Source organism: Thermomonas sp. (assembly GCF_041919455.1).
Classification (GTDB): domain Bacteria; phylum Pseudomonadota; class Gammaproteobacteria; order Xanthomonadales; family Xanthomonadaceae; genus Thermomonas.
The window spans coordinates 1-57,072 of record NZ_JAYRTQ010000012.1; the positions used below are offsets into that span (position 1 = coordinate 1).

General features: G+C 67.9%; 49 protein-coding genes, 1 tRNA gene and 1 pseudogene. 23 read left to right on the top strand and 28 right to left on the bottom strand.

The window, feature by feature from the left end; translation table 11 throughout:
• A partial coding sequence (locus ACE3T8_RS09935; protein ID WP_374608975.1) for a transposase occupies positions 1–628 on the top strand: 628 nt, incomplete at its 5' end.
• 61 nt (positions 629–689) lie between these two features.
• On the opposite strand, the gene ACE3T8_RS09940 is transcribed toward ACE3T8_RS09935, so the two are convergent.
• From ACE3T8_RS09940 to ACE3T8_RS09975, 8 genes are all read right to left on the bottom strand, one after another.
• Positions 690–1,880: an ABC transporter permease gene (locus ACE3T8_RS09940; protein ID WP_374608977.1), complete on the bottom strand. Its 1,191-nt coding sequence runs from the start codon at positions 1,878–1,880 to the stop codon at positions 690–692.
• Entirely contained in the window at positions 1,877–2,632 is a 756-nt protein-coding gene (locus tag ACE3T8_RS09945) for an ATP-binding cassette domain-containing protein (RefSeq protein ID WP_374608979.1), read from the bottom strand. The genes ACE3T8_RS09940 and ACE3T8_RS09945 overlap by 4 nt, the downstream gene beginning before the upstream one ends.
• Before the next feature lie 31 nt (positions 2,633–2,663).
• Positions 2,664–4,169: an alpha/beta fold hydrolase gene (locus ACE3T8_RS09950; RefSeq protein WP_374608981.1), complete on the bottom strand. Its 1,506-nt coding sequence runs from the start codon at positions 4,167–4,169 to the stop codon at positions 2,664–2,666.
• Between the two features lie 26 nt (positions 4,170–4,195).
• The gene (locus ACE3T8_RS09955; RefSeq protein WP_374608983.1) at positions 4,196–4,390 is read right to left on the bottom strand and encodes a helix-turn-helix transcriptional regulator; all 195 of its coding nucleotides are present in this window, start codon (positions 4,388–4,390) and stop codon (positions 4,196–4,198) included.
• Entirely contained in the window at positions 4,387–4,812 is a 426-nt protein-coding gene (locus tag ACE3T8_RS09960; protein WP_374608985.1) for a hypothetical protein, read from the bottom strand. The genes ACE3T8_RS09955 and ACE3T8_RS09960 overlap by 4 nt, the downstream gene beginning before the upstream one ends.
• The gene (locus tag ACE3T8_RS09965; RefSeq protein WP_374608987.1) at positions 4,809–5,387 is read right to left on the bottom strand and encodes a hypothetical protein; all 579 of its coding nucleotides are present in this window, start codon (positions 5,385–5,387) and stop codon (positions 4,809–4,811) included. Before ACE3T8_RS09965 ends, ACE3T8_RS09960 begins: the two co-directional genes overlap by 4 nt.
• A gap of 6 nt (positions 5,388–5,393) precedes the next feature.
• A complete protein-coding gene (locus ACE3T8_RS09970; protein ID WP_374608989.1) occupies positions 5,394–5,558 on the bottom strand; it encodes a hypothetical protein in 165 nt (54 codons plus the stop codon).
• Between the two features lie 229 nt (positions 5,559–5,787).
• Positions 5,788–6,585, bottom strand: a complete 798-nt coding sequence (locus ACE3T8_RS09975; protein WP_374608991.1) for an FAD-binding oxidoreductase — start codon at positions 6,583–6,585, stop codon at positions 5,788–5,790.
• 87 nt (positions 6,586–6,672) lie between these two features.
• On the opposite strand from ACE3T8_RS09975, the gene ACE3T8_RS09980 reads away from it, so the two are divergent.
• Both ACE3T8_RS09980 and ACE3T8_RS09985 read left to right on the top strand, forming a co-directional pair.
• Positions 6,673–7,626, top strand: coding sequence for an ABC transporter ATP-binding protein (locus tag ACE3T8_RS09980; protein ID WP_374608993.1), 954 nt, complete (start codon positions 6,673–6,675; stop codon positions 7,624–7,626).
• Positions 7,623–8,420 (top strand): ABC transporter permease, encoded by a 798-nt coding sequence (locus ACE3T8_RS09985; RefSeq protein ID WP_374608995.1) that lies wholly within the window; start codon positions 7,623–7,625, stop codon positions 8,418–8,420. Before ACE3T8_RS09980 ends, ACE3T8_RS09985 begins: the two co-directional genes overlap by 4 nt.
• A 17-nt stretch (positions 8,421–8,437) precedes the next feature.
• Here the strand turns inward: ACE3T8_RS09985 and ACE3T8_RS09990 are convergent, their stop codons facing one another.
• Complete coding sequence (locus tag ACE3T8_RS09990; protein WP_374609094.1) at positions 8,438–9,280, bottom strand: helix-turn-helix domain-containing protein; 843 nt, start codon at positions 9,278–9,280, stop codon at positions 8,438–8,440.
• 89 nt (positions 9,281–9,369) lie between these two features.
• Between ACE3T8_RS09990 and ACE3T8_RS09995 the strand changes: the two genes are divergently transcribed.
• Positions 9,370–9,828 (top strand): DUF6265 family protein, encoded by a 459-nt coding sequence (locus ACE3T8_RS09995; RefSeq protein ID WP_374608997.1) that lies wholly within the window; start codon positions 9,370–9,372, stop codon positions 9,826–9,828.
• A gap of 13 nt (positions 9,829–9,841) precedes the next feature.
• Here ACE3T8_RS09995 and ACE3T8_RS10000 read toward each other — a convergent pair whose 3' ends face one another.
• Positions 9,842–11,398 carry a LytTR family DNA-binding domain-containing protein gene (locus ACE3T8_RS10000; protein ID WP_374608999.1) on the bottom strand — a complete coding sequence of 519 codons (1,557 nt, stop codon included), beginning with the start codon at positions 11,396–11,398 and terminating at the stop codon, positions 9,842–9,844.
• A 146-nt stretch (positions 11,399–11,544) separates the two neighbouring features.
• Here ACE3T8_RS10000 and ACE3T8_RS10005 point away from each other — a divergent pair, with 146 nt between their 5' ends.
• Complete coding sequence (locus tag ACE3T8_RS10005) at positions 11,545–13,035, top strand: alpha/beta fold hydrolase (protein WP_374609001.1); 1,491 nt, start codon at positions 11,545–11,547, stop codon at positions 13,033–13,035.
• 64 nt (positions 13,036–13,099) lie between these two features.
• Here ACE3T8_RS10005 and ACE3T8_RS10010 read toward each other — a convergent pair whose 3' ends face one another.
• Together ACE3T8_RS10010 and ACE3T8_RS10015 are read right to left on the bottom strand one after the other, a co-directional pair.
• Positions 13,100–16,189, bottom strand: a complete 3,090-nt coding sequence (locus tag ACE3T8_RS10010) for an efflux RND transporter permease subunit (protein ID WP_374609003.1) — start codon at positions 16,187–16,189, stop codon at positions 13,100–13,102.
• Positions 16,186–17,289, bottom strand: coding sequence for an efflux RND transporter periplasmic adaptor subunit (locus tag ACE3T8_RS10015; RefSeq protein WP_374609005.1), 1,104 nt, complete (start codon positions 17,287–17,289; stop codon positions 16,186–16,188). The genes ACE3T8_RS10010 and ACE3T8_RS10015 overlap by 4 nt, the downstream gene beginning before the upstream one ends.
• A 235-nt stretch (positions 17,290–17,524) precedes the next feature.
• Here ACE3T8_RS10015 and ACE3T8_RS10020 point away from each other — a divergent pair, with 235 nt between their 5' ends.
• Positions 17,525–18,205 (top strand): hypothetical protein, encoded by a 681-nt coding sequence (locus ACE3T8_RS10020; RefSeq protein WP_374609007.1) that lies wholly within the window; start codon positions 17,525–17,527, stop codon positions 18,203–18,205.
• Positions 18,206–18,263: 58 nt separating this feature from the next.
• On the opposite strand, the gene ACE3T8_RS10025 is transcribed toward ACE3T8_RS10020, so the two are convergent.
• A complete protein-coding gene (locus ACE3T8_RS10025; RefSeq protein WP_374609009.1) occupies positions 18,264–19,058 on the bottom strand; it encodes a TatD family hydrolase in 795 nt (264 codons plus the stop codon).
• A gap of 174 nt (positions 19,059–19,232) precedes the next feature.
• A pseudogene (locus ACE3T8_RS10030) lies at positions 19,233–20,994 on the bottom strand (endonuclease).
• A 99-nt stretch (positions 20,995–21,093) separates the two neighbouring features.
• On the opposite strand from ACE3T8_RS10030, the gene hrpB reads away from it, so the two are divergent.
• Together hrpB and ACE3T8_RS10040 are read left to right on the top strand one after the other, a co-directional pair.
• Positions 21,094–23,691 carry an ATP-dependent helicase HrpB gene (hrpB, locus tag ACE3T8_RS10035; RefSeq protein WP_374609011.1) on the top strand — a complete coding sequence of 866 codons (2,598 nt, stop codon included), beginning with the start codon at positions 21,094–21,096 and terminating at the stop codon, positions 23,689–23,691.
• A 126-nt stretch (positions 23,692–23,817) separates the two neighbouring features.
• Entirely contained in the window at positions 23,818–24,174 is a 357-nt protein-coding gene (locus ACE3T8_RS10040) for a hypothetical protein (protein WP_374609013.1), read from the top strand.
• 5 nt (positions 24,175–24,179) lie between these two features.
• Here the strand turns inward: ACE3T8_RS10040 and ACE3T8_RS10045 are convergent, their stop codons facing one another.
• The 4 genes from ACE3T8_RS10045 to ACE3T8_RS10060 all read right to left on the bottom strand — a co-directional run bounded on the left by ACE3T8_RS10045 (position 24,180) and on the right by ACE3T8_RS10060 (position 29,227).
• A complete protein-coding gene (locus ACE3T8_RS10045) occupies positions 24,180–25,307 on the bottom strand; it encodes a response regulator (protein ID WP_374609015.1) in 1,128 nt (375 codons plus the stop codon).
• Between the two features lie 96 nt (positions 25,308–25,403).
• Positions 25,404–25,955: a pseudouridine synthase gene (locus ACE3T8_RS10050; protein ID WP_374609017.1), complete on the bottom strand. Its 552-nt coding sequence runs from the start codon at positions 25,953–25,955 to the stop codon at positions 25,404–25,406.
• Between the two features lie 86 nt (positions 25,956–26,041).
• Positions 26,042–26,887: a class I SAM-dependent methyltransferase gene (locus ACE3T8_RS10055; protein WP_374609019.1), complete on the bottom strand. Its 846-nt coding sequence runs from the start codon at positions 26,885–26,887 to the stop codon at positions 26,042–26,044.
• Between the two features lie 114 nt (positions 26,888–27,001).
• A complete protein-coding gene (locus ACE3T8_RS10060) occupies positions 27,002–29,227 on the bottom strand; it encodes an NADP-dependent isocitrate dehydrogenase (protein WP_374609021.1) in 2,226 nt (741 codons plus the stop codon).
• 165 nt (positions 29,228–29,392) lie between these two features.
• Here ACE3T8_RS10060 and ACE3T8_RS10065 point away from each other — a divergent pair, with 165 nt between their 5' ends.
• Positions 29,393–29,944: a hypothetical protein gene (locus ACE3T8_RS10065; protein ID WP_374609023.1), complete on the top strand. Its 552-nt coding sequence runs from the start codon at positions 29,393–29,395 to the stop codon at positions 29,942–29,944.
• A 152-nt stretch (positions 29,945–30,096) separates the two neighbouring features.
• Here the strand turns inward: ACE3T8_RS10065 and ACE3T8_RS10070 are convergent, their stop codons facing one another.
• The 7 genes from ACE3T8_RS10070 to ACE3T8_RS10100 all read right to left on the bottom strand — a co-directional run bounded on the left by ACE3T8_RS10070 (position 30,097) and on the right by ACE3T8_RS10100 (position 34,807).
• Positions 30,097–30,591 carry a hypothetical protein gene (locus ACE3T8_RS10070; RefSeq protein ID WP_374609025.1) on the bottom strand — a complete coding sequence of 165 codons (495 nt, stop codon included), beginning with the start codon at positions 30,589–30,591 and terminating at the stop codon, positions 30,097–30,099.
• 56 nt (positions 30,592–30,647) lie between these two features.
• Positions 30,648–30,959, bottom strand: a complete 312-nt coding sequence (locus ACE3T8_RS10075) for a LysM peptidoglycan-binding domain-containing protein (protein WP_374609027.1) — start codon at positions 30,957–30,959, stop codon at positions 30,648–30,650.
• A 93-nt stretch (positions 30,960–31,052) separates the two neighbouring features.
• Positions 31,053–31,865: an NADPH-dependent 7-cyano-7-deazaguanine reductase QueF gene (queF, locus tag ACE3T8_RS10080; protein WP_374609029.1), complete on the bottom strand. Its 813-nt coding sequence runs from the start codon at positions 31,863–31,865 to the stop codon at positions 31,053–31,055.
• Between the two features lie 16 nt (positions 31,866–31,881).
• Entirely contained in the window at positions 31,882–32,334 is a 453-nt protein-coding gene (locus ACE3T8_RS10085) for a hypothetical protein (protein WP_374609031.1), read from the bottom strand.
• Positions 32,335–32,400: 66 nt separating this feature from the next.
• Entirely contained in the window at positions 32,401–33,498 is a 1,098-nt protein-coding gene (gene zapE / locus ACE3T8_RS10090) for a cell division protein ZapE (RefSeq protein ID WP_374609033.1), read from the bottom strand.
• Positions 33,495–34,175, bottom strand: a complete 681-nt coding sequence (locus ACE3T8_RS10095) for an alpha/beta hydrolase (protein ID WP_374609035.1) — start codon at positions 34,173–34,175, stop codon at positions 33,495–33,497. The genes zapE and ACE3T8_RS10095 overlap by 4 nt, the downstream gene beginning before the upstream one ends.
• 110 nt (positions 34,176–34,285) lie before the next feature.
• Entirely contained in the window at positions 34,286–34,807 is a 522-nt protein-coding gene (locus ACE3T8_RS10100) for a cytochrome c5 family protein (RefSeq protein WP_374609037.1), read from the bottom strand.
• A gap of 412 nt (positions 34,808–35,219) precedes the next feature.
• Here ACE3T8_RS10100 and ACE3T8_RS10105 point away from each other — a divergent pair, with 412 nt between their 5' ends.
• From ACE3T8_RS10105 to ubiA, 7 genes are all read left to right on the top strand, one after another.
• Complete coding sequence (locus ACE3T8_RS10105; RefSeq protein ID WP_374609039.1) at positions 35,220–41,384, top strand: hypothetical protein; 6,165 nt, start codon at positions 35,220–35,222, stop codon at positions 41,382–41,384.
• 57 nt (positions 41,385–41,441) lie between these two features.
• Positions 41,442–42,647, top strand: a complete 1,206-nt coding sequence (locus tag ACE3T8_RS10110) for a TIGR03032 family protein (RefSeq protein WP_374609041.1) — start codon at positions 41,442–41,444, stop codon at positions 42,645–42,647.
• Positions 42,644–43,099 (top strand): hypothetical protein, encoded by a 456-nt coding sequence (locus ACE3T8_RS10115; RefSeq protein WP_374609043.1) that lies wholly within the window; start codon positions 42,644–42,646, stop codon positions 43,097–43,099. Before ACE3T8_RS10110 ends, ACE3T8_RS10115 begins: the two co-directional genes overlap by 4 nt.
• Positions 43,096–43,683, top strand: a complete 588-nt coding sequence (locus ACE3T8_RS10120) for a hypothetical protein (RefSeq protein WP_374609045.1) — start codon at positions 43,096–43,098, stop codon at positions 43,681–43,683. The genes ACE3T8_RS10115 and ACE3T8_RS10120 overlap by 4 nt, the downstream gene beginning before the upstream one ends.
• 19 nt (positions 43,684–43,702) lie before the next feature.
• The gene (locus ACE3T8_RS10125; protein WP_374609047.1) at positions 43,703–45,340 is read left to right on the top strand and encodes a M4 family metallopeptidase; all 1,638 of its coding nucleotides are present in this window, start codon (positions 43,703–43,705) and stop codon (positions 45,338–45,340) included.
• Between the two features lie 118 nt (positions 45,341–45,458).
• A tRNA-Arg gene (locus tag ACE3T8_RS10130) sits at positions 45,459–45,535 on the top strand.
• Between the two features lie 248 nt (positions 45,536–45,783).
• A complete protein-coding gene (gene ubiA / locus ACE3T8_RS10135; RefSeq protein WP_374609049.1) occupies positions 45,784–46,707 on the top strand; it encodes a 4-hydroxybenzoate octaprenyltransferase in 924 nt (307 codons plus the stop codon).
• Positions 46,708–46,714: 7 nt separating this feature from the next.
• Here ubiA and ACE3T8_RS10140 read toward each other — a convergent pair whose 3' ends face one another.
• Positions 46,715–47,380, bottom strand: a complete 666-nt coding sequence (locus ACE3T8_RS10140) for a ComF family protein (RefSeq protein ID WP_374609095.1) — start codon at positions 47,378–47,380, stop codon at positions 46,715–46,717.
• Positions 47,381–47,489: 109 nt separating this feature from the next.
• On the opposite strand from ACE3T8_RS10140, the gene bioB reads away from it, so the two are divergent.
• The 5 genes from bioB to ACE3T8_RS10165 are packed head-to-tail and all read left to right on the top strand — an operon-like array spanning position 47,490 to position 52,385.
• Entirely contained in the window at positions 47,490–48,524 is a 1,035-nt protein-coding gene (gene bioB / locus ACE3T8_RS10145) for a biotin synthase BioB (RefSeq protein WP_374609051.1), read from the top strand.
• Positions 48,525–48,527: 3 nt separating this feature from the next.
• The gene (gene bioF / locus ACE3T8_RS10150; RefSeq protein WP_374609053.1) at positions 48,528–49,706 is read left to right on the top strand and encodes an 8-amino-7-oxononanoate synthase; all 1,179 of its coding nucleotides are present in this window, start codon (positions 48,528–48,530) and stop codon (positions 49,704–49,706) included.
• 2 nt (positions 49,707–49,708) lie between these two features.
• Entirely contained in the window at positions 49,709–50,476 is a 768-nt protein-coding gene (gene bioH / locus ACE3T8_RS10155) for a pimeloyl-ACP methyl ester esterase BioH (RefSeq protein WP_374609096.1), read from the top strand.
• Positions 50,473–51,396, top strand: coding sequence for a malonyl-ACP O-methyltransferase BioC (bioC, locus tag ACE3T8_RS10160; RefSeq protein WP_374609055.1), 924 nt, complete (start codon positions 50,473–50,475; stop codon positions 51,394–51,396). The genes bioH and bioC overlap by 4 nt, the downstream gene beginning before the upstream one ends.
• Positions 51,393–52,385 carry a multidrug resistance efflux transporter family protein gene (locus ACE3T8_RS10165; protein WP_374609057.1) on the top strand — a complete coding sequence of 331 codons (993 nt, stop codon included), beginning with the start codon at positions 51,393–51,395 and terminating at the stop codon, positions 52,383–52,385. Before bioC ends, ACE3T8_RS10165 begins: the two co-directional genes overlap by 4 nt.
• 135 nt (positions 52,386–52,520) lie before the next feature.
• On the opposite strand, the gene ACE3T8_RS10170 is transcribed toward ACE3T8_RS10165, so the two are convergent.
• Positions 52,521–52,961: a ketosteroid isomerase-related protein gene (locus ACE3T8_RS10170; protein ID WP_374609059.1), complete on the bottom strand. Its 441-nt coding sequence runs from the start codon at positions 52,959–52,961 to the stop codon at positions 52,521–52,523.
• The gene (locus ACE3T8_RS10175; RefSeq protein WP_374609061.1) at positions 52,958–53,938 is read right to left on the bottom strand and encodes a pyridoxal-phosphate dependent enzyme; all 981 of its coding nucleotides are present in this window, start codon (positions 53,936–53,938) and stop codon (positions 52,958–52,960) included. Before ACE3T8_RS10175 ends, ACE3T8_RS10170 begins: the two co-directional genes overlap by 4 nt.
• 124 nt (positions 53,939–54,062) lie before the next feature.
• Between ACE3T8_RS10175 and ACE3T8_RS10180 the strand changes: the two genes are divergently transcribed.
• Positions 54,063–54,665, top strand: a complete 603-nt coding sequence (locus ACE3T8_RS10180; protein ID WP_374609063.1) for a hypothetical protein — start codon at positions 54,063–54,065, stop codon at positions 54,663–54,665.
• Between the two features lie 404 nt (positions 54,666–55,069).
• Positions 55,070–56,959 carry a tRNA uridine-5-carboxymethylaminomethyl(34) synthesis enzyme MnmG gene (mnmG, locus tag ACE3T8_RS10185; RefSeq protein ID WP_374609065.1) on the top strand — a complete coding sequence of 630 codons (1,890 nt, stop codon included), beginning with the start codon at positions 55,070–55,072 and terminating at the stop codon, positions 56,957–56,959.
• The last annotated feature ends 113 nt before the right edge of the window (positions 56,960–57,072 follow it).

Below are 57,072 nucleotides of genomic sequence, written 5' to 3' on the forward strand. Positions count from 1 at the left end.
CGAGACGTTAGGACCCGAAGGCTGCGCCCGTATCCAAGCGGTGGCGATGGACATGAACACCGCCTTCGACCTGGAGGTGCGCCGGCACTGCAAGCAGGCCCGCATCATCCATGACCTGTTCCACGTCATCGCCAAGTACGGCAGGGAAGTGATCGGCCGCGTGCGCGTGGATGCTGCCAACCGATTGCGTCATGACAAGCCGGCCCGCAAGGTCGTCAAGCGCGCGCACTGGATCCTGCTGCGCAACCCGGAGCAGCTCAAGGAAGCCGAGCAGGTGCGACTGGACGAGGTACTGGCCGCCAACCAGTCGCTGATGGCGGTCTACGTAATGAAGGAGCAGCTCAAGGCACTATGGACGGTACCGACCGCCTGGGCCTGGAGGCGCGCCTGGACGCAGTGGCTGCGTCACGCCCGGGAAAGTGGCATCCCGGCCCTGATGCACTTTGCCAAGTGCCTGCGCCCCTACTGGCGCGGCATCGTCAGCCGGGTGCGCTGGCCGATGCACACCGGCCTGGTCGAGGGCATCAACAACCGGATCAAGGTCATCAAGCGCATCGCCTACGGCTACCGCGACGACGCCTACTTCTTCCTCAAGATCCGAGCCGCATTCCCCGGAGTTGGGAGATGAACCTTTTTCATGGCTGGGTGGACGGGATCGAGGCGCATCGCCATCGATCCCGCTTGCCCGGTCAGGCCGAGATCGCCAGCTTCTCCTGGCGGTAGCGCCACACCGCCGCCAGCCACAGCACCGCGGCCAGGGCCAGCGCGCAGCCCAGGTACACCGCCCATTGCTGCGCATCCGGCGATTCGCCGCGGGTGACCTTCTGCACCAGCTGGTTCTGCGACAGGAACGGCACCGCGTACTGCCAGAGATCCGTGTCCTTCAGCGGCGAGGCCATCAGCGCATAGGTCGGGATCATCGGCAGCATCATCATCCACATCACGTGGCTCTGCGCTTCCTTCATGCTCTTGGCGCCGGCCGCCACGAAGGTGATCAGGCCGGTGCCGATCACCACCAGTGGCAGCAGGATGAACAGCAGCTTGGCGATCGCCGGCAGGCTCACGTCCAGCATCCGGCCCATGCCCGTGGCCAGCGATGCACTGCCCTTCAACGCCAGCAGGATCAGCAGCAGCGAGGCGACGCCGATCACCACCGCCGCCAGCATCTTGCCGCTGACGATGGCGCCGCGCGCCGCGGGCGTGGCCAGCAGCGGTTCCAGCGACTGGCGTTCGCGCTCGCCTGCGGTGGTGTCCATGCCCAGGTGGATGCCGCCGAGGAAGGCGGAAATCAGCAGCAGGATCGGCAGCATCGCCGACAGCATGATGCCGCGCTTGGCTTCCGGCGTGGCCAGGTCGCGGGTGCCCACGCCGACCGGCATCCCGACCACCGGATTGATCCCGCGCGCGAGCATGCGCAATGCGCCCAGGGTCTGCGAGTACTGCTTGAGGGTGGATTCAACACGGGCGATCGGTACATCGGCATTGCGGCGGGTGGTGTCGGTGACCAGCTCGACCTTGGCCGGCGTGCCGGCATGCCAGTCCTTGCCGAACCCGGGGTCGATGATCAGGCCGACGTCGTCGGCCTGGCTGCGCACCGCCTGCTCCACTTCGGCCACGCTGGCCTTGCGCGCGGCGATGCCGTGGCTGGCCAGGTGCGCAAGCAGGTTCGGGGCATGTTCGCTGCCTGCGACCGGGATGGTCATCTCCTTTTCGAGCTGGGTGCTGGCGCGGTTCTCCATCAGCTTGAACATGCCCAGCATGATCGCCGGGAACAGGATGGGCGACAGCAGCAGAGTCATCAGGAAGGTGCGGCGGTCGCGGTAGAAATCGCGCAATTCCTTGCGCATCACCACCAGCATGCTGCGGAAATCGATGTTCATGCGTGCAGGCCCTCTTCGCTGCCGATGAGGCGCACGAAGGCGTCCTCGAGATTGTCGATGCCCGCCTTGGCGCGCAGTTCCTCCGGCGTGCCTTCGGCCATCACCCGGCCATTGGCGATGATCACGATGCGGTCACACAACGCCGCGACCTCCTGCATGATGTGGCTGGAGAAGATCACGCAACGGCCCTCCGCGCGCAGCTGCTTGAGGAACTCGCGCAGACCGCGGGTGGTCATCACGTCCAGCCCGTTGGTGGGTTCGTCCAGGATCACGTTCTTCGGGTCGTGCACCAGGGCACGCGCGATCGCGGTCTTGGTACGCTGGCCCTGCGAGAAGCCCTCGCACTGGCGGTCGAGGACGTCCTCCATCTGCAGTGCTTCCGCGAGCTTGCGCGTGCGTTCGGCCACCTGGGCGGCACTCAACCCGTGCAACTCGCCGAAGTAGGCGATGTTCTCGCGTGCGGTCAGGCGCTTGTACACGCCGCGGGCGTCGGGCAGCACGCCCAGGCTGCGGCGCACGGCGTTGGCATCGCGGCCCACGTCGATGCCGTCCACCAGCACGCGGCCGGTCTCCGGCTGCATCAGCGTGTAGAGCATGCGCATGGTGGTGGTCTTGCCGGCACCGTTCGGCCCCAGCAGGCCGGTGATCTGGCCGTCGTGGGCGGTGAAGCTCACGTCATCCACGGCGATGACGGGCGCGGCCTTCTTGCCCTTGCCGGGGAAGGTCTTGCGCAGGTGTTCTGCGACGATCATGGTCCAGTCCTTGTCAGAAAGAGGGGGCGCATCACGGCTCCCAGCCGTTGTTCGAGGTGAACGGCGGCACGTAGGCCAGCTTGTCCAGGCACTTGGCGTCCAGCGCCTTGGCATCGGCCTTTTCGATGAACTGGGCGAACAGCTTCGGCATGCAGCCGGCCCCGATCACGTTGTGGCCCTGTCCCTTCAGGTCGAGCCAGCGGGCATTCGGCAGCGCCTTGCTGGCGATCTCCTCGCCGTACTTCGGCGGCGTCACCGGATCGAATTCGCCGGTCAGCACCAGCACCGGCAGGTCGCCCTTGAGCGGGGTGTTGAAGTCGGCCGGCTTGTCTCCCTTGGGCCATACCTCGCACATCGCCGCCATCGCCTCGACCATGCGGTTGCCGAGCACGGTCTCCGCGTCTTCGGCGCGCGCGACCATGCTGCCGCCATCCTCGGTGCAGATCACCGACATCTGCATGCCCATCGACATCGATTCGGCCATGTCGCCCTGCATCATTTTCGCCAGCGCCATCAGGTTCGCGTAGCGGCCCTGGCTGGCTTCGTGGATCAGTTGCGGAAGCAATGCGCCGACCGCCGGCATGTACGAATACATGCGCACCAGCCCGGCGACATGGTCGGCGGTGATGGTTTCGGTGATTTCCTCGCCGGTGCTGCCGTCGCGATAGGTCACCGGCACCGGATTGGCGCGCAGCCGCGCCAGCACCGCCTGCAGCTCCGCGCGCGGGTCGCCCATCCGCCCCTTGCAGGCCGCGCTTTCCTTGCACAGCGCGAATTGCGCCTGCAGCGCGGCGTCGAGATTGCCGGCGAAGATGTTGCCCAAGCCCAGGGTGTTGGGCACCGGCGAATCCAGGGTGATCGTGCGCACGTGCTGCGGATGCCGCAATGCGTACTGCTGGGCCATGCGGGTGCCGTAGCTGACCCCGACCAGGTTCACCTTGTCCGCGCCGATCGCCTTGCGCACCGCTTCGAGGTCGGCCACGGCGTCGGTGGTGGTGTAGCGGCGCAGGTCGGCCTTCGCCGACAACGCGTCCATGCAACCCTGGATCCACGCGCGCGCCGCCGCCGGATCGCCACCGGAGGCCTCGCTGCCTTCCGACTTGCAGTTGAGCGGATTGGACTTGCCGGTCCCGCGCTGGTCCACCAGCACGATGCCGCGGTCCTTCATCACGTCCTTGAACACCGGCGCCAGCCCGGGGAAGGTGGCGACGGCCGCCTGGCCTGGCCCACCGGCCAGGAAGAACACCGGATCGGCCGCCGGATCGCTGCTGTTGCTGGGCGGGATCCAGGCGACGTTGAGCGCGATGCTGCGGCCGCCCGGCTTGCTGCGGTCTTCCGGCACGTCAAGGGTGGTGCATTGCGCTTCCATCGGCTTGCCGTAAGGCGAAGGCGAGGCGAGGGAGCACGGCTTGAACGTCAGGCTGCCGAGCGTGCGCAGCGTGGCGGCCTCGGGTGGCGTGGCCGGGGCCTGCTGCGTGCAACCGGCGGCCAGCGCCGACACGATGGCCAGCGACAGCATGAGGGGACGAACGGTCATGGTGAAACTCCTGCGGGATGCATGGATCAGTCCTCGGGGATGAAAAGGGATTCGATCGGTTGCCCGAACAACCGCGCGATGCGGAAGGCGAGCGGCAGCGACGGGTCGTACTTGCCGGTCTCCAGGGCGTTGACGGTCTGCCTCGAGACCTCCAGGCGCTCGGCCAGTTCGCCCTGCGACCAGCCCTGCGCCTCGCGCAGCTCGCGCATGCGGTTGTTCATGCGTACCTGCGGTGCAGCCAGCCGCGCACCAGCACGTAGGCGATGGCCAGGACCAGGCAGAGCCAGGCGGCAACATGCCGGCCGGACCAGCCGGCCACGCCGGCGTCGAGCAGGAGCATCGCGGCCATCGCCGCCTGCAGGGTGATCCCGGCGGCCCAGGCCAGCGCGCCCAGTTCGATGCGCCGTTCCAGCTCGTCGCAGTCGCGCAGGAAACGCAGGTAGGCGGCGAACATCCATGCCATCGCCAGCACCGGTCCCAGCGCGAAGAGGGTGCGCAACAGCGTGGACTGGCCGGTCCGCGACGCCCATTCGTGCAGCACCGTCATCGCCAGGAACGCCAGGCCCGGCCACACCGATGCGCGGTAGTAGCGCCGCAGCGCCGGGCTCAGGCTCTGCCAGTAGCGGGTGGCGATGCCGCTCACCGGTACCTCCGGGCCACCACGATCTTGGCCAGCCCATAACTCGCGCAGATCAACGGGAACACCCAGATCATCGCCACGCCGGAGGGAATGTCGATGACCTTCGCCAATTGCAGGAATGCCCCGGTAACGTACGCCATCGACACGAAGGCGGCGGCGAAACTGACCGCTTCCAGTTCGATCCGCTGCTGCAGTTCGTCGACGTCGCGGATGTAACGGATGATCGCCCGCAGGGCCATGCCGATCGCGGGAACCGGCATCAACGCCACCAGGGCGCGCAGGCCGGGCGCTTCGACGCGCTTCAACAACCAGACCGAGAACAACAGGATCAGGACGTACGCGACCATCGGCGGCAGGAATTCGCGGAGGTAGCGGCTGTTGAGCGCGGGCGTGCCCGCATCGCAGGCGTCCGGCATGAACCAGCGCAGGAGGCCGGCGAACAGGAATCCGGCACCGATGCCCGTGCAGATGCCGACCAGGCCGTCGGGCCACGCCAGCAGGAAGTGTCCCGCCGCGGCCAGCGCCAGCGACACCAGCGCGATCGCCACGAACAGCCACATGAAGCGACGCGTGGTCATCGGCGATCAGCCGGCCTTGCGCGACTTGCCGATGAACACGATGCCGAGGGCGATCATCGCCATCGCCACGCCCAGGAACGCCGGTTGCCCGCTCGCGGCCACGCCCAGGAACGCCACGCCGGAGCCCAGGAACGCCAGGCCGCCGCCTTTCAGGTTCTTCGGTTTGTCCATCGCCGTGCTCCGTTGCTGTCAAGGATGCTTGACACAACGATACGGACATCGCGAAACGCTTGTCAAGCGTCCTTTACAGACAGCAGTGGAGTGCGGGAGGCATACGCCTAGCGGGTCATTTGTTGCTGACGTACTTCTCTCGGCGGGTGAGGGCGGGCGATTGCGCGGCATGCCGCGCGCCCGGACGAACGCCGCGCACGAAGTGCGTGGCCGGGGATCCGCCGCCGGCCTACTTGTTGCTGACGTACTTCTCGCGGCGGATCTGCGGGATCGGCAGGCCATGCGCCTTCAGCGCCTCGAAGCAGGCATCGACCATGTTCGGGTTGCCGCACAGGTAGGCGATGTCGCCCTGGGCATCCGGTGCGAACTCGGCCAGCGCAGCCTGCACATAGCCATGGCGGACGTCGGCGTGCGCATGCGGGGATCCCGCATCGGGCAACTCGCGCGAGAAGCACGGCACGAAGCGGAATTGCGGCTGCGCGTTGGCGAAGGCACGGAACTCATCGCCGTAGAGGAGTTCTTCGGGCGTGCGCGCGCCCTGCAACAGCACCACTTCGATGCCACGCGAGGCGATCAGCGACTCGATCAGCGGCAGCATCGCCCGGTACGGCGTCACCCCGGTGCCGGTCCCGATCAGCAGGTAACGGCGGTTGCCGTCGTTGGGCAGCAGGCAGAAGCGCCCGAACGGTCCACTGGCGTCGACCGTACCGCCGATCGGCAGGCCCTCGAACAGCGCGGTGGCCGCACCGCCGGGGACGTAGCTGACTGCGATCTCCACCGCCTCGCCCGGGGCCAGCGCGTGGTCGTGCTGGGTCGCCAGCGAATAGCTGCGGCGCGCGGCGGAACCGTCGGCGTAGGCGAAGTGCACCTGGATGAACTGGCCGGGGATGTAATCCAGCGGCTGGCCGTCATCGCGCAGGAACGACAGGTGGGCGACGGAGGGCGCGATCATCCGGCGCGCCGTCAGCTTCAAAGGGAAATGCACGATGGCCAAGCGCTGCGATGCTCTGTTTGGTGGATGCAACACCGCGCCGGGCGTTGCCCCGCAGGTGGCCGCCTATACTAACCGCAACATTTTCCTGCCTCGCCGCGGCCCCGCGGCCGCGGAGCCCCGATGCACCCGACCACCGACGGCGCGCCTGCGCCCGCGCTGCGCGTCAGCGACCTGCGCAAGACCTACGACAACGGCGTGGAAGCGCTGAAGGGCGTCAGCCTGGATGTCGCGCCCGGCGATTTCCATGCCCTGCTGGGGCCCAATGGCGCCGGCAAGTCGACCCTGATCGGCATCGTCAGTTCGCTGGTCAACAAGAGCGCCGGCAAGGTCGAGGTGTTCGGCATCGACCTCGACGCCGACCGCGACGGCGCGATGCGCCAGATCGGCCTGGTGCCGCAGGAAATGAACTTCAACATGTTCGAGAAGCCGCTGGACATCTGCGTGAACTACGCGGGTTTCTACGGCATCCCGCGCGCACAGGCGCTGGTCCGCGCGGAGGAGGTGCTGAAGGACGCGCTGCTGTGGGACAAGGCCGACAAGATGAGCCGCACGCTGTCCGGCGGCATGAAGCGGCGGCTGATGATCGCCCGCGCGATGATGACCCGGCCGCGCCTGCTTATCCTTGACGAGCCCACCGCGGGCGTGGACATCGAGATCCGCCGCGGCATGTGGAAGACGCTGAAGGACATCAACGCCGCCGGCACCACGATCATCCTGACCACCCACTACCTGGAGGAAGCGGAGAGCCTGTGCCGCAACCTCGCGATCATCGACCGCGGCACCATCGTCGAACACGGGCCGATGAAGTCGCTGCTGGCCAAGCTCGACGTGGAAGGCTTCCTGTTCGACATCGACGGCAGCCTGCCCGCGCAATTGCCTCAGATCGAAGGCACCACCCTGGTCGCGACCGACGACCACACCCTGGACATGGACATGCCGCGGGCGATGGACCTCAACCGCGTGTTCGCCGCGTTCGAGGCCGCCGGCATCCGCGTGCGTTCGATGCGCACCAAGAGCAACCGGCTGGAAGAACTGTTCGTGCGCCTGACCAGCAAGGAAGGAGCCACGGCATGAACCAGCCTTCCACGATCGAATCCGCGGCCAGCAAGAACCTGGTCGCGCTCGGCACCATCATTCGCCGCGAAGTCATGCGCATCCTGCGCATCTGGGGCCAGACCCTGATGCCGCCGGCGATCACCATGACCCTGTACTTCCTGATCTTCGGCGGCCTGATCGGCTCGCGCGTGGGCGAGATGGACGGCATCAAGTACATGGATTTCATCGTCCCCGGCCTGGTGATGATGAGCGTGATCCAGAACAGCTACGGCAACATCAGTTCGAGTTTCTTCGGCGCCAAGTTCGGCCGCCACATCGAGGAGTTGCTGGTCAGCCCGATGCCGAACTGGGTGATCCTGGGCGGTTACGTGGCCGGCGCGGTGCTGCGCGGGGTCATGGTCGGCGCGATCGTGCTGTGCATCGCGATGCTGTTCACCAAGGTGCGCGTGCCGCATCCGCTGGTGATGGTCAGCTCGGTGCTGCTGGGCGCGGTGATCTTCTCGCTGGCCGGCTTCATCAATGCGGTGTACGCGAAGAAGTTCGACGACGTCGCCATCGTGCCGACCTTCATCCTCACCCCGCTCACCTACCTCGGCGGCGTGTTCTATTCGGTGAAATTACTGCCGGCTTGGGCCGAGGCCGCGACCCACGCCAACCCGATCTTCTACATGGTCAACGCGTTCCGCTACGGCCTGCTAGGCGTCAGCGACGTGTCGATGTGGACCGCGTATGGCCTGATGCTGGGCTTCGTGGGTGTGCTCGGCGCGCTGGCCTTGTGGCTGCTGAAGCGCGGGGTCGGCCTGCGCAGTTGAGGTCGTGAGCACGCCCGCTATGGCGTGAGATGACGACCGCGCACGAACGCGGCCGCCAGGCGCAACGCATCGCCGCCATCGGGATCGGCACGCAGCGCACGCACCAGTCGCGCCGGCGTGGTGCCGGTCCAGCGCAGCAGGTCGTGGGTGGCGTGGGCCTGGTCGTTGAAGCCATGGCGTGCCGCGGCATCGGCGATCGCGCTGCGTTCGCTGTCCAGCGTGCGCAGCAGGGCCTGCAACCGGCGCACGCGTGCATATTCCTTCGGCGTCATCCCGACCGCGGCCAAGAAGCGCGCCTGCAGGGTGCGCAGGCTGCAACCGAGTTCCTTCGCCAGTACGACGATGCGCAGGTCGCCGTCGGCGGCATCGAGGGATTCGACCGCGCGTTCGACCAGCGCATCGGCTGCGAACGCGGCGCAACGCTGGCGCAACAATGCCCACAGCGGCTCCGGGGACTCCGCATCGACGCAGGCAGTCGCCGCGGCGTGGAAGGCTTCGGCGAATCCGGCATCCAGCGTGCGCAGGTCTGGCGCACGATCGCGCAAGGCCGGCAACTGCTCGCCTGCAATGAGACGGCCGCTGGCGGCGGTCAGGCGCACGCCGATGCAATGCACGGGGCCTGTCGCCTGCAGCCGGATCGGCCCGAGTTGCTGGCCGGCGAAGGCCAGCGCCTGGTCCGCGCGGATCTCGCCATCCGGTCCGTGGAAGCGCAGCGGCACGCCGAGCTCGGCCAGCAGCTCGCAACGGCCATCGGGATAGATCACCTGTATCGCATCGTCGGGGGCGTCGTCGCGCAGGATCCACAGGCACTGCAGGTGTCGGCGCAGGTTCGCGGGCGGCGCGTGTTCCACGTACTCCATCCATCGCATCAGACAGGCCGCTGCGCGTTTTTACAAGAAGCGCCGCGGCGAGCGCCTTACGTTGCGCGTCACTCACACGGGAGACGCACATGCGACACGCAACGATGCTGCTGGGCGCATGCCTGGCGCTGCTTTCTGGCCAGGCGACCAGTGCCGAGCCGACGCTGGACTGGCTGGCGGGTCACTGGTGCGGAACCGGTCCGGAGCAGCAAATCGACGAGGTCTGGTTGCCCGAGGCGGGCGGTGCCTTGCTCGGCATGTCGCGCACCGTGCGCGGCGCGCGCGTGGAATCGTTCGAGTACATGCGCATCGTCTTCGATGCAGGCAAGGCGCAGTTCCACGTGCAGCCGAACGGGGTGCCGGCGACGGTATTCACGCAAGCCGCGCGCGGCGAGGGCTGGATCCGCTTCGAGAACAGCGCCCACGACTTCCCCAACCGGATCGAATACCGGCGCGACGGCGACACGCTGCATGCCTACATCGCCGGGCCGGGCCGCGATGGCAAGGAGATGAAGATTCCCTTCGACTACCGCCGTTGCGGCGGCTGAGGTTCGGCAGTGGTCACGCCATCGGTTGCAGCGATGGCGATGCGGCGCCGATCGTCCTGCGCACCGTCGGCATGATCCGCCGGCTCACCGGCACGCTTGCGCCGCTGCTCATGCGCAGCTGGCCGACACCGGACGGCTCGCGCTTGAGCGATTCGACGAGGGAGGTGTTGACGATGTGCGAGCGGTGCACGCGCAGGAATGCCGGCGGCAGTTCCGCTTCCAGTTCGTTGAGGCTGCCGCCGTGCAGGCGCGCGCTGCCGTCGGTGAAGTGCAGTTCCACGTAGTCGCCGGCGCCGCTGCAATGGCTGATCTTGTCGGTGCTGACCAGCTCGATCCTGCCGGTGTCGACGATCCGGATCGTGTGCGCGTGTGCCTGCGGCTGCGCTCGGGCCTGGGCCTGGTCCAGCGCCGCCTCCAGCTGGCGCGCGCGGCTGGCCAGGGCGATGCGCGACTGCTGTTCGCGGGCCAGCGCGGCGGCCTGCTGGGCGAACAGGAACAGCAGCAGGCCGGCGACCAGGAAGAAGAACACCGCATCCAGGAACATCCCGCCGAAGACGACACTCAGCGCGCCGAACAGCAGCAGCGCGATGCAGTACACCGCCGCACCCGGCGCCTGCTTCCACCACCAGTACGCGGTGGCCAAGGCGCACAGGAACACCGGACACAGCATCGCGAACAGGGCTTTCAGGTCATAGGCGGTGGTCAATGCGACCGCGGTCGCGGTCACCAGCACGACGGCGAACAACGCCCGCCACGGGCGCGGCATCCGGAACCGGCGGATGACATGCGCCGCCAGGCAGATGCCGAACCCGAGCGAGCAGGCGACGATCAGCAGCAACCGCAGGTCGTGGAACGAGTAGGGATAGGGAAACAGCCCGCGCGAGGCCTCGGCCAGCAGTTGCCCGGCGGCGAACAGCGAGACCAGGCAGAGCAGCAGCGAGCCCTTGCGATCGGCGCCGCGCAGGCTGCCCACGCCGAAATACAGCACGCCGAGCAGGAAGATCCCGAAGGTGACCAGCGACGGCCAGTAGGCGCGCAGGATCGGGTCCGCGGGATCGGCATAGGTGCCGATCCCCATGGCGTGCATCGGCGTGGCCAGGCGCAGCATGGCCGCATGCCCCGAGACCAGCAGGACGATGTCGTTCGTGCCCGGCCGGAGTGCGGTGCGCGGAATCGCGATGACGGCATCCATCCGCCCGGGCGTTTCGCCGGCGGCATCGATGCCGGGAATGCCGTTGCCGCCGATCCGCCGGCCGTTCCACCACGCGGTGCTGGCGAACTTGCCGGACACGAACAGGCCCAGCGGGGCCGATTGATCCAGCAAGGCCGGAGGTACGGCGATACGCGCCTTGAGCCACAGGCTGTGGTGCTGCGGATCGACCTTCCACAAGCCGGTGGTCCGGCATCCGGGCGCGGAAAAATCGGGCGGCGTGGTTTCGCCCCGGTGCGCCGGGCAGGTGGTGACCGTGGCCATGTCGATCCACTGCATCGACTGCGCGGCCGCCGAACCCACGGGCAGGCAGGACAGGCACAGCACGAGGACAAGCAACAGGCGGGAGAGAGGCGGCATACCGGGCGCGGACTATAACGCGCCGTTCGCGGACGCCCGCCCGCCGCTGACCGATCCGCCACAACCGTTCGCAGATTGGCCGCATGCCAGCGTGTCCGGCGCGGTTAGCGTGGTTGCGACGCCGATTCACGGCCAGGAGCCCCGCCATGACGTACACCCACCTCCCTCGCCCCCGCCTGAAGCGCGCACTGCTCGCCATCGCCTGCCTGGCGGTGTTCACCACGGCCAACGCGACGGCAAGCGACCCCGATGGCGCCTTCGTCTTCAAGAGCGCCAGTGGCCAGACCACGGAGGCGGTCCGCGGCTCGCTGCAGGTCCCGGAAAATCGCGCGGACCCGAACAGCCGCATGCTCACCCTGCGCTACGTGCGCTTTCCCGCCACCACCAAAACGCCCGGCGCGCCGATCATCTACCTGTCCGGCGGCCCCGGCGGTTCCGGCATCGAAACGGCGAAGCGCGAACGCTTCCCCTTGTTCATGGCGATGCGCCAGTACGGCGACGTGATTGCCCTGGACCAGCGCGGCACCGGCGCTTCGGACGATACGCCGCTGTGCGAACCGAAGAATGCCCCTTCTGATTCGAAGCGCATGACCGATGCCGAATACGCGGCGGCCTACCGGGTGGCGGCGCTGGAATGCGCGGCGTTCTGGAAGGGCAGGGGCATCGACCTGCGCGGCTACACCACCAACGAAACCGCGGATGACCTCGATGCGATCCGCCGCCAGCTCGGCGCGGACAGGATCAGCCTGTGGGGCATCTCCTACGGCACCCACCTGGCGCTGGCCGCGCTCAAGCGCATGGACGACCGCATCGATCGCGTGGTGCTGGCCAGCGCCGAAGGCCTGGACCAGACCGTCAAGCTCCCCGCGCAGACCGATGCCTACTTCGACCGCCTGCAAGCGGCGATCGACGCCGACCCTCGGGCGAAGGCCGCGTACCCGGACATCAAGGCACTGATCCGCCGCGTCCACCAGCGGCTGGACGAGAAACCGGTGCTGCTGGCGCTCAAGGGCCCGGATGTCGCGGACGCACCCGTCCTGCTCCAGCGGCGCAGCCTGCAGATGATCGAAGCAGGAGCCATCGCCGATCCGCAGGGCGCGGTGATGATGCTCTCGCTGTATGCCGCCGCCGATGCCGGCGACTACCAGCCACTGGCCGCGGTCATGCAGCGCTTCACCTCGCCCGGCGCGCCGTTGCAACTGCGGGCGATGCCGCTGGCGATGGATGCGGCGTCCGGGATCGGCAACGATCTGCTGGCGCGGGTCGAAACCCAGGCGAAGACCGCGCTGCTTGGGGACACCCTCAATTTCCCGATGCCGCAGCTGCACGGTGCCTTCCCCGAGCTCGACCTCGGCGATGACTTCCGCAAGCCACCGGTCAGCGACGTGCCGACCCTGCTGCTCAGCGGCACGCTGGACGGTCGTACCTATCCGGAAAGCCAGCGCGAAGCGGTTGCCGGCCTGGAAAACCTGCAGGCGATCACCGTGGTCAATGCCGGGCACAACCTGTTCATGGTCTCGCCCGAGGTCACCGCCGCGATCGAACGCTTCATGCGCGGCGAACCGATGGCGTCCGCCGAGATCGTGATCCCGGCGCCGGACTTCACCCCGGCGCTGCCGCCGGCAGCGACGCCGTGATGCACGCGTACTGACGGATGCGGAGGCGGCACTCGCTTCGGTGCACCGCACCGGAGCGGGGTGCTCAATGCGCGCCGGCCACGTCCCCTGCAGCACGCTTGCGCGAGAACCTGCGCGCGAACCAGTCGCCGATGTCGTGCAGCACGGTGTATGCCGCGGGGATCACGATCAGGCTCAACGCGGTGGAAGTGATCAGGCCGCCGATCACCGCCCAGGCCATCGGCGCGCGGAAGCTGGCGTCGCCGGAGAACCCGAGCGCGAGCGGCAGCATGCCCGCGCCCATTGCGATGGTGGTCATCACCACCGGCCGTGCGCGCTTGTGGCAGGCATCGACCAGCGCATCGTGCTGGCTCATGCCGTGCTGGTCCTCGGCCATCACCGCGTAGTCGACCAGCAGGATCGAGTTCTTGGTGGCGATGCCGATCAGCATCAGCAGGCCGATCAGCGCCGGCAGCGACAGCGCGTTCTGGGTCACCAGCAACGCACCGAACGCGCCGCCCGCGCACAACGGGATCGCGGTGAGGATGGTCAGCGGCTGCATCGGGTGCTTGAACAGCAACAGCAGCACCATGTAGATGCAGAGGATGCCGGCGATCATCGCCAGCACGAAGCCGACGAACAGTTCGACGAAGATCTCCGCATCGCCGGTGTTGATGAAGGACACGCCGGCCGGCACGTTCTTCACCGACGGCAGCGCTTCCAGTTCCTTCATCACGTCGCCCAGCGGGCGTCCGTTGAGTTCGGCGGTCAGGGTGATGTTGCGCTGGCGCTTGTAGCGGCTGATCACCGACGGACCGCTGCCTTCGACGATGTCGGCCACCGCATCCAGCGGCACCGGCGCACTGCGACCCGGCACCTGCAACTGGCCGAGCGTGGCCGGGTCGCGCAGGGCCTCGCGGTCGAAGCCGACGCGGATCGGGATCTGCCGGTCGGGCAGGTTGAGCTTGGCCAGGCGCTGCGTGTAGTCGCCGGCGGTGGCGACGCGCGCGGCCTCGGCGATCGCGGCGGTGGACACGCCCAGGTCGGCGGCGCGCGCCGGGTCCGGCAGGATCTGCAGTTCAGGGCGCAGCAACGAGGCCGACGACGACACGCTGCCGAGCCCCTTGATCTTGCGCAGGTCGCGTTCCAGCGCGCTGGCGGCGGCATCCAGCTTGTCGGGATCGTCGCCGGCCAGCACCAGCATGAGCTGTTCGCCGGGCTCGCTGCTCATGAAGCTTGTGCGCACGCCTGGCAGGTCGCCCAGCGCATCGCGCACCACCTGCTCGAGTTGTTTCTGGCTGCGGTCGCGGTCGTGCTCCGGACCCCAATCGAGCGTGAGCACCGCCTTTCGCGCATCGGCGCCGCCGCTCTTGCCGGGATCGCCCAGGTCGGGAACGCTGCCGATCTGGGTGAACACCTGCTTGAGTTCGGGGATCGTGCCTAGCAGTGCGCGCGCCTGTTCGGAGATGCGTGCGGTCTCCTCGATCGGCGTGCCCGGCGGCAGTTCGATGGACAGCATGCTGCGGCCCTGGTCGGACACCGGGATGAAGGTGGTCGGGATGAACGGGATCAGCGCCAGCGAACCGAAGAACATCAGCGTGGCAATGCCGAGCGTCTTCCAGCGATTGCGCAGGGCGGTATCGACCCAGCCCAGGTAGCGGGTCATCAGCTTGCTGTCCTTGACCTCGCCGGCATGCGGACGCAGCAGCTTCGCCGCCATCATCGGGGTGAGCAGGCGCGCGACCAGCAGCGAGAACATCACCGCGGTCGCCGCGGTCCAGCCGAACTCGCGGAAGAACTTGCCGGGGATGCCGGGCATGAAGGCGACGGGGACGAACACTGCCGCCAGCGTCACCGAGGTCGCGATCACCGCGGTGCCGATCTCGTCGGCGGCATCGCGTGCCGCATCCAGCGGCTTCTTGCCCATGCCCAGGTGGCGGACGATGTTCTCGATCTCCACGATCGCGTCGTCGACCAGGATGCCGACCACCACGCTGAGCGCGAGCAAGGTGATGATGTTGAGGCTGAAGCCGAAGTACTGCATCACCGCGAAGGTCGGGATGATCGACAGCGGCAACGCGATCGCGCTGACCCAGGTCGCGCGCCAGTCGCGCAGGAACCAGAACACCACCGCGAGCGCGAGCAGCGCGCCTTCCCACAGCATCGTCATCGACGACGAATACGAGCGGTCGGTTTCCTCCGACATGTCGGTGACCAACCGGTAGCTGGTGCCGGGATGCTGCTTCGCCAGCTCGTCGAGCGCGGCCTTGACGCCGTCGCGCACCTTCAGTTCGTCCGCGCCGCGACTGCGCGCCAGCGAGAAGCCCACCACCGCCTTGCCATCGAGCAACGCGAGTTGGGTCGGATCGGCGGCGCCGTCGGTGATCGTGGCGAGCGCGGACAGGCGCAAGTCGCGGCCGTTGCCCACGGCGATGCTGTAGTCGCGCAACGCCTGCGCGTCGGCGACGGTGCCGATGGTGCGCACGGTCTGCTGGCCGCCGTCGAGTTCGGCCTTGCCGCCCGGGCGCTCGACCTGCGTGGATGCAAGTTGCTGGCTGACCTCGCCGGCGGTGACGCCGAAGGCCTGCAGCGCGCGCGGATCCAGGTCGACGCGCACCTGCCGCTCGACGCCGCCGATGCGGTTGACCGCTGCCACGCCGTCCACCCCGTACAGCGCGCGCATCACGTGGCGATCGACGAACCACGAGAGTTCATCCGGCGCCATCCCCGGCGCGCTCACCGCGTAGGTCAGCAGCGAACCGCCGATCTCGACCTTGGAGACGATCGGTTCCTGGATGTCCTGCGGCAGGTTCATCCGGATCCGCGTCACCGCGTCCTTGGTGTCGTTGAGCGCGGTCATGATGTCCGCCTCGAGGTTGAACTCGATGGCGGTGGTCGAGGTGCCTTCGACCACGGTGGAAGTGACGCGCTTGACGTTGTCGAGCGTGGCCACCGAGTCCTCGACCTTGCGGGTGACTTCGGTTTCCAGCTGCGACGGCGATGCACCCGGCTGGGTGATCGTCACGATGGTCATCGGGAAGGCGATGTCCGGGAAGCGCGCGACCGGCAACTGGCGGAAACCCCACAGCCCGGCCACGCACAGCACGAAGAACAGCATCATCGCGGGCACCGGGTTGCGGATGCCCCAGGTCGACAGACTCCCGCCGCCGCTCATGGGGCGGATGCCGCTGCGGCCGCGGCCTCGACGATGCGCACGCTGTCGCCGTCGGCCAGGAAGCCCGCGCCCTGTTCGACCACCGCATCGCCAGCCTTCACCCCGTCGAGCACTTCGACCTGGCCGCCGGCATTCGCGCCGGTGCGGATGCGCACGCGATGGGCGATGCCCCCGGCATTGACGGTGAACACGTTCGGATGGCCGTCGCGCTGCACCACCGCCGCGGCGGGCACGGTCAGGCCTTGGCCGATGCCGGTGTCGATCCGGCCCTGCAGGAACGTGCCGGGCTGCAGGCCTTGCGGATCGGGCAGGTCGGCGTAGATGGTGCCGGTGCGGGTGGTGGCGTCGAGGCCCGGACTCACCGCACGCACCCGGCCGATGACCGCCTTGCCATCGCGGGTGGTGAGTTCGATGCGGTCGCCCGGCTTGACCCGCGCCAGTTCGGCTTCGGCCAGTTCGGCACGCCATTCCAGCCGGCCCTGGCGGATCAGCCGCAGCAGTTCGCTGCCAGCGGCAACGACGTGCCCCGGCTGCACCAGTCGCTTCGAGATCACCCCCGCGTCCGGCGCGCGCAACTCCGCGTAGCTGCGGCGCAACGCCGCGGTATCGCGCATCGCCCGTGCGGTGCCGACGCGTGCATCGCCCTGCACGCGCCCGGCGCGCAGTTCGTCCAGCTGGGTCGCGCTGATGAACTTGTCCTTCGCCAGCAATTCGCCGCGCGCCAGTTGCGAACGCGCCAGCGCCGCGCCCGCTTCGGCTTCGCGCAGCGAGGCGTCGGCCTGGGCGAGGTCGGCATCCAGGCTGCGATGGTCGAGTTGCAGCAGCAGCTCGCCCTTGCGCACCGACTGGCCGACATCGACCAGCAGGTTCCTCACCCGCAGGCCATTGAGTTCGACGCCAAGCTGCATCTCTTCCCACGCAGAGACCGGCCCGGACACCAGCACGCTGCGCGGGATGTCGCGGGCCTGCACGCGCGCCACGCTGACCGCGAACGCGGCGACCGGCTTGGCGGCCTCTTCTTCCTTCTTGCTGCAGGCGGTGGCGAGCAGGGCGACGCCAATGGCGAGACCGAGGAACAGCGGGCGGGCGATGCGGCGCATGCGCGATCCGGCGACGAAGGGGACGGCGCGCAGTCTAGCGTGCAGTTGAACCGATCAGTTCATTAACTGGCGGACGCAGCGGGACGAACGGATCGCCGAAATGAGGCAGCCAGCGCGCAACGGACGCGACAACCGTTGCGACGCCGCATCGGGTGCCGCTTCGCGTCCTGGACGCAGCATGGAACATCCGTTCGCTAAACTCCGCGCTCCCCCGAACATGGAGTACGAGACAGTGATGGTGACCAAGACTGGATTGGCGTCATGCATGGCGATGGTGCTGCTGGTTGGATGCAAGCCAAAGGAAGCGCCTTCCACCGAGACGCCGCCCACAACGGACGCGGTGCAGGCATCCGCTGAAGCGCCCGCGCCCGCCGCGCAGGCACCAGAGGCCGCACCCGCGGCACCCGTCGTCACCGTCTTCGACATCACCCGCATTCCGGCCAGCGACAAGCCCCTGCCGGCTTGGCCCTACGTGGTGCTCCCGGCCGGTTACCACTACCGGGACGACGATCTGGCCAGTCGCAGCAAGGATCTGGCCCGCGTGCCGCTGTGGACGGGCGGGCAACTGCTGTGGCTGGAGGGCAGGACCTTCAGCGATTCGATCCGCAGCGACGAGGGCAAGACGTTCTCGAAATTCGAGGTGCGCAAGAACCTGCAGCAGGCGATCGAAGCATTGGGTGGCGCCCGCATCGGCGAGCGCAGTTACGACGAAGCCGTGTACGAGGCGAACGAAAAGGTGCTGGACGATTTTCGCCAGGAGTTCGATCGCATCCGCGACGCGTACTGGTACAACGCGGACGCCGATACCTACGTGATCCGCCGTGCCGACAAGGCGATCTGGGTCGTGGTCCACGTGCGCAACGACGACGGCGGCATCATGGTCGCCGAAGGTCCGCTGCCGCCGCCGGCGAGGTAACGGCTGCGTCCGGCGCATGGAGAACGCCTGGCATTGGCCAGGCGTTTGCGTTTGCGGTTCAGGCGATGGGCAATCGGAAAAAAGCGTTTGCGGCTGCCGTCGTTGCGGCCGCGGTTGCGACGACCTCCTCGCCGCGGTCACGGGCCAGTTCCTCGACGATGTGGGCCAGGTACATCGGTTCGTTGCGCCGATGCGACGGTTGCGGCTTCACCGTACGCGGCAGCAGGTAGGGCGCGTCGGTCTCGATCATCAGGCGGTTGGGGGGGATGTGTTTCACCAGCTCGCGCAGGTGCAGGCCGCGGCGTTCGTCGCAGAGCCAGCCGGTGATGCCGATGTGCCAGTCCTGGTCGAGGACGTCGAACAATTCCTCGCGGGTGCCGGTGAAGCAGTGCACCACCGCCGCGCCGAGCCTGCCGTCGAAGTTCTTCATCATCGCCATGAAGTCCGCGTGTGCGTCGCGCTGGTGCAGGAACAGCGGTTTGCCGGTGTCCACCGCGATCTGCAATTGCCGCTCGAACGCACGGCGTTGCGCCGGACGCGGCGAGAAGTCGCGGAAGTAGTCCAGGCCGCATTCGCCGACCGCGACGACCTCGGGATGCGCATGCAGCGCGCGCATCTCGGCGTCGCATTCCTCGGTGTATTCGACCGCGTGGTGCGGATGCACGCCGGCGGTGGCGAACAGCTCGCCGGGATGCGCCTGAGCGAGGGCCAGCGCTTTCGGCGAATGTTCGCGCGAGGCGCCGGTGATGATCATCTTCGCAACCCCGGCATCGCGCGCGCGCTGCAGCACGGCGTCGCGGTCGTGGTCGAAGCTGTCGTGGGTGAGGTTGGCGCCGATATCGATGAGGTGCATGCGGCGATTTTAGCGGACGGCTCGCCTCGCCCGACCGCGCCGCGTCTGCCGGGGAGGCGAGTGTTCGTCGCCTATCGCCCGACCGCGCCTACCGACGTGCATTCGCCGCGCCGCTCGAATGCGGCTACGCGAATGCACGACGGTCCCGCGGTCGGTGATGTTTCTTCGTGGGCCTCAATTCAACTGGCAGGTCGCCGGCTTGGTCGAGGTGAACAGCGCATTCGTCGCCCATTCCGGATGGTCGATGAAGGGGTTGCGGTTGCCCTGGAAGCTGAAGATCACTTCGTTGCGCTCGCGTTCGGCATTGTCCGGCGGATCCGCCGCGTGCCAGGCCAGCAGGGTCGACAACAAGCCCATGTAGGCCGGCGACGCCGAAGTGATGACGATCTTGCTGCGATCGTTGGTGAGCTCGAGGTCGGGCTCCGACTGCCCGGTGTTCGGATCCACGCCGCCCTCGTAACGGATCGCCATGTACAGGATCGCGCGCGCCATGTCGCCCTTGCGCTTGCCCCAGACCTGGAACGAGCCGGCGTTGCCGTCCGGCGACTTCACCCAGTTCGAGTTGCCCGGGTACACGCCGCTGCCGCCACCGCTGCCGTTGTTGGCCTCGGTGATGCGCTCGCCGCAGCCGCTGGTGCAATCGGCATAGGGCTTGTTGCCGCGGTCGGAGTTCCAGGTGGCGTCGGTCAGGTAGAGCATATGGGTGTCGGTGTACGGCGCGTACGGCAGGCCCAGGTTGCCGCTCGCGGAGCCGAAACCCAGCGAGTTCGGCCAGGTGTGTTCGCGGTTGTAGCGCAGGCCGCTGCCGCTGCCGGCGCGGTCGGTGACCTTGGCGTAGCTGCGGTTGCGGTAAGCATCGAGGATGCGGCCGCTGTTGTTGGGATCCTCGTCGGCGATCTCGAGGATGGTCCAGGTGTTGGTGGTGCCGCCGCTGTACGGATACGCGGTGTGGCCCTTGATGGTCGCGTGCAGCGAGCAGCGCAGCTGCGACGCGCTGCTGGTGTTGACCTGGCCGTAGTAGCCGGTGCCCGTGTTGGCGACATCGAAGGCGACCACGGTGTTTGCCGCGGGCTTCGCCCCGCCGGCATCGGTCACCTTGCTCGCGACCACGGTGAACGTGCAGCTCTCGCCACCGTGCAGCGCGGTATTGGTGGCGATGTTGAAACTGCTGCCGCTGCTGGTGTGGGTCAGCGCGACATTGCCCGACGTGGTGCAGGCCAGTGTGAACGCGCCACTCGTCAGGCCCACGCTTTCGCTGAAGGAGACCGCGAGGTCGCCGGCCGCCGGGAAATTGCTGGTGCCCGCGGTCGGCGTGGTCGAGGTGACCACCGGCGGCGGATTCGGTGCGGCGAAGGTCTGGCCCGCGTTGCAGCCGCCGAAGCTCGCTGTGGCCGCGGCCTGCCAGCTGAAGTTGGCGGCGGTGGTGCCGCTGCCCGCCAGGCGCAGCGAACGGCCGGCCGCATCGGAACCGGACTCGGAGACCGGCAGGTTCACGCTGGTGCGGCCCGCAGCCGGGCCGTTGCTGGCGGTGATCACGCCTTCGTAGCTGATGAACTGCACCACCTGGCCGGCCGGATTGACCAACGCGATGCCGTCGTTCGGGCCGTTCTGGATGCCGTTGCTCGCGTAGCTGACGGTGGCGATGCGCACCTGCGCGCCGCAGGAGACCAGGCTGCCCGCGGGCACCAGGTCGTTGTCGTAGGTCACCGCGGCCGAGGGCGTGGACCCGTTACAGGTAGATGCGATACGCACTCAGGGTCTCGCCGGCGGTGGCGACCACTTCGATGCGTTCGCCCGTGTCGCCGGACGAAGTGGCGTCGTCGTAGTGGAGTTCGTTGATGAAGACATCGGCCGAGGCGGGTACCGCGACGAGGGCAAGGGCGAGCGCGGCGCAGGACAACCAGGCGCGGCGGGAATGGACGGGGCGTGGCGGCACGGGCGACTCTCGCGGCAAAAAGTGGCGCGATCTTGCCCCGGAAATGTGACGGAAGTCATACCACAGTGCACCGTGGCTGCGGGCGGGTAGCCTAGTCGCATGCGTGAAACCGATTTCCCGATCCAATCCCTGCTGCCGGCGATCTGTGCATCGCTGCAGGACCACCCGCGACTGGTGCTGGAAGCGCCCCCCGGCGCCGGCAAGACCACCCAGGTGCCGCTGGCCCTGCTGGAGGCCGACTGGCTGCGCGGCCAGAAGATCGTGATGCTGGAGCCGCGCCGCGTCGCCGCGCGTGCCGCGGCCGGGTTCATGGCGAAACAACTCGGGGAGGCGGTCGGCGAGACCGTCGGCTACCGGATCCGCTTCGACAACAAGGTCGGCCCACGCACCCGCATCGAAGTGGTCACCGAAGGCATCCTCACCCGGATGCTGCAGGACGATCCAATGCTGGAAGGGGTCGGCGCGCTGCTGTTCGACGAATTCCACGAACGTCATCTGGCCGGCGACCTCGGCTTGGCCCTCGCCCTCGACGTGCAAGCGGGTTTGCGCGAAGACCTGCGGATCGTGGTGATGTCGGCGACGCTGGATGGCGAGCGGCTCGCCGGGTTCCTCGATGCGCCGCGCCTGAGCAGCGCCGGCCGCAGCTATCCGGTCGAGGTTGCGCATTTCCCCGCGCGCCGCGAGGAAGCGATCGAGCACCAGACCAAACGTGCGATCGAGCATGCATTGGCAATGCATCCCGGCGACCTGCTGGTGTTCCTGCCGGGGCAGAGGGAGATCGCGCGAATGGAGGCGTTGCTGAGCCCCTCTCCCTCCGGGAGAGGGGTTGGGGTGAGGGTTCGGGACGTTCATGAGAACGCCGAACCCTCATCCGGCGCTGCGCGCCACCTTCTCCCGGAGGGAGAAGGGAGCAGCAACGTCGAAGTCCTCGCCCTCCACGGCGAGCTCCCCATCGAACAACAGACCCGCGTGCTGCAACCCGCCACCGATGGCCGTCGCCGCGTGGTGCTGGCGACCAATGTCGCGGAATCGTCGGTCACCTTGCCGGGCGTGCGCGTGGTGATCGACAGCGGGCTCGCACGCGAGCCGCGCTTCGATCCGAACAGCGGCTTCGCGCGGCTGGATGTGGTGTCGATCTCGCAGGCATCCGCCGACCAGCGCGCGGGCCGCGCCGGTCGCGTTGCGGAAGGTTTTGCGTATCGGTTGTGGCCGCAGTCGCAGCGGCTGGAACCGCAGCGGCGTCCGGAAATCGCGCAGGTCGAGCTGGCCTCGCTTGCGCTTGAGCTGGCGGCCTGGGGCAGCGATGCCCTGCGCTTCGTCGATCCGCCGCCCCCCGGTGCGCTGGCCGCCGCCCGCGACTTGTTGCAACGGCTCGACGCACTCGACGGGAACCGAGTGATCACCGCGCGCGGCCGGCGCATGCTCGCGCTGGGCACGCATCCGCGACTGGCGGCGATGCTGCTGGCCTCGGACGATCCATCGCGCATCGCGCTGGCCTGCGACCTCGCTGCATTGATCGAAGCGCGGGATCCGCTGCGCAGTCGCAGCGATGCGCTCGCCGAGCGCTGGCAGGCGCTGGCCGCGTTCCGCCACGGACGCGTCGGCGCTGACGCGAACCGATCCGCGCTGGCGGCGATCGATGCGGCATCGAAACAGTGGCGTCGACGCTTGCGTTGCGAGGCACGGTCACCCGTCGATGTCCCTGCGCACGACCTCGGCGACCTGCTCGCGCATGCGTTCCCCGACCGGATCGCCCGGCAGCATCCGCAGGACGCGAAGCGCTATCAACTGGCCAACGGCCGCATGGCCAAGCTGTTCGACGATTCCATTGTCCACGGCGAGCCGTGGCTGGTCGCCAGCGAGCTGCGTTTCGAGGCGAAGGACGCCTTGCTGCTGCGTGCCGCGCCGGTCGATGAGTGCTATCTGCGGCACGCCTTCGCGGCGCATTTCGGCGAAGGCGACGAAGTGCGCTGGGATGCGACCCGCCGCGCATTGGCCAGCGAACGCATCGCCCGCTTCGACGGCATCGTGCTGTCCAGCAAGCCGGCTGGCCGCGTCGATCCGGCGTTGGCGGCGCGTGCGCTCGTCGACGCCGTGCGCGATCTCGGATTGACGGCGCTGCCCTGGACCGAATCGTTGGCGCAGTGGCGCGTGCGTGTGCAGTGCTTGCGTGCGTGGATGCCGGAACTCGGATTGCCGGACCTGTCGGATGCGGCGCTGCTCGGTTCACTCGACACATGGCTGATGCCGGCTTTCGCCGGCAAGACGCGGCTCGACGCACTGGATGAAGCAGCGCTCGGCGAAGTGCTGAAATCCGCCGTCGACTGGAACCTGCGCCAGCGCATCGACCAGGTCGCGCCGACGCGGATCCTGGTGCCTTCCGGGATGGAACGCCGCATCGACTACCTGCTCGACGACCACGGCGAACCGGCATCGCCCGTGCTCGCGGTCAAGCTGCAGGAATTGTTCGGACTGGCGCAGACCCCGCGTGTCGCCGAGAAACGCATCGCGCTGACCATCCACCTGCTTTCGCCGGGTGGGCGACCGCTGCAGGTCACCCAGGACCTGGCCGGCTTCTGGGAACGCACCTATCCGGAAGTGAAGAAGGAAATGAAGGGGCGCTATCCGCGGCATCCCTGGCCCGACGATCCGTGGAATGCCACCGCGACGCATCGGGCGAAGCCCAAGGGCACCTGATCGTCATCCTGGCATTCGGCGGGATGACGGGCCACTGACTGAACCATCCGCCACGCCGCTCACGCGCCATGAACACCGGCCTGAAGAGACTTTGCCTCCCCACTCCTTTCCACTCGAGGCACCACCATGAGCAAGCTGGGCACTGCGCAGGATCGCGCGCTGGAACTGATCGGCGAACTCGGCGACGGCATCCGCAAGGCCGTGCCGGGCAGTGCGATGAAATGGGTCGAGACGGGAGCGGCGCTCGGTGCCGTGCGCACCGGCACCCGGATCGCCGGCAAGTTCGTGCGCCGCAATCCGGTGCTGGCCGGTGCGGCCATCGCCGGTGCCGGTCTGCTGTGGTTCGCGGCGCGCCAGCGGGCCAAGAAGCAGGCCGCGGGCCAGCCGATCGAAGGTACCGCGACGCGGGTCGAGGCCAAGCGCGGCAATGGGTCGACGCGTACGCGTCGCAAGCCCGCAGCCGCGCAGCAGACCGCGGACTGAACTGATCAGTTCGCGGAGGTGCTGCAGGCGGCTTCGGGCAGTTCGATCACGAAGCGCGCGCCGCCGCCTTCGCGATCCTCGTACCAAAGCTGCCCGCCGGCATCGGCAATGATCTGCCTGGCCAGCGACAGGCCGAGGCCACTCGACAGGCCATTGGCCGGATCGACCTCAGTCAGGCGCTGGAACGGCTTGAACAGCTCGCGCTGGCGAGAAGCCGGAATGCCGGGCCCGCGATCCTGCGCGACCAGTTGCCAATAACCGGGCGCGCCGGGGCGGGCCAGCAATTCCAGCTCCCCGCCGTCGCGTGCGTACTTCAAGGCATTCGTCACCAGGTTTTCCGCGACCTGGCGGAGCACCAGCGCATCGATCGCCACGCAGGCATCGCGCTCCAGTGCGCCCACCTGCAGGCGCAGGCCCTTGGCTTCCAGCTGCAGTTCATAGCGCGAGGCCAGCCAAGCCAGCGTTTCCCGCAGCCAGCTGCATGCCGTCGACGTGGCCGCCGTTGCCTTGGCTCCGCTCGCGCGTTCCTGGCTTTCCAGGTACCGGCGGATGTAACCCAGCGCGTCGCGGGTGCTGCCATCGATGATCTCGATGTAGCGCGGCACGCGCTCCGGCTTGCAGTCCGGCAGCGACAGCATTTCGCTGGCGAACAGCACGCTGGTCAGCGGATTCTTGAGGTCGTGCGCGACCAGGTTGACCAGTTCCTGGCGTTCGTGGGCGACCCGCTCCAGGCGGTCGAGGGTGAGCTTGAGGCCCAGGTGCGCATCCACGCGGGCCAGCAGTTCCTCCGGCATGAACGGCTTGGTGACGTAGTCGACCGCGCCGGCCTCGAATGCGCGCAGCAGCAGGTCGCGATCCTGCGCGGCGGTGAGGAAGACGGTGGGCACCTGGCGGAAGCCGGGCAGTTCGCGCAGCGCGGCCAGCAGCTCGAAGCCGTCCATGCCCGGCATCATCATGTCCAGCAGCAGCAGGTCGGGGACCTCGCCGGTCGCGGCCTGCAGCGCGTCCTTGCCGCTGCTGGCCGCGGTCACTACGTAGCCGTGGCGTTCCAGCAACGCGGTGACGACGCGCACGTTCGCCGACTGGTCGTCGACGACCAGGATCCGGCCTGTCCTTGCAGTCCGATGCGGCATCCGAGAGACGTTTTCCCCACGCCGAATTGGCGGAGCGAGACGTTAACAAACCCCTTCACGCCGGCATAGCCCGACCAGAGTCCGAAACTGAAGCATTCAGACTTTGCGGGTGGCCTGCCGCTCCCGCCATTGCCCCGGCAGCAGCCCAGCGAGCAGGTGCCCGCCCACCGCGACCCGCACCAGACGCAGGGTCGGCAGGCCAACCGCCGCGGTCATTCGTCGCACCTGGCGGTTGCGGCCTTCGTGGATGGTCAGCTCCAGCCAGGCATCCGGCACGGTCTTGCGGAAGCGCACCGGCGGATCGCGCGGCCACAGGTCGGGAGGATCGATGCGTCGCGCGCGGGCAGGCAGCGTCGGTCCGTCGTTGAGCTGCACGCCATCGCGCAGGGCCTGCAACTGCGATTCGCCGGGATCGCCCTCGACCTGCACCCGATAGGTCTTGGGCTGCTTGTGCCGCGGATCGGTCAGCCGGTGCGCCAGCGCACCGTCGTCGGTGAGCAGGAGCAGGCCTTCGGAATCGAAATCGAGGCGGCCGGCCGCATACACTCCGACCGGCAGCCCGAAGCCGGCCAAGGTGGGCCGTGGCGGCCTCCCAGCGTCAGTGAACTGGCAGAGCACGCCATACGGTTTGTTGAACGCGATCAGCACGGCCCGCGAGTTGAGTCGAAAAGCATCATCGTGAGTCACCGCTATCGGCCGCGCGCGCGGCTTCGAATCTGCGGTGCGCGTGTGTTCTAGCGGGCGGGTTTGCGGAAACGCAACGTCATCCGGTCGCTTTCGCCGATGGCCGCGTACTTCGCGGCATCGCCGCCGTCATGGCGGTTGGTCGGCGGCAGCGTCCACACCCCGTTGGGATGGTCGGCGCTGTCCTTCGGATTGGCGTTGATCTCGCTGCGGGCCTCCAGCACGAAGCCGGCGCGGGTCGCGTGGTCGATGACCAGCGCCTCGGTGAGATAGCCGGACTTCTTCATGGTCTCGAGGTCGGTGCCCGGCCTGGCGCGATGATCGACCACGCCGAGCACGCCGCCCGGCTTGAGCGCCGCGAAGAACGCCTGGAAGTAGGCATCCGTGGTGCCGGCGGCGACCCAGTTGTGCACGTTGCGGAAGGTCAGCACCACATCGGCCGCACCCGGCGCGCCCAGCACCGGCGCCTTGCCGTCGTACTCCAGCCACTGCACGCGGTCGTAGCGCGCCGGACTGGCCGCGAACTTCGCCTGCAGCGCGGCATTGCGCTTGCCGCCGCCGCTGTCCGCCGGCGCGGCACCGGTCGCGGCGACGTAACGGCCGTCATCGCGCAGGTACGGCGCGAGGATCTCGCTGTACCAGCCGCCGCTCGGGCTGATCTCGATGATGGTGGCGTCGGGCTTCACCTGGAAGAAGCCGAGCGTTTCGCGCGGATGCCGGTGCACGTCGCGCAACACGTTCTTCGGGTCGCGCGCCGGATCGGCGATCGCGGCATCGAGCGCGGCATCGGCCTGTGCCGTCGCCGGCTTGGTCGAATCCGTGGCGGCGGTCGATGCACAAGCGGCGAATGCGAGGACGAGGCCGCTGGCGAGCAGGGTGGCGTGGAGGCGGGGCATGGTGGTGTTCCCGTGGGCGAAGGCAGCAAGGGTAGCGCGGCATGGCCGGCGGTGGCCGTGAAACGCGAAGCCCGGCGGGAGCCGGGCTTCGCGGGGGCCGCATGGCGGGCAGGCTCAGCCGGCCAGCGTGGCCAGCGCGGTGTTGAGGGTCGCGCTGGGACGCATCGCCGCCGACAGCTTGTCCAGGTCCGGCTGGTAGTAGCCGCCGATGTCGACAGGCTTGCCCTGCACGGCGACCAGTTCTTCCACGATCTTCGCTTCGTTGTCGGTCAGCGACTGCGCCAGCGGCGCGAACTTCGCCGCGAGTTCGGCATCCGCGGTCTGCGCCGCCAGCGCCTGCGCCCAGTACAGCGCGATGTAGAAGTGGCTGCCGCGGTTGTCGATGGTGCCCAGCTTGCGGCCCGGCGACTTGTCGGTATCGAGGAACTTGCCGTTGGCGGCATCCAGCGCATCCGCCAGCACCTGCGCGCGGGCGTTGCCGGTGGTGTTGGCGAGGTGCTCCAGCGAGGCCGCCAGCGCCAGGAATTCGCCCAGCGAGTCCCAGCGCAGGTAGTTGTCTTCGGTGAACTGCTGCACGTGCTTGGGCGCGCTGCCGCCGGCGCCGGTCTCGAACAGGCCGCCGCCGTTCATCAGCGGCACGATCGACAGCATCTTCGCGCTGGTGCCCAGTTCCATGATCGGGAACAGGTCGGTCAGGTAGTCGCGCAGCACGTTGCCGGTGGCGGCGATGGTGTCCAGGCCCTGGCGGATGCGCTTGAGCGAATGCCGCATCGCCCGGATCGGACTCATGATGCTGATGTCCAGGCCGGCGGTGTCGTGCTCGTTGAGGTACATCGCGACCTTGGCGGTCAGGCCGCGGTCGTGGTCGCGGCGCGGATCCAGCCAGAACACCACCGGCGTGCCGGAGAGGCGCGCGCGGGTCACCGCCAGCTTCACCCAGTCGCGGATCGGCGCGTCCTTGGTCTGGCACATCCGCCAGATGTCGCCGGCCTTGACCGGATGCTGCAGCAGCACGGTGCCGTGTTCGTCGATGACCCGCACGGTGCCGTCGCCGCTGATCTTGAAGGTCTTGTCGTGGCTGCCGTATTCCTCGGCGGCCTGCGCCATCAGGCCGACGTTGGGCACGCTGCCCATCGTCGCCGGGTCGAACGCGCCGTGCTCGCGGCAATCGTCGATCACCGCCTGGTAGATGCCGGCGTAGTTGCGATCCGGGATCACCGCCTTCGCGTCCTGCAGTTCGCCAGCGGCGTTCCACATGCCGCCGCTGTCGCGGATCATCGCCGGCATCGACGCATCCACGATCACGTCGCTGGGCACGTGCAGGTTGGTGATGCCCTTGTCCGAATTGACCATCGCCAGCGCCGGGCGCTGCGCGTACAGCGCGGCGATGTCGGCCTCGATCCCGGCGCGTTGCGCGTCCGGCAGCTGGCCCAGCTTGGCGTACAGGTCGCCGATGCCGTTGTTGGGGTCGAAGCCGATCTCGGCCATGGTGCGCGGATGCTTCTCCAGCACCGGTGCGTAGAAGCGGCTGACCGCGATGCCGAAGATGATCGGGTCGCTGACCTTCATCATCGTCGCCTTGAGGTGCAGCGAGAACAGCACGCCTTTCGCCTTGGCGTCCTCGATCTGTGCGTCGATGAAGGCGGCCAGCGCCGCGGCCGACATCACCGAGGCGTCGATCATCTCGCCGGCCTTCACCGCCACCGCGCCGCGCAGCGGGAACACGCTGCCGGTGGCGCTGGTGTACTCGATGCGCAGGCTGCCGGCATTGACCATCGTGTACGACTGTTCGCTGCCGTAGAAGTCGCCGTCCTCCATGTGGGCGACGTGCGATTTCGAGGATCGCGTCCACTTGCCCATGCGGTGCGGATGCTTGCGTGCGTAGGCCTTCACCGAAGCCGGGGCGCGGCGATCCGAATTGCCCTCGCGCAGGACCGGGTTCACCGCGCTGCCCATGGCCTTGGCGTAGCGCGCCTTGATGTCCTTCTCGCGCTCGCCCTGCGGCTCGTCCGGGTAGTCGGGCAGCGCGTAGCCATGCGCCTGCAATTCCTTGATCGCGGCCTTCAGCTGCGGCACCGAGGCGCTGATGTTCGGCAGCTTGATGATGTTGGCTTCCGGCGTCTTCGCCAGTTCGCCGAGTTCGCGCAGGTCGTTGCTGTTGCGCTGGTCTTCCGGCAGCAGGTCGTTGAACTGCGCCACGATGCGCGCGGCCAGCGAGATGTCGCGGGTCGCCACGTCCACGCCGGCGGTCTTCGCGTAGGCCTGCACGATCGGCAGGAAGCTGGCGGTGGCGAGGAACGGGGCCTCGTCGGTGAGCGTGTACAGGATCTGGGCGGTCATGGCGGCTCGCGGTCACGGCGGAAGGCCGCCATTGTCGGGCTTCGCGTCGCCGCGGGCAAAGACGGGCGCGGCCCATGTGCGGCGGCATGACCTCCGGCAGTGCGCAGCGGCTGGCGATGGGCGCATGGTGGCTACGCCATCACGTTTGGAACGGGGATCATGCCGATGCGTCGTGTCATCCTGCTGCCTTGCCTGCTGGCGACGGCGCTTGCCGGCCTCCCCGGAGAGGCGACCGCCCAGCAGCCGCCCGCCAACCGCCACAAGCCCTGCAGCCAGGCCATGCATCGACAGTTCGATTTCTGGATCGGCGAATGGACGGTCAGCGATCCCGACGGCAAGCCGGTCGGTCGCAGCCGCATCGAGGCCGCGCTCGACCGCTGCGTGATCCACGAGCACTGGACCGGGGCCGGCGGCAGCAATGGCCAGAGCTTCAACATCTACAACACGGCCACCCGCCAGTGGGAACAGTTCTGGGTCGACAACGGCGGCAACCGCCTGCACCTGAAGGGCGAGCTGGTCGACGGGGCGATGGTGCTGCGCGGGACCCAGGACGTGGCGAATGCGAAGACCGGGCTGACCCAGCACGAGCGCATCACCTGGACGCCGAATGCCGACGGCAGCGTGCGCCAGAGGTGGGAAACCTCGACCGACGACGGCAAGACCTGGACGGTCGCGTTCGACGGGATCTACCGCAAGGCCACGACTCCCGCGTCCTGAGTGCTCGCTGCCGCCAAACAGGAAGGGCCCGGTTCGCACCAGGCCCTTCACGTTCGAGGGTAGCCCGCAAACGCTCCAACGCTGGATCCCCGCCTGCGCGGGGATGACGTGCGCGCAGAGGCCCACGCGCATTGCGCGTGGGCGCGCTTACGTCACTTCACGTCGAACTCGCGGGTCTGCACCACGCTGCCGTCCAGCGAGACCTCGACCTTGTACTTGCCGGTCGGCCAGCCGTCCGGCTTGCTGATCTGGAAGTCGGTCACGCCCGTGCCGGCGAAGCCGATGTCGCGGCTTTCCTCGTGCACGGTCTGGTTGCTGTCGACGTGGGTCCACTTCACCCCGAGCTTGCCCGGCACGGTGGCGGCCGGGTCGCTGGTGGCCGTGCTGATCGCAGCGTAGATGGTGTCCTTCGGGGCGAAGCTGGACATCGGCGCGGTGACGCGCATGTCGGCGCCGACCGCGTTGCCCAGGTCGACCGCGCTGACCGAGGCGGTGGCGGGCATCGGCGCGGGCGCCGGCGTGGTCGGCGCGGGCTCGGTCGCGACCGGCGGCAGCGGGGCCGGTTCTTCCTTCTTCTTGCAGCCGACGAGCGCAGCGCTGCCGATCATCGCGGCGAGCATGGTCATCTGGAGGCGATTGGTCTTCATGGGGATTCCTTTCATGTCGTATGGAGAGGGGATGCGATGCGACTGCCGCGCGATGGTCAGTCCTGCGGGATCTTCAGCACCTGGCCCGGCTTGATCCGGTCCGGGTTGTCCAATTGGTCGCGATTGGCGTCGTAGATGCGCTTCCAGTGCTGGCGACCATAGAACTGCTTGGCGATGGTGGACAGGTTGTCGCCCTTCTCCACCGTGTAGGTACGTTCGCCGGTACTGCCCCCGCCGCCTTCGCCGCCGGTGATCGCTTCCGTGGACGTGACCTTCGATTCGACATTGGAGAAATCGGGCTTGACCTGCTCGGTGCTCTGCACGCCGCCCTGCACATTGGAGAAATCGGGTTTCTTGTCGTTGCTCATGCGGGGCTCCTTCCCGGATTCGGGCAGGCGCACGCTGACACGCGTACCGTTAAGGAAACATGTCGGCACCGTGACTGCGGTGCGGCGGCGCGGCTACTGGCGCAGGGTGCGCCGCGCGGTCGGTGCGGCGATCCCGGCGGTGGCGCGCCACGGATTGATGTCCAGCCCGCCGCGGCGGGTGTAGCGCGCCTCCACCGACAGCCATTCCGGCGTGCAGCGTGCCAGCACGTCGACGAAGATCCGCTCGACGCACTGCTCGTGGAACTCGGCATGGTCGCGGAACCCGACCAGGTAGCGCAGCAGGCCGGCGCGGTCGATGCGCGGGCCGCGATAGCGCAGCGCGACATCGGCCCAATCCGGCTGCCCGGTGACCGGGCAGTTCGATTTCAGCAGCGCACTGGCCAGCGTTTCCTCGACGACGTCGTCGAGGTCGGCCAGCAGCAGCGCGGCGTCCGGCGCGTCGTAGCCGTCGATGGCGATGTCGAGCCCGTCGATGCTGTCGGCATCGACCGAGTCTTCGAACGGCGGCAGGCCGAACACCATCGTCACCGGCGCGCCCGCGGCCTGGGTGAGGTCGGCCTCGATCCGCGCGCGCACGGTCTCGGCATCGGCGAAGCGGCTGGCATTGAACGAATTCAGGTACAGCTTGAGCGACTTGGATTCGACCAGGTGCGGCGAATCCGCGGGCACCCGCAGCGTGGCGGTGGCGACCTGCGGCTTGCCGCGCGCATCCAGCCACGACAGTTCGTAGGCATTCCAGCGGTCAAGGCCGACGAAGGGCAGTGGCGCGCCCACCCCGATCGCCTCGCGGCCGAGCCGGCGCGGGATCGGATACAGCAGGGTCGCGTCGTAATGCCGCGGGTAGGCGACCTCGCGGCCGAGCGGGGAGTGGTCGATGTCGCCCACGACGCAGTGACCGCGCTTACTTCACTGCGAACTGGACCAGCGCGATCGGGTTGCCGTTCGCCGCGACCTCGACGTTGTAGGCGCCGACGTCCTCGGGCGTGAACTCGAACACGGTGAATGGCCCCGCGATCGACTTCTGTTCCTCGCGGCGCGAACGGCCATCGTCGTGGAACCAGAAGATCTCCAGCTTGTCGCCCAGCTTGCGGCCGAACTTGGTGGGCACCGAGATGTGCACCTTCTGCCCGGGCTGGAATTCGCGCACTTCGGCGACGATTTCGCCGGCCGGATCCACCTCGCTGCCAACCTTGGCGGCATCGGGCGAGACCAGCACCGACTGGATGCCTTCGCTCTGGTCCTGCACGTCCTTGTTGTCGTCCACCGCCTTGGGGACGTCGGGGCCCTGGCGGTTGCAGGCGACCAGGGCCAGCAGGAGCAGGGCGGATCCGGCGATGCGGAGCGTGGGCGTCATGGACAGGTCTCTGGATCTGGACAAGGGCTGCGATTCTAGGGGACTTCGTGCGCCCGCATGGCCGGTTCAGGCGCCGTGTTCATGGGCGAGATAAGCCGTGGACTGCATCTCCACCAGCCGCGAGGCGGTGCGTTCGAACGCGGCGACCAGGCGTTCGCCTGCATACAACTGCATCGGCAACGCCTCGGCCGTGCACACCAGGTTGACGTGGCGGTCGTACAGCTCGTCGATGAGATGGACGAAGCGGCGCGCCGCGTCGTCGTGGGTGCCGTCCATGCGCGGGATGCCGCCGACCAGCACGGTGTGGAATTCGCGCGCGACCTCGATGTAGTCGGCGTTGCCGCGCGGTCCCTCGCACAGCGCGGCGAAATCGAACCAGCACAGGCCCTTGCTGCGCGCGCGCACCGGGATGCGGCGGCCGTCGATGACGATGCCGGCATCCACGTGGCCGTCGTCGCCGCCCAGCTCGCGCCAGCGTTGCCGGAGCCAGGCATCCGACTCGGCGTCCAGCGGTGTTCGGTACACCGGCGAGCGGGTGAGCGCGCGCAGGCGGTAGTCGGTGTCGCTGACCAGTTCGACGACCTGGCAGTGTTGCTCGATCAGCGCGATCGCCGGCAGGAAACGCGCGCGCTGCAGGCCATCCTTGTAGAGATCGGTGGGTGCGGCATTGGAGCTGGTCACCAGCACCACGCCCTCGGCGAACATCCGCTCCAGCAGCCGGCCCAGCAGCATCGCGTCGCCGATGTCGCTGACGAAGAATTCGTCCAGCACCAGCACCCGCAGCGAGCGCCGCCATTCCCGGGCGATCGCCGCCAGCGGGTCGCGCTCGCCGGCATGATCGCGCAGGCGCTGGTGGACGTCGCGCATGAAGCGGTGGAAATGCGTGCGGCGCTTCTCCGGGAAGGGCAGGCCGGCAAAGAACAGGTCGATGAGAAAGGTCTTGCCGCGGCCCACGCCGCCCCACAGGTAGAGGCCCTGCGGCGCGGGCGCGGGGCCGTTGCCGAACAGCCGCTGGAACACGCCGCGGGTGGGGACCGGTGCCTGCAGCGCGGCATGGATGCGATCCAGTGCGTGCAGCGCAGGTTGCTGCGCCGGATCCTGCTGCCAGTCGCCCCGGGCCACGCCGTCGGCGTAGCGTCGCGAGGGAAGCGTCGGGTCGCTCATGCGGCCGGCGGCACCGGCAGCCAGTCGCGCACGCCGTGCTTCACCGCGCCGCGCAGGTCGATCAGCTTGCGATGGAAGAAGTGGCTGGTGTCCGGCATCTTCACCAGCATCGGTGGGCGCGGCAGGGTGGCGACCCAGTCGAACACCGCGCCGGCGTCCACGATCTCGTCGGCTTCGCCCTGGATCAGCAGCCAGGGGACGGCGGGCATGGCCACGCCGTCGAACGACCAACCGCGCCCGACCGGCGGGGCGATCGAGATCAGCGCGCCGGCGTTCAATTCCACCGCGCCGCGCAACGCCACCCACGCGCCGAAGCTGAAACCGGCCAGCCACAACGCCTTCTCCGGATGCGTGGCGCGCGCCCAGGCGGCGACCGCGCGCAGGTCGTCCAGTTCGCCCTGGCCATCGTCGAAGCTGCCCTCGGACTGGCCGACACCGCGGAAGTTGAAGCGCAGGGTGGCGATGCCGGATTCGCGCAGCGCGCGCGCGGTCATCGTCACCACCTTGTTGTGCATGCTGCCGCCCTCGGTAGGCAGCGGATGGCAGATGATCGCCAGCACCGGCTGCGGACTCGCGTCGGCCTCGGGCAGATCGAGGGCGGCCTCGATGCGGCCGGCGGGTCCGGGGATCAGCAGCGCCTGGTCGGCACCGGCCGGTGCGGCGGGGGATTCGCTCATGCGGCCATGATGCCGGAGGAACGGTGAAATGCCGAAGACAGCCCACGCATCGGCGTCCCGGAAACGCGAACGCCGCCCGCAGGCGGCGTTCGGTCGGAGCAGGTGGGCGCTTACTTGCTCTGCGCCACCATCCATTCCACGGTGGCCTTGATCTGTTCGTCGGTCAGGGCCGGGTTGCCGCCCTTGGCCGGCATCACCCCGGCGCTGCCGGTGAACCCGGTGATCGCCTGGCTGACCAGCTTGTCGATGCCCTGCTCGGCCAGGCGCGCGCCGATCCCGGCCGCGTCCAGCTTCGGCGCGCCGCCGATGCCGGCGGTATGGCAGCCGGTGCAGGTGCTGTTGTTGAAGATCTCGGCACCGTCTGTGCGGCCATCGAACGGGATGTTGGCCAGCAGGGATGCCTGCGCGGCGGCCGCGGCGGCGGCCTGTGCTGCGGCACCGGTCGCGCCGGCATACACGTCACCGGCCGGGGCGATGCGCGCCAGCAGACGCTCATGGGTGGCCGGGTCCACGTTATGCACGACCTTGGTGTTCAGGTAGTACGCGAACAGGATCAGGCCCAGGGTGACCAGCGCCAGGAAGGCGAGGACCATCGAGAAGCGCTTGAGGAATTCAAGGTCGTAGTTGCGCACGATCCACCTGGGTCTGGAGTCTGGCCGAAGCCACCAAACCCCGGATTATCCCAGAACAGCCGGTGCAGCGCGAGATTGCCCGTCCGGAGACCGGGGGCGTGCGCCGTCGCGAAGGTGGACATGTGTTGGAAGCCGGTCCTGCAAGGCCTTGCGCAAGGCGAGCCGGGGGCGCGTATTCAGGTTGATTCAAACGTGTCCTGCGTCAAAGTATCTATTGACACGAAAAGCCGTGATGGCCATAACTAGAGATTGAACGAGTCCTTGTGCGCCGGGGAACAGGCGTGCGCGGACTCTCCTCCGGTGGGGAATCCAGCGCAGGCGACAGGTGCCGCGATCCATGGTCGGCACGGCGCGTTTTTCGCTTCACCGGCAACCGCGGCATACAAATTCAGCTATCGACCTTGGGGGTCAAATGAGCAATATCCGTAACGTGAGCGGGTCGGCGAAGACGAAGCGCAACCGCACCATCAAGCTGGCCCCCATGACCCGTGCGGTGCGCTCCGCGCTGGCCGTTTCGGCGATGGCCCTGGCCCTTGGTGCCAGCGGTGGCGCCTTCGCCGCCGGCCACAAGGTGCCGCAGGCGCAGGTCCTGCAGGTCGAACGCACCACGCTCGATTTCGCCCCGGTGCACGACCTGGCGACCGTCGCCCCGCCGATCTGGATGGAAGTCCCGCCGGAACTCCACCCGACCCTGATCGACGTGTCGGATGTCGGCGACGTGGTGATCGACAACGTCGATCCCATCGACGAGGTCAGCATCTATTACAGCGCGACCGCCATCAGCGGCTACAGCAGCGCAGGCAGCGTCGAGATCACCAACCACGCGGGTGCGGATTTGATGGCCGCCTCGGTCCTGGGCGATGCGATCGGCATCTACGGTTACGCTACGACCGGTGACGTCAGCATCGACAACGCCGCCGACGTGTACGCGTTTTCCGGGTACTACCTGGCCGACGGCATCTTCGCCTCCGGTGCGAATGTCGACGTGGCCAACTCGGGTGCGATCGATGTCTACGGCTACACCTGGGCCGCCGGCATCGAGGCACAGGGTGCCGATTCGGTCTCCGTGACCAATAGTGGCGATATCACGGCGACGGCATCCGGCTTCTATCAGGGGTATGTCTATTCATACCTGTACCAGGCCGGCGGCGTGTTCGCTTACACGCCGGGCGGTGACGCCTTCGGCATCTATGCGACGGCTGGTGAGGGCGGTGCGACGGTCGGCAACAGCGGCAATATCGAGGTCCAGGGCGGTTACGTCACCGGCGTCGAGGTGCAGTCCGGCGGCGACATCGCGGTGACCAACAGCGGCGACATCGTGGCGGGGAATGGCCTGAACGTTAACCAGGTCTATTACTACGACCCGATCCAGGCGGTCTACACCTATTACACCGGCACCCAGGTTGCGACCGGCATCAACGCCACCAGCAATGGCGAAGGCGCGCACGTTGCGGTGAGCAACAGCGGCGACATCACCGCCGACGCGATCTTCGGCGCAACCGGCATCGCGGCGACCTCGGGCGGCTACGGCGGCACCGCCAGCGTGGAGAACAGCGGCGATATCGCCGTCTCGCAATACAACAATGCCGGCTATGGTGCTTATGGCATCGCGGTGTCGGCGGATGGCGACGGCTCGATCGACAACAGCGGCAACATCCAGGTGGCGTCCGGCGGCGCAGCCTACGGCGAGATCGTGTTGTCGTTCGCCGGCGATGCCAGCGTGACCAACTCGGGCGACATCGATGTCGCCACGACCGGCAGCAAGTATTACAACGCGACCGGCATCACGGCCTTCGCGGGCAACGGTAGCGCGAGCGTGGACAACAGCGGCAATGTCTCCGCGTACTCGGCCGGCATTCTCTATTCCTCGACCCGCGCGGTGGACGCGCAGGGCCAGCAGGGCGTGACGGTCACCAACAGTGGCTCTCTGTACGCGAACGGCAAGTACGCCTACGGCGTGTACGCGCAGTCGTCGGGCGGCGACGTGGCGGTGACCAATGCCGATGGCGGCGAGATTGGCTTCTACTCCTACTCGGGCACCGGCTTCGGCGTGCTGGCCATCGCCGCCACTGGCGATGTGAACATTGCCAACGATGGCGTGATCGAAGGCTATGCCTACGGGCAGTCGGCGGGTGTGTTCGGCCTTGCGCAGGAAGGTGACGTGACTGTCACCAGCAGCGGTGCGATCTCGGTGATCACCGGCGGCGACGCGGCAGTGGGCATCTTCGCGCGTGCCGACTATGGCACCGCGACCGTCGACAACAGTGGCGACATCTACGCCAGCGTGATTGGCGTGAACGGTTTCTACGGCGATGTGGCCTACGGCATCATCGCCCGCGGCAACTACGCCGAGGTGAGCAACTCCGGCAACATCGAGGCGACCGGCTATTACGCCGTGGCCGGCATCGTGGCGAACTCGTATTACGGCACGACGGTGAACAATACGGGCGGCAGCATCGACGTGTTCGCGATGGGCACGGCGTACGGCATCGACGCGCGCTCCTCGTATGGCGACGTGACGGTGAGCAACGCCAGCGACATCGATGCCGCCGGTTTTTATCTCGGTGCCAAGGGCATCAACAGCTATGCCTACGGCGATGTCGCCATCGACAACAGCGGCGACATCTATGCCGGCTCGCTGGGTGGCGATTCGATCGGCATCTACGGCTACTCGGTGGGCGGCGACGTCAGCATCGACAACAGCGGCGCCATCACCGCGATCTCGTACTACGGTCTGGCCGACGGCATCTTCGCCTCCGGCGCGAACGTCGACGTGGCCAACTCCGGCGCAATCGAGGTCTACGGCTACACCTGGGCGGCCGGCATCGAGGCGCAGGGCGACGACAGCGCAACGGTCGACAACAGCGGCGACATCACGGTGATCGCCCCGGGCTTCCTGCAGGTCCAGGACTACTCCGGCGTGATCGGCTACGCGCCGGGCGTGCAGGCGTTCGGCATCTACGCGACCGCCGGCGAAGGCGGCGTGGCCCTGACCAACAGCGGCAACATCTCGGTCGACTCGGGCTACGTCACCGGCATCGAAGTGCAGTCCGGCGGCGACGTCAGCCTGAGCAACAGCGGCGACATCGTCGCGGGTTCGGGCTTGCAGTACTACTACAACGCGACGAACTACTACACGTACTACTTCGGCACCCAGGTCGCGACCGGCATCAACGCCACCAGCAATGGCGAGGGCGCTTCGGTCGACGTGACCAACAGCGGCGACATCACGGCTGACGGCATCTTCGGTGCCAGCGGCATTGCAGCCACGTCCGGCGGCCTGTACGGCACCGCCAGCGTGGACAACAGCGGCAATGTCAGCGTCTCGCAAAACCAGAAGTACGGCTACGGTGCTTACGGCATCGTGGTGTCGGCGGATGGCGACGGCACGATCGACAACAGCGGCACGATCGACGTCTACTCGGGCGGCGTTGCCAGCGGCGCCACCGCGCTGTCCTTCGCTGGTGACGCCAGCGTCACCAACAGCGGCGACATCAACGTCGCGAACAGTGCACAGCTGTACTACAACGCGACCGGCATCGTGGCATTCGCCGGCAACGGCGACGCGATGGTCGACAATAGCGGCGACATCAATGCCATCAGTCAGTACTGGGCGACCGGCATCGACGCGCGAGGCTTCGGCGACGCGACCGTCGAGAACAGCGGTTCGGTGTACGCGAACGGCGGCAAGTATGCGTTCGGTGTGTACGCGACCGCCGGCACCGGGAACGTCTCGGTCACCAACACCGACGACGGCGAGCTCGGCTTCTACTCCTACAGTGGCCGTGGCTGGGGCGTGTTCGGTTACGCCAACAACGGCGACGTGAACGTCACCAACGACGGCGCGATTTCCGGTTACGCCTATGGCCAGTCGGCAGGCATCTTCGGCCTTGCGGGTCTGGGCGACGTCAACGTCACCAATACCGGTTCGATCGAAGCGATCACCGGCGGCAACGTGGCGGTGGGCATCTTCGCCCGAGCCGACTATGGCACCGCGTCGGTCAACAGCAGCGGCGACATCTGGACCAGCGTCGAGGGCGTGAACGGTTACATCGGCGATGACGCCTACGGCATCCTGGCGAGCGGCGAATACGCGCAGGTCGCCAACTCCGGCAGCATCTACGCGTTCGGCATCTACTCCGCCACCGGCATTGCGGCGCGCTCCTTCTACGGCACCACGGTCACCACGACGGCGTCCAGCGAGATCGAGGCGTATTCGCTGCTGGTCACGATCGGCATCGAGGGGCGTTCTGAATACGGCAACGTCAGCGTGACCAATGCCGGCGACATCGCGGTCGAGGGCGTCCTGAGCGGCGGCGTCGGCATCCAGGCCTACAGCGGGCTCGGCAATGTGTCGGTCGCCAATTCGGGCGAGATCACCGCCAGTTCGGAATATGGCACCGCGATCGGCATCACCGGCTACTCCGTGGCCGGCAACACGACGGTTTCCAACAGCGGCACGGTCGAGGCCACCGGCTACTACGGCGCCTACGGCATCGCCGCCCAGTCCTACCTGGGCACCGTCACGGTCGCCAATGGCAGCGCCGGCCACGTCCATGCGTCGGCCCCGAGCTATGCCTACGGCATCTTCGCCAACGCCGATGGCAACGTGACCATCAACAACGCAGGCAGTGTGTCCGCCAGCGCCGATGCGGGTGGCCATGCGGCAGCCGTGCTGATGCAGTCGCTGTACGGTACGAGCACGTTGAACAATGCCGCCACCGGCGTCATCAGCGTCGTGGGCACCGATGGTGATGCGTTCGCCGTGCTCGGCAGCGACACGGTCGATACCATCAACAACAGCGGTCGCATCACCGGTGCGCTCGCCCTTTACGCCGGGAACGACGTGTTCAACAACGGCGGCGGCGGTGTGTGGAGCACGGGCGGCACCCAGAGCACCGATTTCGGCGACGGTAACGACACCCTCAACAACCTGGCCGGTGGCTTGGTCGACATCCTCACCGGTGCGATCACCTTGGGCGCGGGCAACGACACTCTGGCCAATGCCGGCACGGTGCGGACCGGTACCGGCGGCACCATCAGTTTCGGCGACGGCAACGACAGCTTCACCAATGCAGCAGGCGGCCTGGTCGACGTGGTCGGCGGTACGGTGGCGATGGAGGCCGGCAACGACACCATCACCAACTTCGGCACGTTCCGCCTCACCGGCGGCACGGTGACGATGGGCGCCGGCACCAACGCGTTCACCAACGCGGGCATCCTCAAGGTGCTCGGCAGCAGCTCGGTGGACGTGGGCGTCGGCGGCACCCTGACCAATGTCAACAGCATCGACCTGATCGACGGCGCGGCCAACGACACCCTGACCCTGACCGGTACGCTGGCGGGCACCGGCGCGCTGAACATTGACCTCAGCCTGCCGACCGGCACCGCGGATCAGCTGCTGGTGACCGGCAACGTCGCGGCCAATGCGGTGCAGACGGTCAACGTCGCGTTCGCGGGGCTGCCGACTACCGCGCGTACCTCGGCGGTGTTCGGTCGAGTCAGCGGCACGTCGGTGGCGTCGAACTTCGTCGGCGGGCAGATCTTCGGCTACAGCCCGGCTAACTTCCTCGACCTGGACCTGACCGTCAGCAGCCAGATCAACACGGCCAACACGGCACCCGACCTGTTCTCGGTCAACGTCGACGTGGTCGGCCTGAGCGACAGCGGCTCGCTGGCGGCTTCGGTGGCGTCCGGTGCGGCCGGCTTCCTCAACGACCAGGTCGGCACCTTCCGCCAGCGCCTGGGCGTGAACCCGTACGGCGATGCCGGCAAGGTGATGAGCGCCTTCGTCCGCGTCTACACCAGCGAAGGCGATGTCGACCAGGCGCACGTGGCGGCGAACTTCGGCCAGGGCGGCAACTTCGCCTTCGACCAGACCAGCTGGGGCCGCGAGGTCGGCGTCAACGCCAACCTGTTCGGCAACTTCCACGCCGGCGTGGTGCTGGGCACGGCCGACAGCCGCCAGCGCCTGACCGGTGCCGGCATGGGCCAGAACCGCATGGACGGCATGACCTGGGGCGCGTATGCGACCTGGTACGTGCCGCAGGGCTTCTATGTCGACTTCACCCATCGCCAGATGGCGGTGGACGTGGAATCGACCTCGATCGCCGGCCTGCTGCAGACCCGTGCGCACACCTCGTCGAAGAGCCTGGAAGCGGGTTACGAGTGGGCCGTGGGCGGCTTCAACATCGTCCCGCAGCTGCAGTACACGCGGACCGAAGTGGAAGACATCCGCGCGATCGCGTTCGACCGCGCGACCTTCGAGGGCCACGGCGGCACGTCCGAACGCGGCCGGGTGGGCGTGGAGATCAACAAGACCTTCACCTCCGGCAACCTGCGCTGGACGCCGTACGGCTCGCTCAACGCGATCCGCGAGTTCGACGGCGAGATGAATTACACCGTGGGCAACAACTTCTTCGGCGCCACCAGCACCAAGGGCACCAGTGCGATGGCGGAACTGGGCCTGGGCCTGCAGTCCGGCGGCTGGGGCTTCACCCTCGGCGCCAACTGGACCGACGGTGGGGTGGTGAAGAGCGCGGTCAGCGGTCAGGCCAATATCCGCTTCGCCTGGTAATTGATTGACGGGGCGGGCCCGGATCCGGGCCCGTCGTCTTGCAGTAGAGCAGTCGGGATGCACGTGACGAACGAGAACACGCAGGAAGAACCGCAGGTCCAGGGACAGCAGGACAAGCCGGAACTGGAAACGGGGTTGGACACGGTGTCCGCCGACGTGCCGGCACCGGCCGGTGCAGAGCAGAAGAAGCCGCTCGACATCACCAAGCTCAAGGTCGAAAAATCCTGCTCGCGCGGGCTGGCCGGCTGGCTTGCCCAGCATCGGCTCTCGCTGGCCATCACCTCATACCAGACCGGCCGCATCTACCTGGTCGGCAGCGACCAGAAGGGCCGCGTCTCGTTCTTCGAGCGCATCTTCGAGCGTGCGATGGGCGTGGTCGGCAACGCGCAGCGCATCTACCTGGGCGGGCTGTACCAGCTGTGGCGCTTCGAGAACGTGCTGCGCCCGAACGAGGTCATCCACGGCCAGTTCGACAAGTGCTATGTCCCGCGCAACGCCCAGACCATCGGCGACCTCGACATCCACGAACTCGGCATCCGCAAGAACGGCAAGGTGGTCTTCGTCAACACGAAGTATTCCTGCCTGTCCGAGCTCAGCCAGACCCACAGCTTCAAGGCGATCTGGAAGCCAACCTTCATCAGCAAGCTGGCGCCCGAGGACCGGTGCCACCTGAACGGCCTGGCGATGGTCGATGGCGAGCCGAAGTACGTCACCGCCGTGTGCAAGAGCGACAGCGTGGATGGCTGGCGCGACCGCCGCCGCGACGGCGGCGTGGTGATCGACGTGCAGACCGACGAGATCGTCTGCGAAGGCCTGTCGATGCCGCATTCGCCGCGCTGGCACAACGGCCGGCTGTGGGTACTCAATGCCGGCACCGGCCACCTCGGCTGGGTCGACTTCGAGAAGAAGGCGTTCGTGCCGCATGCCTCGGTGCCCGGCTTCGCGCGCGGGCTGTCGATCATCGGCAACGTCGCCGCGGTGGGCCTGTCGAAACCGCGCAACCAGCGCTTCGAAGGCCTGCAGCTGGACGACGAGCTGAAGAAGCGCGACGCCGAGCCATGGTGCGGCGTGCAGATCATCTCGCTGACCAATGGCGACGTGATGAACTGGATCCGCTTCGAGGGCGACATCAGCGAAATCTTCGACATCGCCTTCCTGCCGAACGTGAAGAACCCGATGATGATCGGCCTGCGCACCGCCGAGATCCGCGACCTGATTACCTTCGAATCCGACCTGCCTGCAGCGGAGGCGAGCGCCGCATGAACCAGATCCGCAACACCCTGCTCGCGTTGACCGGCGGCATGCTGCTGCTCGGCGCGCAGCAAGCGGCGGCACAGTCGGCGGCGGCGAAACCCGCGCCGGCGACACAGGCGCGCCCGGCGCAGGATCCGGCCGCGGACGCGTTCAAGGCCTGGGACAAGGATGGCAACGGCAACCTGTCGCTGGTCGAATTCCGCACCGGCTGGCAGCAGGTGCAGCGCGCCGCCGAGCTGCAGGCACGCCTGCGCCACCAGTTCGGCACGGTGGACGCCAACAAGAACGATGCGATCGACCCGGCCGAATACGGCAACCTAAAGCTGGTCCAGAATGCCGGCGCGAAGGCGCCGCAGATGTCGGTGTTCGATGCCAACCGCGACGGCAAGCTGGGGTTCGGCGAGTACGTGAAGCTGGTGCAGGCGCTTGCGCCCGATGCCGGCAAGGCCGCCGCCAAGTGAAGATCGAGATCGTCCCGGTCTGGAAGGCCCTGTCGCCCGAACTGGCGGCGGAGCTGGTGGCGTTCTGGCGCGACCAGAACGCGATCCAGAACGAGGCGGCCGCGACCCGTCGCACCGAGCAGGCGGTGTGCATCGCCCGCGATGCCGATGGCGCGCTGTGCGGCGTGGCCACCGCGATGATCAAGGTGCTGCCGCGCCTGCGCCAGCCGATGTACTACTACCGCCAGTTCTTCGCCAGGTCGTTGCGCGGGCAGCACCAGGAACTGGCGTTCTACCGCCGCGCGAAACAGATCCTGCAGGACTACAACGCCGGCCTGGACAAGGCCGAGTCGCTGGGCATCCTGCTGGAGGTCGAGAACGCCAAGATCGCAGCGGCCTACAAGCGCGCGCACGAGCCGGGCTTCGACGCCACCTTCATCGGCTATTCGCCGCGCGGCCTGCAGCTGCGCGTGTCCTATTTCGAGGACGCGGTGCTGCTGGCGCCCACGCCATTGCGCGCGCCCGCCGCCGTTCCCGGGACACGCCGCGTCGGCGGCGCCCGGCCCGCACCATCCATTCCCCGGCACGGTAACGGCCGGTCCTGATCACCACGGAGAACGCGCCATGAAAGCCCAGATGAGTTTGTTGAGCCTCGCCATCGCTTCCGGCCTCGCCCTTTCGGCGATCCCCGCCGAGGCTGCCGGCAACCTGAAGTCAGCCGCCATCAGCCGCGCCAACGTGCTGCTGGGCGCGAACGGCGCCAGCGCCATCCGTGCCGCCAACGGCGACGTGTTCGCCGCGCGCGAGGCGATCGTCGATGCCGACGGCACCGAGCATGTGCGCTTCCAGCGCAGCTTCCGCGGCCTGCCGGTGATCGGCGGCGACTTCGTGATGCATTCGCGCAACGGCAAGCTGCGCAACGTGAGCCAGAGCCTGAAGAGCGCGGCGCGCCCGAACCTGGTCGCCACCTTCGGCAGCGACGAGGCGATCGTGGAAGCCGGTGCCCGTTTCGGCAGCAAGTTCTTCGGCGCGCCGACCTCCCGTTTGGTGGTCTACGCACGCAGTGCCAGCCCGGTGCTCGCCCATGAAGTCGTGTTCAAGGGCGTCAAGGCCGACCAGACCGAAACCGAGATGCACTACTTCGTCGACGCGCGCAGCGGCCGCATCCTCGACCAGTGGGATACCGTGCACACCGCCAAGCCCGGCCCGGGCGGCAGCAGCTGCAGCGGCGCGACCGCCGCGGTCGGCAGCGGCAAGAGCCTCACCTCCGGCACCGTGGTCCTGAACACCACCAAGTGCGGCACCAGCTTCCAGCTGGTCGACTCGACCCGCGGCGGCGGCAAGACCCACAACATGTCGATGAAGACCGCTGGCATGGGCGCGGTGTTCACCGGCACGACCAATGTCTGGGGCAATTTCCTGGTCGGCAATGCGCAGACCGCGGCGGCCGATGCCCATTACGGCGTGGCCACCACTTGGGATTACTTCAAGAACATCCATGGCCGGCTGGGCATCGGCAACGACGGCGTGGGTGCGATCAGCCGCGTGCATTACGGCCGCAATTATGCCAACGCCAGCTGGAGCGACGGCTGCTTCTGCATGACCTTCGGCGACGGCGACAACGGCGCGACGATCCTGCCGCTGGTTGCGCTGGATATCGCCGGCCACGAAATGTCGCATGGTGTGACGAGTCGCTCCGCCGACCTGATCTACAGCGGCGAGTCCGGTTCACTCAACGAGTCCACCTCGGACATCTTCGGCACCCTGGTCGAGTACTACGCGAACAACGCCAACGATCCGGGCGATTACGTGATCGGCGAGGAGCTGTTCCTCAACAACGCCAACATGTCGCAGGCCATCCGTTACATGTTCAAGCCCAGCCTGGACAACGGTTACTCGCAGGATTGCTACGACCCGGCCACCACGCCGACGTACGAGGTGCACGGCGGTTCCGGCATCGGCAACCACTTCTTCTACCTGCTGGCGGAAGGCGCGGTCGTTCCGGCCGGTTTCGGCGCAGGCACCTGGGCCAACCTGAGCGCGTCCTCGATCGTCTGCAACGGCAATACCAGCCTGGTCGGCATCGGCCGTGCGGCCGCCGGCAAGATCTGGTACCGCGCGCTGACCGTGTACATGACCTCGAGCACCAACTATGCCGGCGCCCGCGCGGCAACGCTGAGCGCCGCGACCGACCTGTACGGCAATGGTTCCACGCAGTACAACGCGGTCGCCGCCGCATGGAGCGCGGTCAGCGTCAACTGACCTCGCGCAGCGGCATCGCGTGAACGGACGGCCCGCGCAAGCGGGCCGTTTCGTTTGCCGATGACGCTCCCCTGCAACCGTGCGAGAATGCGCGTCCGCGGCGTTCGCCGCAGACCATGCGCCCGTAGCTCAGCCGGATAGAGTAGTGGCTTCCGAAGCCATTGGTCGGGGGTTCGAATCCCTCCGGGCGCGCCATACACTGAGTCGCAAGGAGGTCGGGATTTCCCCGCCCTCGCGCACAGCGCTCGGGCGTTCGCCAGCGCGCAAGCCGATGGCTTGCAGCAGCGCTGGCTTACCCTCCGGGCGCGCCATACACTATGTTGCAACGAGGTCGGGATTCCCCTGCCCTCGCGTTCAGCGCTCGGGCGTTCGCCGTTGCGCAAGCCGATGGCTTGCAAGCGCGACGGCTCACCCCTCCGGGCTCGCCATCCTTCGCAGGTTCGATGCCCCACGACCGCGACTTCGCCGAGCGACCCGTTGCCGAACCCCAGTGGCGCGAGCGCTTGCGCCTGTACTGGGCGTTGGTGCGCGGCGATCGGCCGATCGGCTGGCTGTTGCTGCTGTGGCCCACCTGGTGGGGGCTGTGGCTTGCGGCGAAGGGCATGCCACCACTCTGGCCCTTGGTAGTCTTCTCGCTGGGTGTCTGGCTGACCCGCTCTGCCGGTTGTGTGATCAACGACTACGCCGACCGCTGGCTGGATCCGAACGTCGAGCGGACGAAACAGCGACCGCTGGCGACCGGCGCGGTCACCGGCCAGGAAGCGCTCGCGGTCTTCGCCGTATTGATGCTGGTCGCGTTCGCGCTGGTGCTCACCCTGAACCGATTGACCATCTGGATGAGCGTGGTCGGCGTGCTGCTGGCTGCCAGTTATCCCTACCTCAAGCGCTACACCTACCTGCCGCAGGTCTACCTGGGCATGGCCTTCGGCTGGGGCGTTCCGATGGGCTTCGCCGCGCTCACCGGCGAGGTGCCGCCGATCGCCTGGGTGCTGTACGTCGCCAACATCTTCTGGGCTACGGGCTACGACACCTGGTATGCGATGGTGGATCGCGACGACGACCTGCGGATGGGCGCGAAGTCGACGGCGATCCTGTTCGGCGACATGGACCTGGTCGCGCAGGGCGTGCTGTACGCGGGCATGTTCGCGGCGCTGGCACTGGTCGGGCGCGACGCGGGTATGGGGATGTATTACTGGGGCGGCCTGGGCCTTGCCATGCTGCTGGTCGCTTGGCAGTTCGGTATCGCCCGCGGTCGCGAGCGCGATGCCTGCTTTCGTGCCTTCGTGCACAACCACTGGGTGGGCATGGCAGTGTTCGCCGGCATCGCCGCGGATTTCGGGTTGCGCGGCACCGCCGCTGTCGCCTGAAAGCGGGTCACGCGACCCGCGCACAGACCCAGGCATCGACCCGTTGCACGCCAGCCCGCTGCAACACGCGGGCCGCGGCATGCAGGGTGGCGCCGGTGGTCATCACGTCATCCACCAGCACGACGTGGGCCGGCAACGCGATCCGCGCATCGACATGGAATGCGTCGCGCAGGTTGCGCTGGCGGGCATCGGCGTCGAGGCGCGATTGCGCACGGGTGCGCATGCGTCGTCGCAGTGCCCGGTCGAGCAGCGGAATGCCCAGCGCGCGCGCCAGCGGGCGGGCCAGTTCCAGCGCTTGGTCGTAGCCACGGCCGCGCAGGCGCGCGCGGTGCAGCGGGATCGGGATGACGGCGTCGGGACGCGGCAAGGACGGGAGTCGGTCGGTCATGCATTGCACCAGGACCCGGCCTGCGGCGAAGTCGCGATGGAACTTGAGCCGCGGCAGCAGCCGATCCAACGGAAAGGCGTAATCGAACACCGCATGCGCCTCGCCGAGTGGTGGCGGTGACTGCAGGCACAGTCCACAGGTTCCGGGCTGCGGCATCGGCAGGGCACAGCGCAGGCAGGCCGGTCCTTGCCAGGGCAGCGTGGCGTGGCAGGCAACGCAGAGATCGCGGCCGTGCGCCCCGGGTTCGCCACACACCATGCAGCGCAGCGCGAACAGCCAGGGCATCGGGGCGGCCAGGCAGCCGTCAACTTTTCCGGGGAGTGATTGGTTGACGGTGCCGGCCATGCATTCCAGACTGCCGATCTCATCGTGCAGTGTCTGTCGGGAAACTCCCATGCCCCACATCAGTGAATTCCCCGTCCGCCACGACTGGTCGCGCAGCGAGGTCGAAGCCCTGTTCGACCTGCCGTTCACCGAATTGCTGCATCGCGCCGGCAGCGCGCACCGGCAGCACTTCGATCCCGCCGAAGTACAGGTCAGCACCCTGCTGTCGGTGAAGACCGGCGGTTGCCCGGAGGATTGCGGCTACTGCCCGCAGGCGGCGCGCTACCACACCGGCGTCGATGCCACGAAGCTCATGGCCACCGAGGACGTGGTGGCGAAGGCCAGGCAGGCGAAGGCCGCCGGTGCGTCGCGCTTCTGCATGGGCGCGGCCTGGCGCTCGCCGAAGGATCGCGATGTGCCCAAGGTCGCGGCGATGATCCGCGAGGTCAAGGCGCTCGGCCTGGAAACCTGCGCGACGCTCGGCATGCTCTCCAGCGAACAGGCGCATGCGCTGAAAGACGCAGGCCTGGACTATTACAACCACAACATCGATACCGATCCCGAGTTCTACGGCGACATCATCCACACCCGCGAGATGCAGGATCGCCTCGACACCCTGTCGCACGTGCGCGATGCCGGCATGAAGACCTGCTGCGGCGGCATCGTCGGCATGGGCGAATCGCGGCGACAGCGCGCGGGTTTGCTGCAGACGCTGGCGAACCTGCCGGCGCATCCGGATTCGGTGCCGATCAACCGGCTGGTGCAGGTCGAAGGCACGCCGCTGGCCGGCACTGCGGAACTGGATCCGTTCGAGTTCGTGCGCAGTATTGCCGTTGCCCGCGTCCTGATGCCGGCGTCGATGGTGCGCCTGTCCGCCGGCCGCGAATCGATGAGCGACGAACTGCAAGCGCTGTGCTTCGCCGCCGGTGCGAATTCGATCTTCTACGGCGAGAAGCTGCTGACCACCGGCAACCCCGACACCGAGCGCGACATGGCGCTGTTCGCGCGCCTGGGTCTGCGACCGATGCAGGTCGAGGGGGCGAAGGACGACAGCATCGACGCGTGCACGACCACGGTCCACGCCGGCATCACCGAAGCGGCCTGAGCGATGTCGCGGGTGTCGTTGGGCGAACGCGTGCTCGCGTTGCGTGCGCAGCGCGAGGCCGCGCATCGGCGGCGTCGCATCCGCACAGTCGCGCGCCGCGAAGGCGTGCGTTGCGAGGTCGATGGGCGCGAGCTGCTGAACTTCTGCGGCAATGACTACCTCGGCCTGGCGCAGCATCCGCGGGTGATCGCCGCATTGCGCGATGCGGCCGGCGAAGGCGCCGGCAGCACCGCCTCGCACCTGGTCTGCGGGCACGGTGCGCAACATGCCGCACTGGAAACCGAACTCGCCGACTGGTTGCAGGCACCACGTGCCTTGCTGTTCGGCAGCGGCTACATGGCCAACCTCGCGGTGGTGCAGGCATTGCTGGGCGACGGCGACGCCTGCGTGCAGGACAGGCTCAACCATGCCTCGCTGATCGATGCCGCGCGGCTCGCGGGTTGCGCGCACAAGCGCTATCCGCATGCCGATGCCGATGCCGCCGAGCGACAACTGATATCGCACGCAGGCGGTGCGGCACTGCTCGCCAGCGACGGCGTGTTCTCGATGGATGGCGATCTCGCGCCGCTGCCTGCGCTTGCGGCCATTGCGCGCGAACAACAGGCCACCCTGTACATCGACGATGCGCATGCCATCGGCGTGATCGGCACTGCAGGTCGCGGCAGCATCGATACCGCCGGCCTCGACAACAAGGACGTGCCATTGCGCCTGGTCACCTTCGGCAAGGCGTTGGGAAGCGCGGGTGCCGCCATCGTCGGCGACGCCGACCTGATCGCGCATCTCGCCGAGACCGCGCGGCCGTACATCTACACCACCGCGCTGCCACCCGCGCAGGTCGCCGCCACGCGCGAGGCGGTGCGCATCGCGCGCGCGGGTGATGGGCTGCGCGAACGCTTGCACGCCAACATCGAACGATTGAAATCCGGAGCACGGGCGCGTGGACTTCGACTGATGGCTTCGGAGACGCCGATTCAGCCGTTGCTGGTCGGCGATGACGCCGACGCGGTGGCGATGGCCGCGGCACTGGAAGCGCAAGGTTATTGGGTTGCCGCGATCCGTCCGCCCACCGTGCCGGGGGGCAGCGCGCGCCTGCGGATCACCCTGAGCGCCGCACACGACGCATGGCAGGTCGATGGCTTGCTTGATGCGCTCTCCCGTGCACGCGACGCGGTAGCGCCATGACCCTGCGCGTCGACACCGTCGGCAGCGGGCCGCCGCTGGTGTTGCTGCATGGCTGGGCGATGCATGGCGGTCTGTTCGCATCGCTGGTGGACGCGATGCGCGCGCATCGCACGTTGCATGTCGTCGACCTGCCGGGCCACGGCCACAACCGCGACTGCGGCGTGCCGCTGACGCTCGCCGCCTGCGCCGAAGCGGTGCTCGACGTCGTGCCGGATGCGCCTTGGTGTGGCTGGTCGCTGGGCGGACTGATCGCGCTGCACGCCGCATCGAAATATCCAGAACGCATCCCGGCATTGGCGATGTTGTGCGCCACCCCGAAATTCGTGGTTGCGGACGATTGGCCGAACGGAATGCCGGCCGATGTGTTCCGGGGATTCGCCGAGGGCTTGCGCAGCGACTGGCGCACCACGGTGGATCGCTTCATCGCGCTGGAAGCGTTCGGCTCCGACCACATGCGCGAGGAACTGCGCATGCTGCGCGATGCGGTGCTGGCGCATGGCGAGCCATCGCCGCGGGTGCTGGCGGAAGGCCTGCAGGTGCTCGAAGACAGCGACCTGCGTGGCGTGTTGCCTGGATTGCGCGTGCCCAGCCTGTGGATCGGCGGGCGTCGCGACAAGCTTGTGAGTCCGCAGGCGATGCGCGACGCCGCAAGCATCGCGCCGGATTCGCGCTACGTGCAGGTCGAACATGCGGGGCATGCGCCGTTCCTGACCCATGCGGCGGAAGTCGCCGATGTGCTGTTCGATTTCCTTGCGGAGCAGGGCGCATGAGCGCACCGCTCTTCGACGCGAAACAGGTGCGCCGCGCGTTCTCGCGCTCGGCGGCCAGCTACGACGCCGCGGCGCAGCTGCAGCACGCGGTGGAAGCCCGTCTGCTGGAATCGCTGGACTATCTCGACGATCCCGCGTTGCAGCGCGAACCGCCGCAACGCGTGCTCGACCTCGGCTGCGGCACCGGCCGCGCCAGCATCGCGATGCAGAAGCGTTGGCCGAAGGCGCAGATCGTGTCGCTCGACCTCGCCCTGCCGATGTTGCGGCAGGCGCGCGGCACCTCGGTGCGCTCGATGGGCTGGCTGTCGAACCCTTTCGCTCGCAAACCCGCACAGGTCTGTGCAGATGCGCGTGCATTGCCGCTGGCGGAGGCGTCGGTGGACGTGCTGTTCTCCAACCTGTGCGTGCAGTGGGTCGAGGATCTCGATGCACTGTTCGCCGGCTTCCGTCGCGTGCTGAAGCCGAATGGCCTGTTGCTGGTGTCCACGTTCGGGCCGGAGACCCTGTGGGAGTTGCGCGATGCCTTCGCCCATGCCGATGCGGCGCCGCACGTCAGCCCGTTCGCCGACATCGCCGGCTTCGGCGATGCACTGGTGCGTGCCGGCTTCCGCCAGCCGGTGCTGGACCGCGAGGAAGAGACCACGCATTACCCGGACTTGCCCGCACTGATGCGCGAACTGCGCGCGATCGGCGCAACGAATGCATTGGCCTCGCGCCGGCACACGTTGACCGGGCGCTCGCGCTTCGCCACGGCGGCAAATGCCTACGAAACGCATCGTGATGCGCAGGGATTGCCGGCGACGTGGGAAACCATCACCGCGATGGCCTGGGCACCGGAGGCCGGGACCCCGTTGCGCGAGGGCGATGTCGACGTGGCCTCGATCCCGTTGTCGCGCATCCCGATCCGGCGGCGCGGATGACCCCGCAACGCCGTGCGCTGCTGGCGATCGCGCTGTCGCTGCTGTCGGCGCTGTTCTTCACCGCGACCTACGTGTTCAATCGCGCCGCGGCCGTGGAGGGCGGGCATTGGGCATGGACCGCGGCGCTGCGCTACCTGTTCATGCTGCCGCTGCTGTTGCCGTTGATGGCGTGGCAGGGCGGCGTCGCGCCGGTGGCAAGGGCGATCCGCGCCGCACCCGGGGCATGGCTGCTGTGGAGCGGGATCGGTTTCGTGCTGTTCTACATGCTGCTGAGCTACGCCGCGGCCAGCGGGCCGTCGTGGTTGGTCGCCGCGAGTTTCCAGACCACGGTGGTCGCCGGGATGTTGTGCGCACCACTGCTGTACGACGACGCACGTGCGCGCATTCCGCGTGCGGCATTGGGTGTCGGCGTGCTGATCATCGCCGGCGTGTTGCTGATGCAGTTCGGCCATGCACGCGGCACGCTGGACACCAAGGGCTGGATCGCGCTGCTGTGCGTGGTCGCCAGCGCGTTCGCGTATCCGCTCGGCAACCGCGGGTTGCTGCTGCACCTGGAGCGCCGCGGCATCGAACTCAACGCGACCCAGCGCGTGTTCGGCCTGACCCTGGCCAGCCAGCCGGCATGGCTGGCCCTGGCAGCTTGGGCGTGGCTGCAGGCGGGACCGCCTTCGGCATCGCAGCTCTGGCTGGCGCTCGGCGTGGCGGTCAGTGCCGGCGTGATTGCCACGATCCTGTTCTTCCAGGCCACCGGCATGGTCCGCGACAACGCGACCGCACTCGGCGCGGCGGAGGCGATGCAGGCCGCCGAAGTCCTCTTCGCGATGCTGCTGGGCGTGGCCTTCCTCGGCGAAGCCTGGCCGCGCGGACAGGCGCTGGTCGGCGCTGCGCTGGTGGTGGCCGGCATCGTCCTGTTCGCCTGGATCGTCGCACGCGATGCGCGGCGCGGTGCGCGCGAGGCCGAGGCGTTGCAGACCGATCGCGGAAGCTAGCAAACTCGAAAGGCAGCTCTGCGTTTGATCGTCATCCCTGCGAAGGCAGGACAAGCGCGCAGCGCGCAGAACGGCCGAAGGCCGGCCCCGAAGGGGCGAGCGAAGCGAGTAATCCAGTGTCTTGGGTCTTGAACCTCAACGCACTTGGGCGAGCCAGTCTTCCAGGTTGTAGTAGTTGGTGACGCGCGCGATCAGGCCAGCGCCGCTTTTGTCGAACTTGATGTCGAAGAACGCACCGCCCGGCAGCACGTACCGTTGCCCGTTCGCGGCCGGCAGGCCGTCATCCGCGACCAGGTATTCGCCGTGCACCACGTATTCGGCAGCGGCGCGTGCACCATCGGGCGAGGCCATCACCACCACGTCGCGCAACTGTTCGCGATAGCAGCGTTCCATCCGCTGCTGGAACGCGGCGAACGCGGGTTTGCCGGTTTCGCGCGGGCCCTGGTTGAGGTCGTGGAGGACATCCTCGGCCAGCAGGGCCTGCATGCCGGCCCAGTCGCCGCGATTGAAGGCGGCGTAATAGGCCAGCACGAGTTCGGTGGCGCGATCATGCGCGCGGGTGCCGTCGATCTTCATGGCTGCGCTTCCTTGGCGAACAAGGCGGGCAGGGCATCGAGGTCGATGTTGCCGCCGGACAGGATGATGCCGACGCGGCGTCCCTCGAACAATGCGCGGTTCGCCAGCATCGCCGCCAGCGCAGTGGCGGACGAGGGCTCGACCAGTTGCTTGGTGCGCGTCCACAGCAATCGCATCGCGGTGACGACCTGCGCATCGTCGATGGTCAACACCTGCGCATCGGCGGTGCGCAGGATCTCGAAGTTGATCGCGCCGAGGGTGCCGCGCAGGCCGTCGCAGATGGTGTCCGGAATGAAGTCGTGGTCGAGTCGGCCCTTCGCGAATGAGCGCGCGCCATCGGCGGCGCCGACGGGTTCCGCGAGATAGAGCTTGCAGGCGGGTGCGAGCGCGTGCATCGCCAGCGCGGTGCCCGCGGCCAGGCCGCCGCCGCCAAGTGGAACGACCAGTGCATCGAGATCCGGATGCGCGGTCAGCAGTTCGAGTGCGGCCGTGCCCTGGCCGGCGATGACCCGCGGGTCGGTGTAGGGATGCACCGAGGCCGCGCCGGTCTCGGCCTGCACCTGCGCGCACATCGACTCGCGCGCGGCGATGGTCGGCGCGCAGTGATGCAGGATGGCGCCGTAATGTTCGATCGCGGCCAGCTTGGCGCGCACCGCGCCTGCGGGCACCACCACGTGGCAGGGAATGCCGCGCAACCTCGCCGCCAGGGCCAATGCCGCGCCATGGTTGCCCGACGAATGCGTGACCACGCCGCGCGCGGCGGTGGCGTCGTCGAGCGACCACACTGCGTTGCAGGCACCGCGGAACTTGAACGCGCCGACGCGTTGCAGGTGTTCGCCCTTGAAGGCAAGCGAGGCGCCGGTCGACGCGTCGAGCGCGCGCGAATGCAAGACCGGGGTGACGTGCGCATGCGGGGCGATGCGCGCGGCCGCGGCCAGCACATCGTCGAAGGTGGGGCGGGTCGGGGTTTCGTGCATGCGTGGATGCTAGCGCAGGCAGTCGTCGCTGAATGGTTCAGCGGTCGACATCGTCACGCGGCGAAATTAAGCACGGATTCAATCCGCCGGCAGGAAGCTGCGGAGGTTCACAAGGGGGACCGCCATGATCCGCAAACTCCTGTTTCCCGCCCTGGCCATCGCCACGCTCGCCGGGTGCGCCACCGGCTACAGCTACCGCGGCGGCAACGGCGATTACTACTACGGCCAACCGAGCGTCGATTACCGCTACTACGGCGGATACAGCTTCGGTTACGGCGGGTTTGGGGGCTTCGGTCGTGGCTACTACCTCGATATCTTCGGCCGTCCGGTGTACGGCTATCCATACGGATACTACGGAGGGCGGTATCCGGGCTACCCGTACTGGCATGGCCCGCGACCGCGACCGCCGCATGGTCCCGGTCACGGTGGCGGCCATGACGGCGACCACGACGGCCCGCCGCAGCACGGCGGTCATCGCCTCGGCAACAAGCCGCCCTGGCGCGACATCGGCCGCTTCCCCGAGCGTGGCGAAGACGAGCAGGTGCGTCCACGCCGGCTCGGCCAACCGGAGGCGCGGCCGACGGTGCAACGTCCGCCTCCGCGCGCGCGTCCGGCAGCACCGGTGATCCGCGAGCGCAGCGAGCCGCGCCCGGCGGGGACGGTGCGCGGTGGTGGCTCGGGCGAGCGGGCAAGGATGCGGAACATCCCTCCGTCGGCCAGCGAGTGACGAACGCCAAAGCGTGACACCGCGCACAGCCTGAACCGCAAATGGTCGTAAGGTTGACGAACCGCGTCACTCTGCGACCCGATCACGCTACTCTAGTCACCGCCGGCGACCTGTGGGACCACCCGGATCCCCCCTGTTCCGTCTGTCTTGCAGGCGCCGGCACTTCTTCCGCAGGCTGTGTTGCGCCTGATCCCCGACGGAAAAAAGTGAGGGCCGGATGTCCCCCGACATCCGGCCCCCGTAGCGTCCCCGTCGTGCGCAGGAACCGGCCCCTGTTCAGTCCGGTTCATCGCGTTTCGGCGTACCACGCCGGGTGCTGAAGGGGTAAATGCAGGAACCGTGCCAAGTCGTTCGTGTCGGCCAGTGCAGCGTCCTCGCAGGCGCGGGCCTAGAATTCCCTCGCAATGAACAACGCCTTCTACAGTTTCGACGTCATCGTGATCGGCGGCGGCCATGCCGGCACCGAAGCCGCACTCGCGTCCGCGCGCGCCGGCGCGCGCACGCTGCTGCTCAGCCACAACATCGAGACCGTGGGCGCGATGAGCTGCAACCCGGCGATCGGCGGCATCGGCAAGGGCCACCTGGTCAAGGAGATCGACGCGCTCGGCGGGGTCATGGCCAAGGCCGCGGATGCCGCCGGCATCCAGTGGCGCACCCTGAATGCATCGAAGGGCCCCGCCGTACGGGCGACGCGTTGCCAGGCGGATCGTGCGCTGTATCGCAGCTACATCCGCCACGTGGTGGAGCACCAAGCCAACCTCACGGTGTTCCAGGCCGCCGTCGACGATCTCGTCATCGAGGGCGATGCCGTGCGTGGCGCGATCACCAATACCGGCCTGCGCTTCGATGCGCCTGCGGTGGTGCTCACGGCCGGCACCTTCCTGGCCGGCAAGATCCATATCGGCGAGACGCAGTACGCCGCGGGTCGCATGGGCGATCCGCCGGCGACCACGCTGGCCGCCAGGCTGCGCGAGCGTCCGTTCGCCATCGACCGGCTCAAGACCGGCACCCCGCCGCGCATCGACGGACGCACGCTGGACTATTCGAAGATGGTCGAGCAGCCGGGTGACGATCCGCGTCCGGTGATGTCGTTCATGGGCAGCATCGCCGACCATCCGGGACAGGTCAGCTGCTGGATCACCCACACCACCGAGCGCACCCACCAGTTGATCCGCGATGCCCTGCATCGCAGCCCGCTGTATTCGGGGCAGATCGAAGGCGTGGGCCCGCGTTATTGCCCGAGCATCGAGGACAAGGTGGTGCGCTTCGCCGAGAAGGCCAGCCACCAGATCTTCGTCGAGCCGGAAGGCCTCACCGTCACCGAGATCTATCCGAACGGGATCAGCACCTCGCTGCCGTTCGACGTGCAACTGGACCTGGTGCGTTCGATCACCGGCTTCGAACACGCACATATCACCCGCCCGGGTTATGCGATCGAGTACGACTACTTCGATCCGCGCGGCTTGAAGAGCTCGCTGGAAACGAAGGCGGTCGCCGGGCTGTTCTTCGCCGGGCAGATCAACGGCACCACCGGCTACGAGGAAGCCGCGGCGCAGGGCCTGCTGGCCGGCGTTAATGCGGCGCGCTTCGTGCAGGAGAAGGAGGCGTGGAGTCCGCGTCGCGACGAGGCGTATCTCGGCGTGCTGGTCGACGACCTGATCACCCAGGGCACCAGCGAGCCGTACCGCATGTTCACCAGCCGCGCCGAATACCGGCTGCAGCTGCGCGAGGACAATGCCGATGCGCGGCTCACGCCGACCGGGCGTGCGCTGGAGCTGGTCGATAACGCGCGCTGGGAAACATTCTCGCGCAAGCGCGATGCGGTCCTCGCCGAGACCGCGCGCCTCGGTGGCGTCTGGGCCGCGCCGAACAATGCACTGGGCGCATCGCTGGCCAGCAGCATCGGCATCGAGGTCACGCGTGAATGCAATGCGCTCGACCTGCTGCGCCGTCCGGAGCTGGATTACGCCACGTTGATGCAGGTGCCGGGACTCGCACCGGGCGTGGACGATGCCAAGGTCGCGGAACAGGTCGAGATCGAGACCAAGTACGCCGGCTACCTCGGTCGCCAGCGCGACGAGATCGCGCGCCAGCAGCGCAACGAAACCACCGCGATCCCGGATGACTTCGACTACCCGCAGGTGCATGGCCTGTCGGCCGAAGCCCTGCAGAAACTGCAGCGCGTGCGCCCGCAGACCGTGGGGCAGGCGCAGCGCATCCCGGGGATGACGCCGGCGGCGATCTCGCTGCTGCTGGTGCACCTGGAGCGGGCGCGGCGCGAACGCGCGGCCTGAGCCTTCATGGCCGTCACGCCCGCGCAGGCGGGCACGACGAGCAAGCACCGCGCACGCGCGGCGTGACGCAGCCCGGTAGGGGGGGGGGCAGGCTCCCGTGCCTGCCCTTTCGC

Excerpts from the sequence above, each read along its gene's own strand:
- ACE3T8_RS09980 (WP_374608993.1), top strand. The coding sequence starts at position 6,673 with ATGCACCCGACCACCGACGGCGCGCCTGCGCCCGCGCTGCGCGTCAGC.
- ACE3T8_RS10175 (WP_374609061.1), bottom strand. The coding sequence starts at position 53,938 with ATGCACGAAACCCCGACCCGCCCCACCTTCGACGATGTGCTGGCCGCG.
- bioC (WP_374609055.1), top strand. The coding sequence starts at position 50,473 with ATGAGCGCACCGCTCTTCGACGCGAAACAGGTGCGCCGCGCGTTCTCG.
- mnmG (WP_374609065.1), top strand. The coding sequence starts at position 55,070 with ATGAACAACGCCTTCTACAGTTTCGACGTCATCGTGATCGGCGGCGGC.
- ACE3T8_RS10025 (WP_374609009.1), bottom strand. The coding sequence starts at position 19,058 with ATGCACCTCATCGATATCGGCGCCAACCTCACCCACGACAGCTTCGAC.
- ACE3T8_RS10140 (WP_374609095.1), bottom strand. The coding sequence starts at position 47,380 with ATGCCCTGGCTGTTCGCGCTGCGCTGCATGGTGTGTGGCGAACCCGGG.
- ACE3T8_RS09945 (WP_374608979.1), bottom strand. The coding sequence starts at position 2,632 with ATGATCGTCGCAGAACACCTGCGCAAGACCTTCCCCGGCAAGGGCAAG.
- ACE3T8_RS10115 (WP_374609043.1), top strand. The coding sequence starts at position 42,644 with ATGAACCAGATCCGCAACACCCTGCTCGCGTTGACCGGCGGCATGCTG.
- ACE3T8_RS10180 (WP_374609063.1), top strand. The coding sequence starts at position 54,063 with ATGATCCGCAAACTCCTGTTTCCCGCCCTGGCCATCGCCACGCTCGCC.
- ubiA (WP_374609049.1), top strand. The coding sequence starts at position 45,784 with ATGCCCCACGACCGCGACTTCGCCGAGCGACCCGTTGCCGAACCCCAG.
- ACE3T8_RS09990 (WP_374609094.1), bottom strand. The coding sequence starts at position 9,280 with ATGGAGTACGTGGAACACGCGCCGCCCGCGAACCTGCGCCGACACCTG.
- ACE3T8_RS10015 (WP_374609005.1), bottom strand. The coding sequence starts at position 17,289 with ATGCGCCGCATCGCCCGCCCGCTGTTCCTCGGTCTCGCCATTGGCGTC.
- ACE3T8_RS10065 (WP_374609023.1), top strand. The coding sequence starts at position 29,393 with ATGCGTCGTGTCATCCTGCTGCCTTGCCTGCTGGCGACGGCGCTTGCC.
- ACE3T8_RS10085 (WP_374609031.1), bottom strand. The coding sequence starts at position 32,334 with ATGACGCCCACGCTCCGCATCGCCGGATCCGCCCTGCTCCTGCTGGCC.
- ACE3T8_RS10060 (WP_374609021.1), bottom strand. The coding sequence starts at position 29,227 with ATGACCGCCCAGATCCTGTACACGCTCACCGACGAGGCCCCGTTCCTC.
- zapE (WP_374609033.1), bottom strand. The coding sequence starts at position 33,498 with ATGAGCGACCCGACGCTTCCCTCGCGACGCTACGCCGACGGCGTGGCC.
- ACE3T8_RS10000 (WP_374608999.1), bottom strand. The coding sequence starts at position 11,398 with ATGCCGCCTCTCTCCCGCCTGTTGCTTGTCCTCGTGCTGTGCCTGTCC.
- bioF (WP_374609053.1), top strand. The coding sequence starts at position 48,528 with ATGTCGCGGGTGTCGTTGGGCGAACGCGTGCTCGCGTTGCGTGCGCAG.
- ACE3T8_RS09970 (WP_374608989.1), bottom strand. The coding sequence starts at position 5,558 with ATGGACAAACCGAAGAACCTGAAAGGCGGCGGCCTGGCGTTCCTGGGC.
- ACE3T8_RS09955 (WP_374608983.1), bottom strand. The coding sequence starts at position 4,390 with ATGAACAACCGCATGCGCGAGCTGCGCGAGGCGCAGGGCTGGTCGCAG.
- ACE3T8_RS10125 (WP_374609047.1), top strand. The coding sequence starts at position 43,703 with ATGAAAGCCCAGATGAGTTTGTTGAGCCTCGCCATCGCTTCCGGCCTC.
- ACE3T8_RS10045 (WP_374609015.1), bottom strand. The coding sequence starts at position 25,307 with ATGCCGCATCGGACTGCAAGGACAGGCCGGATCCTGGTCGTCGACGAC.
- ACE3T8_RS10170 (WP_374609059.1), bottom strand. The coding sequence starts at position 52,961 with ATGAAGATCGACGGCACCCGCGCGCATGATCGCGCCACCGAACTCGTG.
- ACE3T8_RS10070 (WP_374609025.1), bottom strand. The coding sequence starts at position 30,591 with ATGAAGACCAATCGCCTCCAGATGACCATGCTCGCCGCGATGATCGGC.
- ACE3T8_RS09950 (WP_374608981.1), bottom strand. The coding sequence starts at position 4,169 with ATGACCGTTCGTCCCCTCATGCTGTCGCTGGCCATCGTGTCGGCGCTG.
- ACE3T8_RS10010 (WP_374609003.1), bottom strand. The coding sequence starts at position 16,189 with ATGAGCGGCGGCGGGAGTCTGTCGACCTGGGGCATCCGCAACCCGGTG.
- ACE3T8_RS10075 (WP_374609027.1), bottom strand. The coding sequence starts at position 30,959 with ATGAGCAACGACAAGAAACCCGATTTCTCCAATGTGCAGGGCGGCGTG.
- ACE3T8_RS09995 (WP_374608997.1), top strand. The coding sequence starts at position 9,370 with ATGCGACACGCAACGATGCTGCTGGGCGCATGCCTGGCGCTGCTTTCT.
- ACE3T8_RS10110 (WP_374609041.1), top strand. The coding sequence starts at position 41,442 with ATGCACGTGACGAACGAGAACACGCAGGAAGAACCGCAGGTCCAGGGA.
- ACE3T8_RS10005 (WP_374609001.1), top strand. The coding sequence starts at position 11,545 with ATGACGTACACCCACCTCCCTCGCCCCCGCCTGAAGCGCGCACTGCTC.
- ACE3T8_RS09965 (WP_374608987.1), bottom strand. The coding sequence starts at position 5,387 with ATGACCACGCGTCGCTTCATGTGGCTGTTCGTGGCGATCGCGCTGGTG.
- ACE3T8_RS09940 (WP_374608977.1), bottom strand. The coding sequence starts at position 1,880 with ATGAACATCGATTTCCGCAGCATGCTGGTGGTGATGCGCAAGGAATTG.
- ACE3T8_RS10095 (WP_374609035.1), bottom strand. The coding sequence starts at position 34,175 with ATGAGCGAATCCCCCGCCGCACCGGCCGGTGCCGACCAGGCGCTGCTG.
- ACE3T8_RS10105 (WP_374609039.1), top strand. The coding sequence starts at position 35,220 with ATGAGCAATATCCGTAACGTGAGCGGGTCGGCGAAGACGAAGCGCAAC.
- ACE3T8_RS10040 (WP_374609013.1), top strand. The coding sequence starts at position 23,818 with ATGAGCAAGCTGGGCACTGCGCAGGATCGCGCGCTGGAACTGATCGGC.
- ACE3T8_RS10020 (WP_374609007.1), top strand. The coding sequence starts at position 17,525 with ATGGTGACCAAGACTGGATTGGCGTCATGCATGGCGATGGTGCTGCTG.
- ACE3T8_RS10055 (WP_374609019.1), bottom strand. The coding sequence starts at position 26,887 with ATGCCCCGCCTCCACGCCACCCTGCTCGCCAGCGGCCTCGTCCTCGCA.
- hrpB (WP_374609011.1), top strand. The coding sequence starts at position 21,094 with ATGCGTGAAACCGATTTCCCGATCCAATCCCTGCTGCCGGCGATCTGT.
- ACE3T8_RS10165 (WP_374609057.1), top strand. The coding sequence starts at position 51,393 with ATGACCCCGCAACGCCGTGCGCTGCTGGCGATCGCGCTGTCGCTGCTG.
- bioB (WP_374609051.1), top strand. The coding sequence starts at position 47,490 with ATGCCCCACATCAGTGAATTCCCCGTCCGCCACGACTGGTCGCGCAGC.
- ACE3T8_RS09985 (WP_374608995.1), top strand. The coding sequence starts at position 7,623 with ATGAACCAGCCTTCCACGATCGAATCCGCGGCCAGCAAGAACCTGGTC.